The organism is Vibrio sp. Y20_XG_PY13 (assembly GCF_024181925.1).
GTDB classification, from domain to species: Bacteria; Pseudomonadota; Gammaproteobacteria; order Enterobacterales; family Vibrionaceae; genus Vibrio; species Vibrio parahaemolyticus.
The window spans coordinates 1-57,671 of the sequence record NZ_JAMZAL010000013.1 but is presented as its reverse complement, the minus strand read 5'-3'; the positions used below and the strand labels follow the sequence as shown (position 1 = coordinate 57,671).

Here is a 57,671-nt window from a genome sequence, read left to right as displayed (position 1 = left end):
GGCAGAGAAGAAGAAAGAATACGTAGAAGCGGCACGCGTGATGGGCTTTAAAGCTCCACGCATCATGTTCCGCCATATTTTGCCGAACTGTTTGTCACCAATCTTGGTTATCTCAACCGTTCAGGTGGCCAACGCCATCATGTCGGAAGCAGCACTGTCGTTCCTAGGTTTGGGTCTGCCTGTTGACCAACCATCTTTGGGCGCGTTGATCAGCATCGGCTTTAACTACATCTTCTCTGGTGCTTGGTGGATTACAGCCTTCCCAGGTATTGTGCTAGTTACTTTGGTACTGGTTATTAACCTTCTGGGTGACTGGTTACGCGATGTATTTAACCCGAAACTGTACAAAGGTTAAGAATTTAGACATAGAGCATTGTTAAATCGCTCATTTCCTTCCTAAACTGAGAGCCGGATGCAATTCCGGCTCTTTTTTTGCTAGTTATTCTTTATTCACATTTTTTTGGCGCTTTGCCGCCATAATGACCTTACCCACTAGTTCAGAGTGAAGCGTATGGAAATGAAGAAGGCACACCTCTCATCACGCATTGTCCAATCAGGCCTCAGCTTAGGAGGGCTATTGTTGTGCGCCCAATTTTCAGCCCCGGTATTGGCCGATGACTTTCTTTGTCAGGCGACTCAAGCGAGCGACAAAGAACTGCCGATGCTAGAGAAAAGTTGCCCAATCGGTCAGGGTGTTTGGGGAAAGAAAGTGCCGCAAAGAGGCAATGATTTCTATTGGATTCAATGTGGCTTGCTGCCTAAACCAATGCCACTTGCCAAAGCCAAACCCATTTACAGCAAAATCACCACCGATGTTTGGATGAAGCCCGAAGCAAAGGGCTATCGTTGTCTTATTGGGCCTTATACAGAATTTTCTAAAGCGTCTGCTGATTTGCGAGGAGTCAAAACCTTGTCGAACTATCGCGAGGCATTTATTCGTGTGGTTGGCAAAGGTAGTGACAACACCGTGAAGCAAATGCAGCCGTCATCAAAGTCGACTCCTGTCGCCAAACCAAACGTCGCCCCGAAGCCTGTTGCGCCAGTCGTGACCAGTCGTCCAGATACCGAGGCGTTTAAAGCTTCTGCGACAAAAACGACAGCGCAGCCAGTTACGGCAAAAGAGCCGAAACCGAGCACGACAACAAAACCGGTTGCGAAAGCAAAACCAGCACCGAGCGTAAAAGGCAATGGAGAGGTGGAAGTGCGCTTGCGAGCGTCTCTACATGGCAAAACGTATGTCGTGCCTTACCTGTTAGATAATCAGTTTTATATGGAATATGGTAAGCCGTGGAATCGACTCAACTACGAAAGCTCGCAACAGACTTGTCAGCAGTTGGGCATGTCGCTCGCCACGGCGACTGAATTCAAAGCGTTGCGAGATTCTGGTGTGATGGAGAAGAACAAATGGCCGCTGCAATTGCCGTATTGGGGTAAAGATAAGAAAGGCTTGTTTGCCGATCGAGAACCAAATCAGTTAACCGGCACGTCGTTGTTGAATGTGATGTGTGTGAAGTAGCGGTTGTTCATCCTTAATGCATCCATACATTTTAGGACGAAACGCGCTTTTCAAAACGAAGAAAGCCCCGCGATGCGGGGCTTTAGATTTCTTGGCCTAAGGGATTATTCGTTATCGCCTTCGCCAGTCCATTCGATATTAAATTTCACTGCTTCAATGTACTCTGCATTTTTATCATTAGCATAACCGATGAAGCTGTAGATATTCTTTACATCTAAGCTTTGAATCTGAGAAAGATCAAAGTAGATGCTTGCATAGTCATACTCTTCGTCTGTAATCGTATTACAGCTGCCACCGATGTAATGTTGGCTGTACGGCGTGGTTAGATCATTGCCAGAGAACGTAAAACTTTTGTAGAACTCGTCGATGGTATCGCAACTAAAGTCTTTGCCTTCTACATCAAAATTTATGTAGGCCTTGTAACCTTGAGAGCCCTCAACTAACGCAAAACTTACCATGCCGAGATCGTAAACATTATCTTGTTCTGCTGGTAGGTAAATGTAGCCAAAGCGTTTGTCGTAGCTATCATCTGATTTCACTTGAATGCGAGATTCTGCATTAGCAGCATCTGCGAAGTACGTGTAGCGTTCTGCCTTCTCGTCTAATGCGATAGGGCGTTGAACGATAGTTTTTGCGCCTTTTGCAAGTTCGTCGGCATTACCAGCAACGTCAACTTCAAAAGACTCAGTCAGTGACTCACCATCTTCTTCGAATTGGAATGTTGCGATCAGACGACCGTTTTCTACTTTGTACGTCGCTTGCTCCTTTTGTGTGTCTGCGTCAGTACATTCTGTGCGGTTTTCTGAGCTGCGAACGTTGCCGTAAACAACACCACCTTCAAACTTGATTGATTCACACCATACGCGAGAGTAGTCAAACTCATCGTTATCATCACCATCATCAGAGCCGTGCTCTAGGTAGTACCAAGTTTTACCTTCTAATGGGTGAGCCGTTGGTGGTGGCGTAACGCCTTCTTTTACTTCTGGCATGCTGAGTGCAATCTGCACTGCGGTATGACCATCTGTTGCACTAATGGTAAGTGCTGCACCAGATTCACCAGCTTTTGTCGGTGTGCCTTTAATGGTGACAATCGCATTGCCATCTTCAATTGCTGATAGGCCTTCAATGTCTATGTAGTCCACTGAGTAGTCGGTGATCTGACCATCTTTATCTTGGAACAAACCAGAAACATCGAGCGTTTGTTCAAACAGTTCGCCCTGTTGTAGGTACCAGCCATCAACAATCGATTGCAGGCGAGCTTGCTCTGCTTCAACAACCATTGGTGGTAAGTTTGCAGATTCGATTTCGACTTCGAATACTGTGCTCACAGTTGATAGCACATCCCCGTTAGAGTTTTTGTCCTGCGCCGTTAGAACAATCTCAAAATCACCGGATTTTTCTACGATCGTGGTCGGGTGTAGAACAATTAGGTTGCCAACTTTCTCAACTTCAATGCCTGTGCCCGCTAAATTATGCGTCAGTTTTGTGTTCACAAAGCTTTGGTCTTTATCTTTGAAAAGACCTTCGATGTTTAGCTCAACGCCATCAAATGAAGCACCTTTTACGATTTTTGGTAGCTTATCCAGTTTATCTTCAGCTGCGTCTTCTATGGTTTCGTTGACGGTTAGCTTGTTGTTGACTACCGTTTCAGGCGCTAAGTTGTCGCTATTTGGCGTGCTATCAGTGATGACTGGACGTAGGCTTGGGTCATTGATGTTTTCGCCAGACGCGACAAGACGATCCACTTCTTGGTTTGCCGCTTGAGCAAACTCAGTCGCTTTCTTCTCGTAATTTGTTGGGTTTTGCGCTTTAGATTCTGTCAGAATCTGAGCGGTTTTATGTAGTTCGGCGTTTTTTGTCGCACCTTCAACAAAGTCACTGTACAGATCAATCGGAGCTTCCTCTGAGCCTCCCAATGCTTTGTTTACGTTTGCTTTCGCGTCTTCTTCAGTAATTGAAGGGTCTTTTGCCATTTCAATCGCCACAAGGTCCGTGATAGGTGAGATGACGTTAGACGATGATGGTGCGCGGAATACGATTTCGTGCGCCATAGCTTGGCTTGGGTGGTCCATATCTACGGTGTAGGTGCCAGCGTATTTCTTGGCATCCAAGGCGATAAGTTGTTTCTGTTTCGCACCGTTTGGAACGAGAGTTTGCAGTGCTAAGGTTTTTTCTGGTTTAGCGGCCAGTGTAAGCTGACCTTTCTCATCGGTCAGACCAAGAATAGATTCTTGAGTGTCCCATTGACCGTTGTTGTTCGTGTCTTCAAAAACAACTGCATTTTTGAAGTAGCCGTCAAAACCTGTGATCACAACACCGTTGCTTGCACTGCTTGAACCGCTATCTGAATCGCCACAGCCTGTAAGAGCGATAGCCACTGACGCTGCTAATAAACTCACCTTATTCATTATTCATTTGTCCTTGTTCGTTTCCGAATGAGAAAGTCGCTTTTTTTATTGTTGTTTTTCTTAAATCTCACTAGTGAGATTTAAGAAAGTTGTGTCTTTTTAATCACTATTGAGTAAGTGTTCAAGACACGAAAAACCGCATAAAACCCGTAAAATTTATTTGAGTTTTTTGTCGATGAGGAAGGAAATGAGACTTTGATCACGGTTCCACTTATTGTTTTTAGTGACTTAATGGTCAAAATAACATTATGTATTTTAAGTGGTTATTTTTTGTTGCTTGAGCGTAACGGCTTTGGGCTGTGATAAATCATATTGATTTTAAATTCTTCAACGCGATCAGCCAGTTCAGGCTTTGGACGCAAAATGTAGCTGTACACCTCGCCATCAAGTAGTTCGTCGTAAGGCGAGTAGCTCAGATCAAATGCTAACGATTGTTGTCTGGTCGTGGGGTTACTAATGTATTCGTAGCAGTCTATTAGGTAAGTCGGATCGTAGGGGTTAGGATCGGAGATGATGTCGACCTGATAGTCTCCTTGACCAGCAATGACATGGCTGCCATACCAGATGGCGACATCAGCACAATACAAGTTTGGATTGTAAGTGCGTAAGTTGAGATCGGAATCGATGCTTTCACCATGAGGCCCAATGACTTGAGTTCCATGGTGATAAATATAATTGCCAATTTCAGCCACGAGATAATCGCCATTTGGGCGAGGTAGCAAATAGTCAAAAAAGGCTATCTGGTATAAATATCGTCCTGTCGGTGCGTTGATCCGTTTTTCCATCGATTGCTTGTTCTTTTGCATGGTATAGCTTTCGAATTGTTTGCCATCAAACACGGTGGTGAAATAGTTCTGAGTCTCTTTATGAACCTGAGATGGGTACACCTTTTTGGTGGTCCAGATTTGACGAGCACCATTTGCGCTAACAATCAACGAGTCATCACTGATTTTGTAATGACCCACTTTTTTTAGTGCTCCCTTTTCTGGGCATAAGCGCTTGTTGTTGGAGGCGGCAAAGTACACTTCTTCGTTTTCAAACTGAAACGCTTCGCAATACACCACTTCATACGCGTACGCGATACCGCCAAGGTTTTGTGTGGTTTCGAGGCGATACACAATGTCACCGACCAAAGGATGGTCGGTGTTGTTTTGCTCTTCTTTAACGACTGGCAATTCAAAACGGGTCGTGACCCAGGCGTAATCTTCTTCACCATGATGATTGTCACGAGCAGCCACGGCTAAGTAAGTGGTTTGGTCGATTTCTTCTGGCGCACCTTGTACAACGATTTGGCCTTGGTTGAGCACCTGAAGACCATTGGCGTTTTCTAACCAGATCCGAGTGGTGAGCAGGTCACCATCGGGGTCTTCAAACAATTGGTTCAGACTTAACGAATTGCTGATCGGCTTGTTCTGCGTCAGCTCCCAACCATAAATGATGGTTTGCAGTTGCTGTTCGACCGATAGGTTGATGATGGGTTTGCTGTTGTTCGCCGCATCAACTTTGGGTTGTGGTGTCACCGCCGTCAGATCGTAAGGGTAGTAACCATCAAACGTATCAAAAGGGTTCTCGGCGACGTTTTGTTGATCGAATGGGGTGGCATTAAGCACAGCATCTAAATCGAGAGAGCTCGAGCCATCCAACGCCGATGTTGTGAGCGCCTGCTTCACCTCAATTAACGACGTACGTTCACCATAGTGATGTTGGCTTTTTCTTTTATCGACAGGAGCGCTGTTTAAAGAGCTGGCCGCAGATGCCATGCTGCTCTCGTCACTTAACAAGTAAACACCCAATAAACCGGCGCCGATCGCGCCGATAATCCACAGTTTCTTGGTCATGATTTATGCGTGTGCCATTCTTGATTGCAGCCAGCTGCGTGAGAACTTGAGGTCTTTTTCGATCTGACTTGCGCTGCACTCTAGCAGTTCGCTGATCTCCTGGTTCTTCATGCCCATCAGGTATTTGAGTTTTAAGGCGCTCGATTGACGTGGGTAGCGTGTGCTAAAGCTATCTAAGGCTTTGTCCATGATGATCAACTGCTCAAAGCGGTCTTCTTCGTCCTTCATCAGCGTGATGTGCTGGCGTTTTTGCGCTTGGTGTGAGCGGGCGTTGTCGATCAATATTTGGCGCATGACTTTAGCGGCCATTAAGAAAAAATCACGCTTGGTCGCGATTTCACTCATGTCGCAGTTTGACATCTTTAGGTAAGCATCATGAATCAATGCGGTGGTGCTGTTGACGCTGTCTGCCAATACCATGTTGTCGGTGCCGTATTTTTCGGCGTTGCGCTCACGTTCTTGTTGGGCGATTTTACGCAGTTGCAAATAAGCGAATTGGTACAGCTCGCTTTCGGCTTGTTTGTTGCCAGACTGCCACTGCTGAATAATGTGGGTTAGGGCTGAAGTCGTTGCCATGGTTATACCTCCTCGCTCACTTTGACAAATTCAGAAATCGTATGCGTTTCAATATGATCAGAACCATCTCGGTTACGACTAACGTTCTGTTGGTAGCGATACAAAATGCCTTGCTCCCAGTTGGCTCCCGCCGGTAAGTATTCCCAAGTGGTGTAGTTGATTTCTGCCGGAGTGGTTGACCAGCGCACCATGATGTTCATTTGCGCCAAATTGGCTTTCGGTTCGTCATTGTTTACCCACCACATATCGGCAAACTCGCGGGTGACATCTTGGGTGTATAGGCTTGCATCGGTTGGGCAGGTCTCAGCGCTGCGTGGCAATCGCATCACTTGTTGGTGGCGCATTAACAGACACGATTGTGTCATGGATTGCTGGTGGTATTGGGTTTGCTGCCACACGCCGAGGTAGTCGATGTCGTGCTCGCTGGTGTTAGGGTAGGAAAACCACAGCATTTCAGTGCGGTTGCTGTGTTGGATGTGTTTGTTGCGCCCGAGACCTTGTACTTTCTCCATAAAGAGCTCAGTGCTTGGGTCAAAATTCATCGCGACTGAGCGATATTTCCAGTCGCCTTCATCGTCAAAGTCTTCGAGAGAGAAGCCGTTCAAGTCGTTGCGGGTGCATCCTGTGATAGAGCAACCAACAAGGTTAAACCAATCCGCAAATTTGCTAATCGGCTCGACAATATCTTCCGTAATTTGGTGATTCGGCGATATGAAGCAACCTTGAAAATGGTCGCCAACACTCGGGTGTTCAATTAACGAATCTTTGGTGATGGTGAATCGGGTCTCACCAAAAGGGGGGCGATATTTGGGGTGATGTTTATAGCGCAGATCGTAGGCACAAGCTCGGCCCTGCCAATCTTTCTTTTTGATCACGATGTTTTTGAACGTGATGCCGCGAGGTTCAAAGATGATCTCATCAGAGGCAAAGTTTTCCTCAATGTACTGCTGGCTTTCGTTCAAGTGATCAATCGCCTCATCGACAGAAACCCAGTCGAGGTTGAGATGTCGTTTAGCATCATCCAGATAATTGAGATCGAGACTCTTGAGCTGGCTTTGAAAGCGAGGATCAGACAACACACGGTTGGCTAAGACAATTTCCTCACGATTCTCAGGCGTGCTGTCGAGAGAAAGCAGCAGACGCGTCATATTGATGCTGCGGCTGGGTTTGGTGGTCGCCATCGTTGGCGTAAGCACTTCTTGGCTCGATAAGGTTGTCAGCAGATAACCTTTGTCATCGTTACCAAGGAAGAAGCTGATCACATCACCTGGTTGGTAATGAAATGCGCCTTGCTGAGTGACTCCCGTGATATTGGAACTGGTTTTGTAATACAGGCCAGTCACTGGAGAGTCGATAAAGTAGCCTTGCTTCAAGGTTGAAGCTGGCGGGTGTGAAGTGGCTGCAGAAGCATCTGCCGCCAAAGTGGACGTAGCCGTCAATGCAGACAGCCAAAATACCACTGAACGTGTATACATCTTGTTTTAAGCCTTATTGGTTGGTGCTGTCCTTAGACGCACAATTTGGCTGACAACTCATTGGTGTAGTTAGGTGCTTCTCTGGCACCGGTGTCATCATCGCCAACAACATTTTTTGTTTTATATGTTTGGGGATATCTGGGTTAGAGAGTATCCGCCTTCGTGTTAGCTCCATCATGGAGTTCACCGAAAGATGTTCGACGTTCTGCCCCTTCGCATGGAAGATGAGGCGAGTCAGTTCGTACATCATATCTTCTGCAATCTTCTTCTCTTGTTGCAGTTGGATATTCTTTTGAATCAATGCATTACCAAATAGCACGCCGGATAAAACCAGAATGGCAGATAATGCTGCAGCCAGCGGACGGCGCTGCACTAAACGCAATGCGCTGTACAACGGCCAATGTTTTTTTTGTTCGATTGGGCGCCGCTCAAGCATGCGCTCAATATCAATTCTGAGTGCTCGAACGTCTGAATAGCGCAGTTTTGCGGCAGAGCGTGTCGCGCGTCTAATGACCCAGTAAACATCAGACCAAACGCGCGGTGACGGAAACATCATCGCGAGAATTTTACCCAGAGAGTACACATCGCTTTGCGCCGTCAGAAACTGACCAGTCTGTTGTTCTGGACTGGCAAAGTTTTGGCTAAACGCAATTAATGCGGGTGGGGATTCGCCACCGTTGTTTTGCACTTTCTGCGTCAGGTTGAAATCGAGCAATTTCGGTCGTTTATTTGGGTCAATCAAGATATTTTCAGGCTTGAGATCGGCGTGTAACACGAGGTGGTGATGCGCGTGTTCCATTGCCTGACAAATCTGCTTAAACAGCGTGAGCTTCTCACGGTCTGTCAGTGTGACTTCGGCAAGATAATCATCCAATGTTTGGCCAAACACGCGCTCCATGACGATGTAAACCGAGTCGTCATGCAGGCCGCCGTCAAAGACTTTCGCAATATAAGGGTGATTTAAACGTGCTAGTAGCTGCGCTTCATCGAAAAGTGCCCGTTGTCCGAGTACATTACTTAAATTGCTTTGGATGAATTTGATCGCAAGATCTTGCTCGAAGGTCTCATCTGCACGTTGCGCGGCATAAACGACGCCCATACCACCACGCCCCAACTCATGAGTTAGGCGATACTTACTGATCACTTCGCCACTAAGGTCGATCTCGCTGTTGGTCGCTTGATGAGCGCCAAAGTAAAGCAATTGCGTTAATCGCTCTTCTGTGGCTTCATGGGCTAAAAGGGGCGCGAGTTGAATGTATAGCTCAGGTTGACTCTGTTGCAATTCTTGGAGGTATTGCTGCTTTTGAGAGTCGTCCAGATCAAGAAGATGATAATAAACTTGGGTTTCGCTGGAGCCTAACTGCACAGTGCCTGATATCTTATTGTTTTACGTGCACTATTTTATAAGAAACTCAATATTAATGTCATTTATTTATTCGTTTTGCGAGTGTTTCTTTAAAAACAACTCTGTAACAATAAGTGTATGATTTTATTGTGGATATTATGTTTGGCTTTTGGTGGCTTGTCGGCATCCTGTGTATTCGTCATAATGTTACATGTAACATTATTGATAAATCACATATTTATGGCTCAACAGAATAAAAAAACACGAACGACATTGCAGGATGTCGCAGACCAAGTTGGCGTAACGAAGATGACGGTTTCGCGCTATATGCGCAATCCAGAATCGGTGGCTGAGAAGACCCGCGTGAAAATTGCCGCGGCAATCGAGGAGATGGGGTACATCGAAAATCGCGCCCCCGCGATGTTGTCTAAGTCTTCCAGCAAAGCCATCGGCATCTTACTTCCTTCTCTGTCCAACCAAATTTTTGCTTCCTTTGTTCAGGGCATAGAGACGGTCACTAAGGCTAACGGCTACGAAACACTACTGGCACATTTTAGCTACGATGAGTTGGAGGAAGAGCGCAAAATCGCCTCTTTGCTTTCCTACCAAGTGGATGGGTTGATTTTGACTGAAAGTCACCACACTCCACGCACGTTGCAGATGATAAAAAACGCTGGCGTTCCGGTGGTCGAAACCATGGAATTGCCGCCACAACCGATTGATATGGCTGTGGGCTTGGATCATGAAGACGCTTCGTACAACGCGGTGAAACGTATGTTGGACGCTGGTAAGCGCACCATTGTTTATTTCGGTGCGCGTTTGGACACGCGTACCAAACTGCGTATGCAAGGTTACGATCGCGCGATGAATGAAGCCGGACTCGAACCCAAACATGTGTTAACTGGCGTGCACTCCAGTTTCTCCCTTGCGCATGATTTGCTTGAACGCGCACTGGAAACGTACCCAACGCTCGACGGGGTGTTCTGTACCAACGATGACATCGCAATTGGTACTATGCTGAGTGCGCAGCAGCGTGGCATTCAAGTCCCGCAGCAATTAGCGGTGGTGGGTTATAACGCCTTGGATATCGGTCAGACCATCAGTCCGAAGCTGACCAGCGTTGATACGCCGCGTTTCCAAATTGGTGTAAAGAGTGCAGAGCTTTTAATTGCGCGTCTGAAAGGTGAAGCGCAAGAAGAAAAAGTGTTTGATATGGGTTATCAGATCACTTCAGGAGAGAGTGTTTAACTCGCAGTTAACCGCTCTTCGTATTCGCTCATCAATGGTATTGGCAGGTTAGGGTATGGCACATCAGCTGGATGCATTGGATCTCAACTTAATGCGTTTATTAAAAGCCGTGGTGGAAAACCGCAGCATCAAGCTGGCCGCAATGCAGCTTGGCATTTCTCAACCGAGCGCCAGCCGCGGCGTAATGAAGCTTAAGCAAGTGTTTGATGACCCGCTATTTGTGCGTAAAGCGCATGGAGTAGAGCCATCTCCCATGGCGATTCGCCTTGCCGCCGAATTCGATAACATGATTGCACCACTGGAAAAAGTGGTGCAAGAATTTGAAGTATTCGACCCTCAGCAATATCAAGGGCAGATCGCGATTGTAACCGACCCTTATTTGATGGATGAACAAGGGCAGCGATTGCTAACTGGCTGCCATCGAGCGTTCCCTAAAGCGCACTTTGCCTTTTCCAGTTGGAACAGTTACTCGCACGATGAAATGCTCGAAGGTGAGCACGATTACTGCATTCTTGACCAAGAGACCGAACTGTCGAAAGACATTTACATGCGTCCGTTATTCGTTGAAAAACGAGTGATTTTGGCGCGTAAAAACCATCCGACTTTGTCGAAAGTCAGCAATGATTGGGACACGGTCTCCAAACTGCCCCTTGTTTCTTTGCCTGCGCCCGCGTCATATAAACCGCTTTGTACCGTGGAGTCCGAGTATCGCCGCATGGGCTATGAGCCCGTGGTGTTATTGAAATCCTATAATTTGCGCGTGGCTTGCCAAATGCTGCAAGAAACCGACGCAATTATGTATGCCAGTCAAAGCTCGGCATTGTTGATGCCGGAACTCGCGTCTTACGCAATGCCACTCGTCAACCGTGAGTTCAGTCAGTTTGTGGTCTCTGGCGGTTTCCTTCAAACTAACCGCAACCATCCTTTGCACAGACATTTGCATAAAGTGGTGCGACAAACCCTCAATACGCCGCTGATTTTCACGCAGTGACGTCACTTTATGGCATCGGCTGAATGAGAGAGCAGGTGCTTTAACCTTGCCAATATTGTGTGATTACATAGACAACTTACTTCTTAAGATATTCAAAAATGAATATCTCAATTACCTGTCTCTTTTTCCTACCCAGCGCTAACCTTATCTCAAATAGTCAGGAGAAGTGGCTCATTTTTATCTTTTTAACTTTTTGAATGTCGATACAGGTACGCGACATTCACCATTCTCCGTTATGCATTTTTTTAATTTCTGATGGAGGATTAATCATGCTAGTTGCACGTCTATTTTTATTGCTCGCCATCGTTGCCGAAGTGGCTGGCACCAGCACGATGTCTCTTATCGGACAAGGGCACGGGTGGTGGGGCTACATCGTAATGTATGTGCTGATCGCAATCTCTTACTACTTTCTCGCGTTTGCCGCGAAGAAAATATCGATCGGTGTGGCATACGCTGTCTGGGAAGGGTTGGGTATCTCGTTGATCACCGTGGTGTCGATCATCGCCTTTGATGCCAACTTAAACCATCAAGAGCTGTTTGGTTTGATGTTAGCCGTTGTCGGCATTGTGTGTGTGACGTTAGGGGAATCACACGATCAACCTAACGCTGAGAAAAACGCCGATAAACCGGCAAAAGAACGTTCATTTTCTGCTAGTACAAGGTGCGAATCATGAGTCAATTTTTTACGATGTCATTTGGATTTGTCGTGATGGCTGCCTTGGTCGATATCATGGCCAATATGGCGCTGACACGCTCAAAAGGTTTTAAATACAAAGGCTGGGGCATTGCGGCGATTGTGTTGGTACTGACAGCATTCACGCTGTTGGCACAAGCGGTTAAAGAGATCGACTTAGCCATTGCTTACGCCTCTTGGGGCGCGATTGGTATCTTGGGTACCGCAGTGGGTGGAGCCTTGCTGTTTAAGCAGAAACTCAAGCCAATCGGCTGGTTTGGTATCTTTGTGGTGATTGCTGCGGTCGTGGTGATGAAAACCGCTTAATCAAGCCAAACAAAAACAACGAAGACAAATACAAAGAGCGGAGTATCAAACTCCGCTCTTTTTGTTTTTCTGGCTTACACAATGAAGCTTGCGCCTTCTTCTGCGCTAGAGACGTTTTGGCGGATCACGCTAAACAAGCCTCGTCCCCATGTTTGTTGGGTAGATTCGGTGTCGAAATGAATCAACTCGCGACCAGTGGTATCGCTTAAGTTGTTCAGTTCGCCCGTTTGGCAATCCAGACGAATCAAATCGCCGTTGCGCACCAAACCAATCGCGCCACCACGAATGGCTTCTGGAGAAACATGAATCGCAGACGGAATTTTACCTGACGCGCCAGATAAGCGACCGTCAGTAACCAACGCCACTTTAAAGCCCGCTTTTTGCACGTTACCTAAAATTGGCATCAGCTTGTGCAGTTCAGGCATGCCGTTTGCCGCTGGGCCGTTGTGTGTGACCACAACGATGCAATCTTTGTTCAGCTCACCACGTTTGTATGCGGCTTCCACTTCGTGTTGGCATTGGAATACGATCGCTGGTGCCACAATCACGCGTTGCTCTTCTTTCACCGCAGACACTTTCACCACGGCTTTGCCCAAGTTGCCAGTCAATACGCGAGTGCCGCCAGTATTTTGGAAAGTGGCGTCTGGTTTGGCGATCACGTCACCGTCTTGGCTGCCTTGGCACGGTGTCCAAGTCAGTTGTCCATCGACAAGGCTCGGCAGCGTCATTTGGTCTTCAAATTTACCAAACACGGGTTTCACATCGCGATGCAAAAGTTCGGATTCGTTCAAGCGGTGCAATAACGCTGGCACGCCACCCGCGTCTTGGAACGCGTTCATATCGGCTGGGCCGTTCGGGTAAACGCGAGCTAACAAAGGAACCACATCCGACAGATCGCTGATGTCTTGCCATGTGAGCAAGATGCCAGCAGCACGCGCCACGGCGATCATATGAATGGTGTGATTGGTGCTGCCGCCAGATGCAAGTAGAGCGATGATGCCGTTGACCAAGCTCTTTTCTGTGACCACCTCGGCCAGCGGACGGAAGTGTGCAGAACCCGCCGTCATTGAGGCGATTTTCAGAGCCGCGTGATCGGTTAACGCTTTACGCAGTTGGGTATGGGGATGAATGAATGCCGAACCTGGCAGCATCAAGCCCATGGCTTCGAACACCAACTGGTTGGTGTTGGCGGTGCCGTAAAACGTACACGTACCCGCAGAGTGGTAAGCGCGACACTCCATATCCAGCAGAGCGTCTTTGCCGACTTCTCCCGCTGCGTATTTTTGGCGCACGTCGACTTTCTCTTCGTTGCTGATGCCTGTTGCCATCAGACCCGCTGGTACAAACGCAGTCGGCAGGTGCGCGTAAGACAGCGCGCCCATCAGTTGCCCCGGGGCGATTTTGTCACAGATGCCAAGCAGTAATGTGGCATCAAAGACATTGTGGCTCAAAGACAACGCCGTTGATTGCGCAATTAAGTCACGCGAAAACAGCGACATATCCATGCCGGCTTGACCTTGAGTCACCCCATCGCACATCGCTGGCACACAACCTGCGACTTGCGCTGTATGTCCGTAGTCCGCCAGCACTTGTTTGATTTGCGCTGGGTAGTCTTGGTACGGCTGGTGGGCGCTCAACATGTCGTTGTAGGCGCTGATCAGCGCGACATTGGCATGAGTAAAATCGAGAATATTTTTCTTTTCAGAAGAGCAAGAAGCGGCGACTGCATGGGCTAAGTTACCACAAGATAAACCAACACGGCCTTTGCCAGCTTCGGCTTGCACTTCGGTGCGAGCAAGAAACGCAGCGCGCGCTTCACGGCTGCGCTCGGTCAAACGTTGTGTGACCTCAAGAACAACAGAGTGAGTCATTACGCCACCTCGATCGCTTGCATTTTGATTAGCTCAGCGGCAGAGCGTTCCACCACGTCGCTGATGTCTCCGTCGATACTGACGATTAGAGTTTGAGGCTCGTTGTCTGGGCGCTCTAGCGTCTCGAATTGGCTCTTCACCATGTTTTCTTTCATGAAGTGGCCTTTGCGCATACGCATGCGATTAAGGATCAACTCCATATCGCCATCAAGGAACAGGAAGGTCACGTTGTCGTTGCCTTCGCGGATCTGATCGCGGTAAATCTTTTTCAGTGCTGAACAGACAATAATGCCGTGTTCGTTTTTGCTTTCTAGGCTGTACGCCGCATCACGAATGCGTTCTAGCCATGGCTTGCGATCATCATCGTTCAGAGGCTGGCCCGATGCCATTTTCTGAATGTTCGCTCGTGGATGAAGATCATCACCATCAATGAATTTACGCCCTAGCTTTTTCGCTAGATGCTCACCAATTGTGCTTTTACCACTAGCACAAACGCCCATAACGATGACACTACTACCAGCCATAACTTATCCTCATAACCAAATTTGCGCGTGATCTCAATTTTTGAATTCACTTTAAAATATGGGTTTATCTTATTCATGTTATCGGTAACATGTTACCGGTAACTGAAGTAAATGTGAACCATAACACAAACAATAATTCTTAAAGGTGAACCTATGGAGCAATTAACCCAAGCCCCAGATCCTACGTTCCTACTGACGATTGCAGGCCTTGCCATTGCAGCGTTACTCGTTCTGATCATTAAACTGAAAGTCCATGCTTTTGCTTCCCTTACTATGGTGAGTTTAGGCACAGCAATCGCCACTGGCGTTCCTTCTGAGAAAGTTGTATCGACCATGATGGGCGGCTTCGGCGGCACACTGGCTTCCGTGGCATTACTGGTTGGTCTTGGTGCGATGATCGGTAAAATTCTTGAAGTGACTGGCGGTGCGAAAGTGCTGGCAGACACTTTGATTGGTCGCTTTGGTAAAGAGCGCGCACCATTTGCTTTGGGCGTCGCTTCATTACTGTTTGGCTTCCCAATCTTCTTCGATGCTGGCCTTGTAGTGATGATGCCAATCATCCTAAGTGTGGCGGCTCGTTTTGGTGGCTCACCAATTAAATACGCGTTGCCTGCAGCTGGTGCTTTTGCGGTTATGCACGCGTTTGTTCCACCACACCCAGGTCCGGTTGCAGCGGCAGAATTCCTTGGCGCAAACATCGGTCTGCTATTGGTGGTGGGTATTTTGGTTGCTATTCCAACTTGGTACCTTGGCGCTTACCTATTTGGTTTGTACGCGGGCAAAAAATTCGATATCCCACTATCTAAAGCCTTCTTTAATGGCGAAGCAATGGTGGATGAGCGCAACGCACCAAAATTTGGCACGGTTATGACCATCCTTGTGCTGCCAGTCCTGTTAATCTGTTTGGATACGGTATTGAACACACTGGCGGTTGCAGGTTTGATTGATGGCAAAACGGCACTGGTTGAGTTCCTACGTATGCTAGGTAAAACCCCAGTCGCGTTGCTGATTACTTTGATTGTCTGTCTGGCTGTGTTTGCCAAAGACTACGGCATGGCAAAACTAGAAAAATTGTGTGGTGAGTCATTGGCTCCAATCTGTGGCGTTATCCTAGTAACGGGTGCTGGTGGCATGTTTGGCGGCGTACTGCGCTCAAGCGGCATCGGTGATGCACTGGCTGACGTTCTTACAGACACAGGTATGCCTGTGATTGTGGCGGCGTTTGTGATTTCAACCTGTCTGCGTGTTGCTCAAGGCTCGGCAACCGTAGCGCTAACCACTACGGCGGCTCTTATCGCGCCAGTTGTGGCTGCATCAACAGGTTTGAGTGAACTAGACCTTTGCTTTATCGTAATCGCGATTGCGGGTGGTGCAACGGTACTGTCTCACTTCAATGACTCTGGTTTCTGGTTGGTCTCTCGTCTGCTTGAGATGGATGAGAAAACCACATTAAAAACTTGGACGGTAATGGAAACGTTACTTGGCGGTATCGCGTTTATTATCGTCGCAACATTAAGCTTTATTCTTTAGAGGTTCCCCATGACAACACTTGAACAACGATTAAGAGAAATCAAAATCGTCCCAGTTATCGCAATCAACGACGTAGCACACGCTCTGCCACTGGCAAAAGTGTTGGTAGAAAACGGTTTACCATGTGCGGAAGTGACATTCCGCACCGAAGCGGCGGCGGAGTCGATTCGCATCATGCGTGAAGCGTACCCAGAATTGTTGATTGGCGCGGGCACCGTTCTGACCACAGAACAAGTGGACATCGCGATTGAAGCGGGCGTGGACTTTATCGTGAGCCCTGGTTTCAACCCAACGACAGTGAAATACTGTCAGCAACGTGGCGTGACTATCGTACCGGGTGTAAACAACCCAAGCTTGGTTGAGCAAGCGATGGAAATGGGTCTGCGTACGTTGAAGTTCTTCCCTGCTGAGCCATCAGGCGGCGTAAGCATGCTGAAAGCACTCACGGCGGTTTACCCAGTTGAATTCATGCCAACAGGTGGCGTAAGCCCATCCAACGTGGAAGATTACCTAGCGCTGAAATCGGTTGTAGCTTGTGGCGGTACTTGGATGGTGCCAACCGCAATGATGGACAACGGCGATTGGGAAGGCATTGCTGAATTGGTTCGTGCAGTTAAGTAAAACGCACAAACGGCTCCGAAATACCCCGAACGTTAGAAAAAGTGATACGAAAAAGGGTCATCAAGTTATTTGATGACCCTTTTGCTTTTTGGAATGAAGCGGCTTTAGAAGTGATGCTTCATAAAGCGCTTAATAAAGCGAATGAAATCTGCTTCGGCTAGCTTCGCGCACTTCAATGTTTGGGCGTGAGACAATTCTACATCTCCCAAGCCTTCTGCCATGTTGGTGATCGCACACACTGCCAATACGGGTAAGCCGCAATGCGCCGCAGAAATCACTTCTGGCACGACCGACATGCCCACCACATCACCACCGATGATTTGCATCATGCGGATTTCGGCTGCGGTCTCAAAGTTGGGGCCTGTGTAAGAGACAAACACACCTTCATTCAGGTGAATGCCATTGGCTTTGCCGACTTCAAACGCTTCTGCGCGCAGGTCTTTGTCGTACGCATTGGCGAGGCTGAAGAACCTCGGGCCGTACTCTTCATCATTCGGACCGATCATTGGAGATTCAGGCATGGTATTGATGTGGTCATGAAATACCACCAGAGAACCGACGTCGATGCGTTCAGGGCGAAGTGAGCCTGCCGCGTTGGTGACGAGCAGAAACTCACAGCCCAGCTTTTTAAAGGTGCGCACGGGCGTTGTCATGACCTTCATTGAGCCGTGTTCGTAGTAGTGACCGCGACCTTTCATGCACACTACGTTTACGCCGCCCATGGTACCAAGCACCAACTCACCAGAGTGGCCTTGCACGGTGCTAACCGGAAAGCCTTCGAGCTCTTCGTATGGAATGACCACTTTGTCTTGTAGTTCGTCTGCCAATACGCCTAAGCCTGAGCCTAAAATAAACGCCGCTTTAGGTTGGAAGTTTGGTTTGCGTTCGCGAATGGTTTGTAGCGCGCCGATTACTGGATCCTGATTCATGTTAGTCACCTTCTGGTTGTGTGTTGATTACATTTTGTGACTTTCTGCGCTGGTTATCTTTGCTTTATTCGCTACTATCATCCTTAAAAAGAGGATGATGAAATTCGCTAGGACTCAATGCATGAAGTCAGAACCATTTGAGCGCGTGACGCTGAAGATGCTGCGTTACTTTTACGAGGTCGCACAAACCAAGCATTTCACTAAGGCGGCCGAGAATCTCAATATCACCAATTCGCCGTTGAGCAATCGCATCAAAGAGTTGGAAGAGGTGCTTAACGTCAAACTGTTTGAGCGTGATTCAAGAAACGTCATGCTGACGGAGGCCGGGCGATTGTTGGAGTCCAAATGCCAACTGATTTTTCAGACCTTAAATGTCTCGCTCAATCAAGTGCAGCAAGTGGGGTTGAACCAGAGAAATATCCAGCGAGTTGGTGTGGTAAGTAGCGCATTTTGGGGCGGATTTGATCGTCTGTTACAGCGTTTCCATGCTGAGCATGACACTTATCACGCCGACATTTTTGACCTCAACCCAGAGACGCAAAAGAAGCATCTGAGCGAGAAGAAAATTGATGTGGGCATTGTGCGTTTTGCCGATGCACTCAACATTTATCCGTATCAGTCGGTATCTTTGGGCAAAGATGTGTTTGTGGTGGCGGTGTCGGAGCAACATGAGTTAGCCAGCAAATCTTTGCTGCGGCTCCAAGATTTAAAGACGTGTGAGTTTGCGTTTATGAGTTTGGCGAATTCAGCCTCGGCAAACTTCATCATCAATGCCTGTCTGCAAGAAGGCTTTTCACCCCATATTGGCAAACAAGTGGTGGAGCCAAGCACCTTGATGGCGTATGTAGCAAACAGCAACACCGTGACGTTGGTGCCGTCGACGTTTTCTCAGCATCATTGGCATGGGATTCGTTTTATCAAGCTGAAAGAATTACTGCGTGCAGACTTATGTCTGATTCATGACGGTAAGCAGGAGAGTGCTATCAAAGCCGAGTTTATTCGCACGTTATTGGAGAATGCGAGTTAAGCATGGGCTAACAAAAAAAGGTCACCCTAAGGTGACCTTTTCAAATGATTCGCTGAAATCAGCAATGCGATTAGCGCGCAATTAACGCATCGTTACGAACTCTTCTGAGCCCGTTGGGTGGATAGCCACAACAGAGTCGAAGTCTGCTTTGGTTGCGCCCATCTTCATTGCTACGCCGAAGCCTTGGATCATTTCATCTACCGTGAAACCGATGCCGTGTAGACCAACAACCGTTTCTTCTTCACCCGCACATACAAGCTTCATCTTACATGGTTGACGGTGCTTAGTAACGGCGGTGTACATCGCCGTGAAGCCAGATGTGTAGACTTTGATGTTGTCTTTGCCGTACTTCTCTTCCGCTTCTTGCGTTGTAAGACCGATAGTGCCGATTGGTGGGTGGCTAAATACCACAGTTGGTACCAAATCGTAGTCCATCTTCGCGTTTGGTTTGTTATTGAACAAACGCTCAGAAAGTTGACGACCCGCTTTCACTGCTACTGGCGTTAGCTCGATACCGCCTTCCATGATGTCACCCACACAGTAGATGCCTTTCACGTTGGTTTCTTGGTATTCGTCTACCTTAATGTAGCCTTTTTCGTTCGTTGCCACGCCAGTTGACGCTAGGTTGATTGCATCAGTTGCTGGGTGACGACCGATTGCCCAAATCAGTTGGTCAACGTTTTGGCTCTCACCGTTTTCTAGGTGCAGAGTTAGGCTGCCATCGGCTTCTTTTACCACTTCTTTTGGTACAGAATGGGTGTGCAGTGTTGGGCCTTCTGCTTCCATTACTTCAACCAACGTATCGATGATCATTGGGTCAAAGCTACGCAGTGGTGACTCTTTACGTACGAACAGGTGCGTTTCTGTACCTAGTGCGTGCAGTACGCCAGCAATTTCAACTGCGATGTAGCCTGCGCCCACAACCGCAACGCGTTTTGGTTGCTCTGCTAGGTCGAAGAAGCCGTTTGAATCGATGCCGTATTCAGCGCCTGGAATGTTTGGAATAGTAGGACGACCACCAACCGCGATTAGGATGTGATCCGCAGTATAATGTTCACCGTTTACTTCTACAGTTTTCTCGTCAACAAACTTAGCAAAGCCTTTAATCACGTTTACTTTGTTGTTGCCAAGAACGCGATCGTAAGATTGGTGAATACGACCTATGTACGCCTGACGACTCTCAACCAGTTTGCTCCAGTCGAAACCTTTCACGTCGACATCAAAACCGTAATCTTCTGCGTACAGGTTCATTGCTTCTGCGATTTGTGCGCCGTGCCACATCACTTTCTTCGGTACACAACCTACGTTTACACAGGTACCACCGAGATCTTGAGCTTCGATTAGCGCAACTTTCGCGCCGTACATCGCCGCACGGTTTGCAGATGCGATGCCGCCACTGCCGCCACCGATACAGATATAGTCAAAATGAGTCGCCATTACTTTCTCCAAGAGCTTATAAATTTTATCTGGTACATAGATAGATTGGGATGACCTTGCCTGAACTCAATGCCACCGTTATCCCACTATCATAAATCGAATGTAACGAATTCCTAAATGGGAAAAAGTGACATTGCTTATGACAAATAGCGATGAGAGGTACAAAAAGAAGAATAAGCGCGATCAGACGGCGGAGTTGAGAGCATAAAAAAGCGCAACGAGAATGTCGTTGCGCTGAGAGGTTTTGGTGCAGAAGTGCTTACTCTGGCACAATCCAGTCCACTTTCCAGTGGCCGGTAGCTGGTGCGATCGCGTCTTGCAGGAATGGCAGAATTTCTTTCATCTGGCTTTCCAGTTTCCACGGTGGGTTAATCACAATCATGCCGGATGCCGTCATGCCGCGCTCGTTGGTATCGGGTGCGACACCCAATTCGATTTGCAGAATCTTGCGAATGCCGAGGCTCTCTAGACCTTCAATCATGTCTTCGATGTCGTGACGGTTTACCACTGGGTACCAAATCGCGTAGATGCCCGTTGCCCAACGTTTGTGGCTTTGGTAAATCGCTTGCACCACATCGCGGTACTCTTTAGCTAGCTCGTATGGCGGGTCAATCAGTACCAAGCCACGACGTTCTTGCGGTGGTAGGCTGCCTTTTAGACGCTTAAAGCCATCTTCTTTGTAGATGCTGACTTGGCGGTCGCGATGGAATTCTTGCTCCAGCAATGGGTGATCGGCTGGGTGCAGCTCTGTCAGTACCATGCGGTCTTGTGGGCGGATTTGCGCACGCGCCACACGCGGTGAGCCTGGGTAGTAGCGCAGCTTATCACCGTTGTTGAGTGCTTTGATGGCATCGATGTAGCTTTTGATGTCTTCAGGAATATTTGGGTTATCCCAAATACGTGCGATGCCTTGTTTGTATTCGCCCGTTTTCTCAGACCATTCGTGAGTCAGATCGTAACGGCCCACACCCGAGTGGGTATCGTGATAAACGAATGGCTTATCTTTTTGTTTCAGCGCATCAAGAATGAGGCTTTGAACGATGTGTTTGACCACGTCGGCATGGTTGCCAGCGTGGAAGCTGTGGCGGTAACTTAACAAATTAAACTCTCGAAACACTCTTTGGCTGAGTGTGGTCTGTGATTTCAGATACAATAAATTTTCGGTGTGTTGAGGGTATTATACCCAACATCCTTGCAGATGCAGAATCTCCGTTTGATTTTGCGCGACTTAAAATGCACTCACTATTGAAATCTCTTTAAGTCACCCATACTTACTAAACATATTGAACCTAAGTGGGATCGCAGTGCTCCAATAGAGTGCTCTGCCACTTAGGCAGAATAAGACTCAAGGACAGAGCAAGCTCTCGTTGATCATCCGGTCATCGCAGCATAGAGAAAGGGAACGGAGCTCCCCCAATCCATGTTGTCGGCTTACTTGTGCATTGGGTCCGCCTATTTTATGGGCAGTCATAGAGCCAAAACACAAAAGGAATTATTCATGTCTAATCCACTTCTAACGTTTACGGACCTACCTCCGTTTTCGCAAATCAAACCAGAACACATTAAACCTGCTGTCGAGCAGGCGATTGCAGATTGTCGCGCCAAAGTTGAAGAGGTGCTAAAAGACAACACCAACCCAACTTGGGAAAATGTGATTGCTCCTCTAGAAGAAATTGATGACCGTCTGAGCCGCATTTGGTCGCCAGTTGGTCACATGAACTCTGTGGTGAACAGCGAAGCTCTGCGTGAAGCGTACGAAAGCTGCCTACCAATTTTGTCGGAATACGGCACTTGGGTTGGTCAGCACAAAGGCCTGTACGAAGCGTACAAAACCATCAAAGCGAGCGAAGAATTTGCAACGTTAACGCGTGCCCAGCAGAAAACCATCACCGATGCGCTACGTGACTTCGAATTGTCGGGCATCGGCTTGCCATCAGACGAGCAGCACCGTTACGGCGAGATCAGCAAACGCATGTCTGAGCTGAGCTCTAAATTCTCCAACAATGTGCTGGATGCCACCATGGGTTGGACCAAGCACATCACGGATGAGAAAGACCTCGCGGGTATGCCAGAATCGGCGTTGGCAGCAGCAAAAGCCGCTGCAGAAGCAAAAGAGCTCGATGGCTACCTGATCACGCTGGATATCCCATCTTACCTACCTGTTATGACGTACTGCGACAACCAAGAGTTGCGTAAAGAAGTGTACGAAGCGTACGTGACGCGCGCTTCTGATCGTGGTCCAAACGCAGGCAAATGGGACAACTCAGAAATCATTACTGAGCAGCTAAAACTGCGTCATGAAATCGCACGTATGCTGGGCTTCAACACCTTCAGTGAGAAGTCGTTGGCGACAAAAATGGCAGAAACTCCGGCTCAAGTGCTTGGTTTCCTAAATGACCTAGCGACACGTGCGAAACCGCAGGGTGAGCGCGAAATTGAAGAGTTGCGTCAGTTTACTAAGAGCGAATTTGGCGTTGAAGAGCTGAACGTATGGGATATCGCTTACTACAGCGAGAAGCAAAAACAGCACTTGTTCCAAATCTCGGACGAAGAGCTGCGCCCATACTTCCCAGAGTCAAAAGTCGTGAGTGGTCTGTTTGAAGTGCTAAACCGCGTGTTTGGCATGACCGTTACTGAGCGCGAAGGCGTAGACACTTGGCACGAATCTGTGCGTTTCTTCGACATCTTTGACGCTGAAGGCACACTACGTGGCAGCTTCTACCTAGATCTCTACGCTCGTGAACACAAACGTGGCGGCGCGTGGATGGATGACTGTCGTGGTCGTCGTATTACGCTATCTGGCGAACTGCAAACGCCGGTTGCGTACCTAACCTGTAACTTCAACCGTCCAGTGGGTGACAAGCCAGCACTGTTTACGCACGATGAAGTTGTGACACTTTTCCATGAATTTGGTCACGGCATCCACCACATGCTGACGCAGGTAGAAACAGGCGCGGTATCAGGCATTAATGGCGTACCTTGGGATGCGGTTGAGCTACCAAGTCAGTTCTTAGAAAACTGGTGTTGGGAAGAAGACGCGCTGGCGTTCATTTCTGGTCACTACGAAACGGGCGAGCCGCTACCAAAAGTGATGCTAGACAAAATGCTCGCGGCGAAAAACTTCCAATCTGCGATGGGTATTTTGCGTCAGCTAGAATTCGGCTTGTTCGACTTCACGCTTCACACCGAATATGACCCAGAAGTGGGTGCGCGTGTGCTGGAAACCTTGGCAGAAGTGAAAGAGAAAGTGGCGGTTGTTCCAGCGGTTGAGTGGGCGCGTTTCTCACACAGCTTCGGTCACATCTTCGCTGGTGGTTACAGCGCGGGTTACTACAGCTACCTATGGGCAGAAGTGTTGTCGTCAGATGCATTCTCTCGTTTTGAAGAAGAAGGTATCTTCAACAAAGAGACGGGGCAAAGCTTCCTGAACAACATCCTAGAAATGGGTGGCAGTGAAGAGCCAATGGAGCTGTTTAAGCGCTTCCGTGGTCGTGAACCACAAATCGATGCACTGCTGCGCCATTCGGGTATTGCGGCGTAAATTGAGCAAAAAACACCAAGGCCAACCGTTCGGTTGGCCTTTTTTGTACATTTTTTATAAAAAATTTACGGATTCACGTTGCGGTTGATCGGGTTTTGCAACGATATCAATGTCTCCGTGGACTGAACCTCATCAATGGCTTGCAGCTTATCAATCAGCACAAATTGCAGTTCTTCAATCGATTTGCACATCAATTTGACGAATATGTTATACGCGCCTGTGGTGTAGTAAGCTTCCACTACCTCATCGAGAGCATTGAGTTTTTCTAACGCGGAGTGGTAGTCACGCGCCGCGTTAAGGTTAATACCAATAAAGCAACACACATCGTAGCCGAGCTTCTTGGTATTTACGATCACCTCCGTACCCTCGATTATGTCAGCCGATTTCATTTTCTCGATACGCACATGAATGGTGGCAGGGCTGACATCGAACTGCTTAGCCATTTCGGCGTAAGGCGTTCTGGCGTCTGCCATTAGTGTTTTTAAGATTGCGCGGTCAAGGTCGTCGAGTTTCGGCAGGCTCGCATTCATACTATTATTTCCGTTGGGTATGAGAGTTACGTCTCTTTTATACTCACAGCGGACACGATTCACAAGGTTTGGCAGGGGTAACTGCGGGTTAACTCCGATGCTATGGAGAGAATGTGCAGCGTTTTCTGATTTTGGTCGCCTTATTCTGGAGTGCATGTGCCTGGAGTGAACTGACATTTGCTCAAGAGCCGAAGGTGCTTGTCGTCCATTCTTATCACCAAGGATTCTTTTGGACGGATTCCATTCAGCGCGGGATCGATCAACAACTCGATGACCGCGAGATGGACATGCGCGTCTTATACTTGGATTCCAAGCGCAACCAGAGCGAGCAGTTTTTTACCCAGCTCGAATCACTCTATCGCACTAAGTTGAGCGATGAGCGTTTTGATGCCATTTTGGTGACGGACAACAATGCATTGGAATTGATGCAGCACTTGGCGCCGTTGATCAAAGACACGCCAGTGATTTTCTGTGGCATCAACAATTACCGTCCTTCCTTTCATCAATCACTTAACGCAACCGGCGTGATTGAGAACGTCGATTTAGAAGCGAACTTAGCGCTGATCGAGCGTTTGCATCCAGACAATAAGCAGATTTACATCATTAGTGATCATTCGGTGACTGGTGCGATACTTCGCGACGAGATTGACGATTTTATCCAACAACATGACCGTTATCGCAACAAGATCACTCAACTTGTCCCTGACAATGTTGAAGCATTGAAGAAAAAAATCGCTCAACTCAATAAAGAAAATGTGGTGCTGTTTTGGACTTACTACCGCGACAAAGATGGCGTGGTCGGCAGCGAGCGTGACTGGATTCAGATCAACAAGGCCTCCAACGCGCCATTGTTTATGGTACACGACGTAGGTTTGGGTCATGGCGCGGTGGGCGGCGTGATTCAAAGCGGTTATCGCCAAGGTGTTGAAGCGGCTAGATTACTTGAACAGGTGCTCGACCACCCACAAGAACCATTACCTCCGGTGGTGAATGGCGATTCTGAAATCAAGCTCGATTACCAAGCGGTCGTGCGCTGGGGGTTGGGCGCAGAGCAAGAATCCTCGGCGGTCTTTTTTAATAAGCCGATGGAATTTTCGGAGCGTTTCGCCAAAGAAATTCGCTTGTTTGGCAGTTTGTTCGTGTTGATGATGGTGGCTATTTTGCTACTGAGCTACTACTTGCAACGCATTCGTCGCAGCGAGACAGCTGCTCGTGAAAGCCAGGCGATTTTAGAGTCCATTTTTGACCAAAGTATGCAGTACATGGGGATTTTGGATAAAAATGGTTTGCTTAAATCTGGCAACGATCGTCTGCAATCTTTACTCTATCATCAGGAATTACGCTTAGATAAGCCACTTTGGTTACATCAAAACTGGAGTGAGCAAGCACGCCACGCGATCGCCGATTATTTTGACGCACCGCAGCAACAAGTTTCGACATTTGAAGCCGAAATCTGGAGCAAAGAGCACGGCTCTATGGTGCTCGAAATTTCCTTAAAGCCGTTTTCCCAGCAGGTAGGCAAACAAAAGCAGTATCTGTTTGAGGCGCGTGATATCACCAGCCGTAAGTTGATGGAAGATAAGCTCTATCAGCGTGAGTCGAGCTTGCGTAATTACTACGAGCAGCAGCCCGTGATGATGGTGACGCTCGACAGTCACAACCGCATCCAAGAAGTGAACCGATTCGCGCAACTGTTATTGGGTTACGAGCCGATTGAGATGCTCGGCCATCGCCTGCGAGAGTTCTATCTTGATGACAAAGCGCTGTTCCCACGCCAGGTGTTGTTGCAACCGAGTCATCAAGTTCATGATGTATGGCGACGTGAAATCGAGTATCGCCATGCTGACGGGCACAGTGTTTGGGTACGCGAAAACATTCGACCGCTCAACGATTCCGATCAGTTGCTGATTGTGGGTGAAGACATTTCAGAGACCAAGCTTTTGGCTGAGAAGTTAGAGTATCAGGCGCGTTATGACTTATTGACGGGGACATACAACCGCAACCACTTTGAGTTGGAGTTGAAAACTGCGCTGCGTGAAGTAGATAGCCACCGCCGAGTGCATGCGATGTTGTACCTCGATCTCGACCAGTTGAAAGTGCTTAATGACACCGTTGGGCACGATGCGGGCGATGCCGCGATTCAATTTTGCGCCAGCATGTTGGAAGAGGTGCTGCCATACAACTCCGTGCTTGCGCGAATGGGCGGCGATGAATTTGCGGTGCTACTGAAAGATTGCGATGAGTATGGCGCGATCAATATTGCTAAGGTGATTATCTCCACATTGGGTGAGCACCTGTTTATCTGGGAAGACACACGCTTATTCATCAGTTGCTCGGTCGGCATTCGTATCATCGACCACACGGCAGAAACGCCGCAAATGGTGCACGCGCAAGCAGATTCGGCGTGCCATGCGGCGAAAGAGCAGGGGCGTAACCGTTACAATCTGTTCAGCTTAGACAATGAAGAGCTGCAGCGTCGTCAGATGGAAATGCAGAGCGTCAATTTGGTGCACGAGGCGTTATCCAATCAGCGCTTGGAGCTGTTTGCTCAGCGAGTGATGAATTTGCAGTCGCCAGAGTCGCTGATGTATTTTGAGATTTTGGTGCGTATTCGTGACGCGCAGGGTAACTACGTCTCTCCGGCGATTTTCATTCCCGCTTCCGAGCGTTATAACATTGCGCATTGGATTGATAAGCAGGTGATCAACCAAGCGCTTGAATGGTTTGAACAGCGACCAGACGTAGTGGAAAAGTTGGGGCGTTGCTCGATAAACCTTTCTGGTCAATCCATGGGGAATCAGGAATTTATCGATTTTCTCTTCGAACGATTGAAAAACTCGACCATGCCGTGCGAAAAAATCTGTTTAGAAATCACAGAGACGGCGGCCATGGGCAATTTAGATCAAGCCATCGACTTTTTCACCCGAGCCAAATCGCTCGGCTGTATGATTGCGCTGGACGATTTTGGTTCGGGCTTGTCTTCTTTTGGTTACTTGAAGAAACTTCCTGTAGATATCGTGAAAATTGATGGCCTTTTCGTGCGAGATATCGACGTGAATGAAATGGACCGAGTGATGGTTCGTTCCATCAATGATTTGGCGAAGCAGCTTGGCAAAGTAACGGTGGCGGAATTTGTCGAAAACGAACAAGTCATGCAGCACTTGATCGACCTTGGTGTGGATTACGGGCAAGGTTATGGCATTGGTCACCCGAAAGCGTTGGCAGAATTGGTCGAGAATCTCTCTTCGCTTTAACCTTGGCATCTCGCCGCCAATCTAGCTTTTAGAGGTAACTTGGGTATACACTCAGCGCCAGTTACCTCGATTTTTATTGGAGCCTCCTTTTGCAACTGCAATTGATCTGTGAAGACCCGTCTCAACAATTTCATCTCGACGAACTGGCTGCGCGTTGGCAGCTTTCTCACTCTGACGAGAGCGACTTTGCTTTGGTGCTGACTGCGGAGCGTTTAGAGCTGCGTAAAGTCGATGAGCCTAAGCTCGGTGCGATTTTTGTAGATTTGATTGGTGGCGCGGTGGGTCATCGCCGTAAATTCGGTGGCGGCAAAGGGCAAGCGATCGCAAAAGCCGCAGGCTTGAACAAAGGTGCGACCCCAACCGTGTTAGACGGCACGGCAGGCCTTGGTCGTGATGCGTTCGTGCTCGCATCGCTAGGTTGTAAAGTGCAGATGGTCGAGCGTCACCCAGTTGTGGCGGCCTTGTTGGATGACGGCTTGGCTCGCGCGAAACAAGACCCAGAAATCGGCTCGTGGGTATCTGAGCGTATGTCGCTGATCCATGCCTCCAGCCATGACGCGCTGGATAAACTGGCGCAAAACCGCGAGTTTGTGAAACCGGATGTGGTGTATCTCGACCCGATGTACCCACACCCAGAAAACAAAAAGAAATCCGCGTTAGTTAAAAAAGAGATGCGCGTCTTCCAATCTTTGGTGGGAGCGGATTTGGATGCTGATGGATTGCTCGAACCTGCTCTGGCGTTGGCAACGAAACGCGTGGTGGTTAAGCGCCCGGACTACGCGAATTGGCTGAACGAGCAAAAGCCAAGTATGGCGATTGAAACCAAAAAGAACCGTTTCGACGTCTACGTCAAAGCCTCGATGGCATAACCTCCTGACTCGCAAAAACTTCTCGTCACAGCATTGAACCAAGTGCTGTGACGCTGCCATTCTTTCCTGCACACTATTGATAGTTTTCACTTGCTAATTCGACACTCTGACTGTATATCTAACTAAGAATTATTATTATTTCACTTATTGTGATGCTGTCGATAATTGGGAAGCTGGAGTAGTCGAATGTCTAAACGCTTATGTAAGATGAACCGCAAACAAATTGCGGCCAACTTGGGTGACATTCACCGTTTGGTCGTCGCACCTAAGTTCGTTTGTCGCTCTTGTGCACGCTCTTCCGCTTCTAAAGACTCATTGTGTAAGCCTGCCGCAATTCCTCCACAAAAATGCCAAGACAAGCCGTTAAACGAGCAACAAGCATGTGGTCTGTTAGTTGAAGCGCTGCCTGCGCAATCCATTTCCGTCACGCCAAAACACAGCGCAGAAAAGGCGGCGATCGTGAAACGTGTGGTCGAGCGAGTGAAAGAGAAGAAACAAGCTGCGAAAGTGGTGACACCAGTGTCGATGGCGGCTCCTGCACTGTTTGATTTGGCCGATAAAAAAGCGCTTAAGAAAGCGAAAAAAGCACTGAAAAAACACTACAAACAGCAGAAAAAGCTGCTAAAAGTGGCAAAAAAGCAGCAGAAGTTGCTCAAGCGTCAACGCAAACTGGAAGCCCGCAATGCGAAGTTGGAAGTGTTGTTACCAACGCCGCCTAATGCGTTGATGGGCGCAAGCTCGCAAGCTAAAGTGCATTAATTGAATTAAAAAAAACGCTCTCCAACTGGAGAGCGTTTTTTATTGCTGGAATATGTGTCGAGAAAGGCACGTTACTTATTGGCGTAGCTCATTTCAACGCGTTTTTTCACCCACGTTTCGTTAATCCACAGCGATAGCATGATGATCGCGCCGCCAATCGCGAGGCGCACGATGTCGACGTCTCGGTTCCAAATTACGATGTTCACAATCAGGCCTGCTGGCACTAACGCGTTGTTCATTACCGCTAACGCGCCGGCATTCACTAAGGTTGCCCCTTTGTTCCACGCAAAGTAACCAAAGCCTGATGCAATCAACCCAAGGTAGGTCAAAATGCCCCATTGGGTTGCGGTGGTTGGCAGTTTGTCGAGGTTGCCCATGAGCGCGAAAGCCACGGTTGCTACACAAAGCGCACCCAAGTAGAAGTAACCAAACACGGTGTGCTGTGGTAAATCGACGGGCTCACTTTCCATGATGTATTTGTAGCCCACCTGACCGATGGCAAAACAGAGGTTTGCCCCTTGTACGACCAAAAAGCCCATTAGGAAGTTTTCGTTAATGCCAGCGAATTTGATCCATGCGGCCCCCGCGACTGCGATCAGCGCAGTGACTAAATACCAAGGCGAAAAACGACCTTTCAGGAAGTCGTAAATCAGCGTCACATAAATCGGTGTGAATACAGTGAACAGCAACACTTCTGGAACAGAAAGGAGTAAGAAAGACTGGTAGTAGAAGCAGTACATCAAACCGAGTTGAAAGCCGCCGACGATCATCAGTTTCGCGATCAGAGATTTGCTTACGCCGCGGAATTTAAGGAAAGGAATGAACACAACGCTGGCCAGTGCCACACGCATGAACACGGAGAACCAAGAATCAACCTGACCAGCAAGGTAAACGCCGATCAGGCTGAATGAAAATGCCCAAAGCAGGGTAACTGCGGATAGATAAGCCATAGATGAGAATCTTTATCAACAACAAATGTGCCCGCAGTCTAACCAAGTTTTAACGTCGCGCCAATCAGTCTTTTAGCGGTACGACCAGCATATCGACTGGTGAACAGTTAATCAGTTGACGAGTTGAAGAGAGAATCTTGCTCCAGAAATCTTGGTGATGACCACAAACCACTAAATCGATACTGTAATCTTTGATGGTGTCGCACAACTCGTTACTTAAATCACCACTGCCGACTAAAGTATGAGTGATTGGGTATTGAGCGTACTCCGCAAAGTTTGCCAATTGGGTACGAGACGCTTCCATCGCTTGATGCTGCGCTTCTGCCATGTTGATATCGATAAGCCCGGTGTAGAGCTCTGCGTAATTCACGTCGATGTGAATAAAAGAGACTTTCGCATCCAGAGGTTTAGCCAGTGATACGGCTTTCTTAATCAACACTTTACTGTCGTCTGAAAGGTCGACTGCCACAAGTATGTGTTTGTAACTCATATTGCTATCTCCTTGTAAGGTCGTATACCTAAGCAACCTCGAACTGACCTCAGTGCCAAGGCCCTGACTTCGACATTTATGAAGTCACTTGGGTATAGTTTCAGATTAGCACTAACCCTTGAGAAATTTTGCCGAAGTGATCTCATATCATTATTGTAGGTACAAAGTCTTGTCTCAGTAATCATGTTATAGTGGTGTAAAACGCATGCACATAAATAGGAGTTAACATGCTGTCTCAAACTATGGTCGAACAATTGAATGAGCAAATTAACCTAGAATTTTTCTCATCCAATCTATACTTACAAATGAGTGCTTGGTGTGAAGACAAAGGTTTTGAAGGTGCGGCTGAATTTTTACGTGCACACGCCGTAGAAGAGATGGAGCACATGCAACGCCTGTTCACGTATGTGAGTGAAACTGGCTCAATGCCTATCCTAGGCGCGATTGAAGCACCAAAACATGATTTCGCAAGCCTAGGTGATGTTTTCCGTGAAACCTACGAACATGAGCAAATGATCACGGAAAAAATCAATAAATTGGCGCATGTTGCATTTACAAGCCAAGACTACTCAACGTTTAACTTCCTACAGTGGTACGTGTCAGAACAGCACGAAGAAGAGAAGTTGTTTAAAGGGATTTTAGATAAGATCGAATTGGTTGGTGAGGACGGCAAAGCATTGTTCTTCATCGACAAAGATCTAGCTCAAATGGCGAAAGAAGGTTCATCTTCAATCATGGGTGCTCCAGCTGCGTAAAGCGTTCTCAACGCGATAAGTAGCGGTTAAAAGACGAAGCATTGATCGTCTTTTTCTCTTGAGCATTGTTGAAGATGTAGGGAGGAAAAGATGATCAGTGGAGACACAATCTTATTTGCGCTAATGGTAGTAACGGGGGTCAATATGATCCGTTATCTCACCGCTCTTCGTTCTCTTATTTACATCATGCGTGAAGCGCACCCATTGTTGTATCAACAAGTGGATGGCAATGGTTTCTTCACCACTCACGGTAACGTCACCAAACAGGTGCGTTTGTTCCACTACATTAAAAGCAAAGAGTATCACCATCACCATGATGAGATATTCACAGGTAAGTGTGAACGGGTGCGTGAGTTGTTTGTGCTATCAACCGTGTTGCTTGGTGTTACCCTACTGGCGGCCTTCATCTTGTAGGTCTTTCCAGCTAAGCCGTACTAGGCGATGCTTGGAATTTAAGCGCTTTTCCCTTTCGAGATTTGTCGGTAGAATGGCGCTCTTAGAAAGCAAGGATGTGCAATAAGCACATCCTTTTTTATTGTTTTGGATTTTGGATAGAGCCTAAGAGCGACCGATGAGTAAGAAATTTGATGTTGTTGTAATTGGCGCGGGAGCCGCGGGTTTGATGTGTGCTGCAGAAGCAGGCAAGCGCGGACGCAGTGTGCTTGTGCTGGATCATGCCAAAAAGCCAGGACGTAAAATCCTTATCTCTGGTGGTGGCCGCTGCAACTTCACCAACTACGACGTATCAGCCAGCAACTACCTATGCCAAAACCCACACTTCGTGAAATCGGCGCTGTCGCAATACACCAACTGGGACTTCATCTCCATGGTCAGCAAACACGGCATCGAGTTTGAAGAGCGCGACCACGGCCAATTGTTTTGTGTCGATGCCTTTACCGCCAAAGACATTGTGAAGATGCTGCTGGCCGAGTGTGACATGCCAAACATTCAACAGCGTTACCAATGCGATGTGCACACCATTGAGAAAACCGAAGAAGGCTTTCGTCTGCACGCGGGTACTGAGCCTGTTGAGTGCGAATCTTTGGTGATTGCGACCGGTGGCCTTTCCATGCCAAAACTGGGCGCGACGCCATTTGGTTACAAAGTGGCTGAGCAGTTTGGTCTGCCAGTAATCCCTACCACGGCGGGACTTGTGCCATTTACGCTGCACAAAGAAGACAAAGAAGATTTTGCTGAACTGTCTGGCATTGCTGTGCCTGCGGAAATTACCGCCGAAGACGGCACCATGTTCAAAGAAGCGCTGTTGTTTACTCACCGCGGCTTATCGGGCCCTTCGGTTTTGCAAATTTCCTCTTTCTGGAAAGCGGGTCAGAAAGTTTCTATCAACTTAGTTCCTAACGAAGACATCGCTCTGCTGCTCGAGCGCAGCCTTGAGAAACATCCAAATCAATCGCTAAAGAACACCCTAGCAAAAGTGCTGCCAAAGCGTTTAGTGGAAGTGCTGATTGAGCGTAAAGAGCTGATGGATAAACCTCTCAAGCAGTTCAACCCGAAAGAGCTTGCTAGCGTGGTGGAGCGTTTAGAAAACTGGTCAATCGCACCTAATGGCACCGAAGGCTACCGCACGGCGGAAGTGACTTTGGGTGGTGTAGATACCGATCACCTGTCTTCTAAAACCATGGAATGTAAAAACATCAAAGGCTTGTACTTCATCGGAGAAGTGATGGACGTTACCGGTTGGTTAGGTGGCTATAACTTCCAATGGTGCTGGTCGAGTGGCTTTGTAGCAGGTCAGTGGGTGTAATTGTGTAGCGACAATAAAGTTTGCCCGTAAGCACTAAAGTTTGCCCATAAGAGCATTTTCAGACAATAAAGTTTGCCCGTAGTGACTTCGATTACTATGATAATTTCAGGTAAAGGTAATTGGATTTAGTATGGGACGCGGGCGAAAACTTGAATCGTTGAAAGACTTTGAGCGAGCATTAAAAAGTAAATATGGGATTGGCCAGGGGGCAGAGTATAAGCCCTGGCTTAGAATTCAGGATGTAAAATCTAATGGTGTACGCTCAGTAATTTATGGAAGGAAGGCCAAAAGAGATCATCACATGTTGTCTTCAATAGAGAGTGAACACTTTCAACTTGCTGAGTTTTCGAATCGAGTGTTAGATATAAGAGAGCAGTTCCCTATCTTTCCTCTAAACTTCACTCAGAAAGTTGCTAAAACTCTTGGCGTTGAACACCCTGTACATCCAAATACGAAAGAACCGATAATCATGACAACGGATCAGTTGCTCACGATTGACTCTCCCCAAGGCAATATATACCACGCTATTTCGATTAAACCTGAGGGCGAGTCCGGTAATTTAAGGGTTCTTGAGAAAACAGATATCGAACGAGTGTGCTGGGAATTACTTGGAGTTAAATTCAGTTACTATACTGGGAATAAATTAACGAGAGTTCAAAGTAGTAACCTTGCTTGGGCTACGTCCCCTTTTCGTGAGCATCCGCAATGTTTTTCATACGATCAAATCAATGGTGCTCTTTCTCTCTTATCTGTTGGGCAATACTTTTTAGACGACCTTTGTGATCAGCTAATCTCATTGAATATTACATCTCATAACGAAGCTCTGTTGTTAATTCGTTTTCTCATAGCCGATAAATTTATTGATGTAGATTTATCAACTAACATTTCTGAATCAGGGCTTATTGATGTTAAGTATGTAACTGACCAACAAGGAGGAATTCTATATGGAGCTTCCTAAAAATAGTGTTTGGCGAGTGAAGAACTCGGACTTACTCGAAGATGGTCTTTATCGTTTGTTGGACATCATGCAGGATGTTGAGTCTGTCATTTTATTTTCGTTAGAAGACTCTTCTAAAATAGTAAGACCGACAGCTGTTTCCTTGGAGGGTTTCATTGAGTCCGTTACTAGTCATAAAACGAAAAAAGCACATTATAAATTACCTACTTATCTATTGGTCGATGAAGAAAATATTTCTTATGAGCATATTGGTCGTCGAGATAAAAACTATGATTTAGTCAAAGGTATTGTATTCTCCAGAGTTTTTATTTTTGATTATGCAACCAAGAAACGTGTCCCTCAGCTTGCTAAATATGCAAAAGAAATTGGGGTAGACCGTAAATCTTTAGCCAGATTACTTACCCTATATTGGCGAAACGGACAGAACAAGATGGCTCTGTTACCAGCGTTTGCTAATAGTGGTGGTTCTGGAAAAGAACGTACTCCAACAACGAAACCATTAGGCGCACCGAAACAACCAAGAACGAGAGTAGTTGATAGAGCTCAAAAGTATATTGTTAGTGATGATGACAAGAAGAAATTCGAGAAAGCACTGAAGAAATATTATCTCAAAGAGTCTGGACTTACGTTGGCAAAAACCTATAAAAATCTGCTTAAAGATAGTTATTCAAAAGAGATTCGACTTGCAGAGGCCTGTGGTGCACCCCCTCTGGTACCAACAGATAAACAGTTCAGTTACTGGTGTACAAAGCTATTTAGTAAAGAGCAGATAATCAAAAAACGAACGTCAGAAAATGATTACCTCCGAAATAAAAGGGGAGCACTCGGCAGCATTATTGATCGGAGTTATTTACCAGGGGGGCATTTTGAAATTGATGCAACTGTTGCCGATGTTCATATCGTATCTGAATTTGGACCTCAGTATGTTTTAGGGCGGCCGACTATTTATATTGTTGCTGACAGAGCAAGTCGAATGATAGTTGGTATGCATGTGTCTCTATACCATGCTTCATGGCAAGCAGCCCGCCAGGCATTAGCGAATAGTTTTTTGACTAAGTCCGATTACTGTAAAAGCTTTGGTATTGATATTGAAAATTCAGAATGGCCTTGTGCTCACATTCCTAAGGAGTTGGTTTGTGACAATGGTGAAATGATTGGTATTCAACCCCAAAAAGTACTGACACCTATGACACAACTATCGTTTACTCCACCGTATAGACCTGACTGTAAAGGTGTTGTAGAGAAACGATTCGATATTATCAACAAAGAAGTAGTTCATGAGTTACTTGGCACAACTAGAGGTGGGCAAGTTGTTAGAGGGAGTAGAGATCCACGAAAAGATGCAATCTATACGTTAAGCGAGGTTACCACTGAGATTATAAAAGCAGTACTAGAACATAATCGATCAATTCTTGATGGCTTAGCCTTTTCTAGCCCTTTACTTATTGAGAATAACCTATCTCCAACGCCTTTGAATTACTGGAAAATACATATCGCAAAACATAAACATGAACTTCAATCAGCTAATAGTGATGAAGTTATAGCTAGGTTGTTGCCTCCAGCTGAAGTTAGCATGACTCGAAGCGGAATATATTTTAAAGGTATGTACTATTCTTGTTCAGAAGTTGAAGAACGTAATCTAGCATCTGTCGCTAGGTCGTCAGGGCGTTGGAGACTAGAAGCACGTATTGATGAGAACACAACTAATTACATTTATGTTCGCTTAGATAAAAATAGAGAATTCATTAGGTGTAACTTGTTACCTCGAAGTCGAATGATGGGTGATAAGTCTATGTATGAAGCGGAATTTATTCTGGATTGGCTCGATGCTAAGAAAGAGTTAACACCAATAACAACGACCTCAATTGATGATCATAAGCATCGTCAGGAAGTCACTCGGCAAGCCAAGCAAAGAAGTAAAGATGCCGAAAAAGTCTCTTTCAGAGATAAAACGAGTAATACTCGTCAACGTCGGAAGGAAGAACTAGAAGCAACGACAAATATGATTGCACCAGATTCTGAGATTTCAGTTACTAATAATAGCCCTGATTCTTTCCCTTTAGGTAATAAAATTATTCCGTTACCAAAAGGTAGAAAAAGAAGAACCAATGGAGGTGGGTCATGAGAGTGGAACCTGCTGTATATAAAAAGGCAATTTTACCTGAGCATCAAGGCAATCCGCTTATAGAAGCACTCCCAACCAAGAAATCATGGGAAAGTGTCATGGAGGATTTTAGTAATTACCCTGACTACTCAGAAGAAATCGCTGATCACCCTGATCCATTGGTTCGCGATGAGTATCTAAATCGTATTGAAGAAATTAGGCAACCACTGACTGATTATGAAGCATGTTTTAGAGCAGTAGAGCGGTCTATAAAAAAGGGGTATTCGGCCAAGAATCCACTTAGCCCTACCACTGCACAGTACCTACATTATTTAGTAGATGAAAGACCTGACATAGAACCTCGAACCGGCTTTTTTCAGCCTAAAGGAGATGGGCTGACTCTAATTGGTGAAAGCGGTGTAGGCAAAACCTCGATGATTGAACAAGTTCTGGGTTACTTCCCAAATGTTATTGTTCATGAGTCATATCAAGGTCAGCAACTAGAATTAAGAAAACAAGTGGTCTGGATAAAAGTTGACTGTCCTAGTAACTCAAGCGTCAGGGATTTGTGTGAAGAAATATTATCAACGTTAGACCTAACACTTGATAGAGAAAAAACTAAGCCTGCAGGAACGATAGGGGCTTTAATTCGACAGCTAGAACAGTCTATCAAGTCTAGTTTTCTAGGCATGTTAGTTATTGATGAAATGCAGAACCTTAAGTTCAAAAGAACAGGTGGTGAGAATAACTTATTAAGATTTTTGCATAGATTGGTGAACAAACTGGGTGTACCACTTTTCTTCGTAGCAAATCCTCCGTTTGATCAGTCTCTTATTAAGGAGCTCAAGGCTGCCCGTCGAGCCGAAAGTGGTTACCACCATACTATGTCTGTATTGGCAAGAGAAAGTGTTTCATGGAATGCATTTATAGAGCAGCTTTGGCAATACCAATGGACAAATGTTTATACAGAGCTTACAGAAGAGCTTAATGATGTTCTTCATTCGCTTTCGGTTGGTAATATTGATATGGCAAGCCGTACATACCGAGAAGCTCAACGGTTAATTATTGGATCTGATGACGAACGTCTTACTCCCGCTTCATTAAGAGCTGGCAATACGGTTGCGTGTGGACTTTCAAAACAAACAGATGAAGTAAATGCGCTGAAAAGTGCAATCGTTTCTTTACCTAAAGGTAAGCAACGTAACATTCTAAATACAAATAAAGTGGCGGTAAAAAAAGTTGATAAAACCGGTGATATAACTAAGCCTCAACATCCTGAGTTTGCTTCTCAGGTTATAGAGTTGTTAGGTGCAGTAGATTTATCCAGTAGAATCAATGATCCGGACCTGTTTCAACAAGCTGCGGAAGTTGATGACCCTATTCAATACTTGAGAAAGCGAAAGGTTTTGTTAGACGACCCTTTATCAGAATTATCCTATAGTTAAATAAATTGATTAACGAAAAGGGTTCATTATGCATTTGCCGGACGCATTGCCAGATGAAACCCTTTTTAGTCGTGTTGTCCGATATCTTTCCTTATCTGGAACTCTTAAAGAGCAGTGTTTAAAAGACTTAGTTGGTAACCGGCGAGCTGTTATTCACCCTTATCTTACTGCAGATCTAACAGCTATTAGCGCATTTACTAGCGAATCTGCTGTGGAGCTGTGTCGTAAGCAAACGTTAAGACCTTGGTTTGCTCATTACTTGCCACGCTACCAACAAACAATTTGTAATTGTTCTATAAAAACTAATGAACTAATCAGGGCTTGCCAGCTATCGACTTTCAGAGAGACTGAGCCATTGGCCGTTAAGTTTTGCCCGTTGTGTTGTATAGATGATATACAGAATATAGGGGTAGCTTATTGGCATTGCCTACATCAAATTCCTGGAGTGGATGTTTGTTCGAAGCACGGTGTCTGGTTGTCATATTATACCCTTAATGATCGAGAGAATCTTAGCGAGAACTTTTTACCTACTCCTAGTCGCTATCAGGACAAATGCGAACCATTAGCGATAGAGTTCGCGCAATTTGCAGAAAGAAAATTTCGCTCTATTCAATCCCACCCTTTGTATAATCAAGATGCGAAACAATACAAATCTCAGTTGGCTAATAAAGGGCTTGTAACGAATAATGGTAGAGTAAAACGAATTGAGTTGATGGCTGCACTTTATGGCTTGTCTGTACAAATTCTTCTCCCCAATAATCCTCTTCGCATAACCTCAAATCAAGATTTCAGGTATGTGGAATCATTGCTTAATGGCTCATATCAGGCTCATCCATTTAAACATCTGTTACTCGAGTTTTTTCTTACTCAAGGCTATGTTAACGAAGAATCACAGACACAATATGTGTCGGCAGAGGTAAGAGAACGTGATTTTTGTGATGTAGAAGCTCGTTGTTGTAATTTGTTGCAACAGGGGGCTTCAATGGCACAGGTTGGTCGTGATATCGGTAAAAGCCGATGTTACGTTAAGGCTATCGCTCTTAAGCATCATATCCCAGTGAATCTGAAGCCCTATAAAATAACTAATAGTGTTAAAGATAAGATTTCCAGAATGGCATACAAGGGAAAACATCGAGCCGCTATCGCCCAGCAACTAGGAATATCTTCAGGTAGCGTAGAAATGATTATTTCTTCGGTCGAGGGGTTAGTCGAGTGGAGAAAAAAATGCAAAGCGGACTCGAAAAGAAGGCGTTATCAATGTCAAATTTTACGGTATGTTCGGCAGTATCCTCAAAGAATGAGACAGAGTGTTAAGGAAGAATGTGAAGCAGCATTTTTCTGGTTGTACTTACATAATCCAGATTGGTTGGAGAAACATCTTCCGAATCCACTGAAAACCCAACATGTTGATAGAGTTGATTGGGGTGAAAGAGATAAAGAATTGGCTCAGTGCGTTGTTCAAATAATGGATAAGGCTGGCTATGCAATTTCGCGAACTCAACTAGATCGTGAGCTTGGCTCTCATGGTTGGTTAACTGCGAAGAAAGAGAATCTTCCTTTAACTCTACAAGCTTATAATCAATGGATTAACTTGAGAAAATAGTTGTTGCTAGGATATCTGTGTGAAAAGCTTGGAATGTGGCTAGATTTTAACCTCTTTCATGTTAGTATTGTCCGCTTTTGGCACTGTATCTATCATGTGGTTGGTATGGAGCAAAAATCTGATTATCTTCTCACCTAAGGCATATGTGTTTAGGTTATTATTGTAAGTGTTTTTTGTTTGTCACTTGCTTATTTTATGAGTAAGCGAAAGTGATTGGGGGATGTATGGCTAGTGGAAAATTGTTGAGATTACTTGTTCAATCAGGTGCTTCCGGCGATCCTACAGCCTTTAGAAGTGCTACAGAGCAATTGATAAAAGAAGAGCGCCAAAAGCAGCATAACTTATTAGCAAATGACTTAGAGCGTATCCTCTATGGGGATAGAGCAACACCGAACACGACGGCTCATAACATTTTACCTGAAGCTCCGACTGATAAAGAAAGTGGTGTTGCGTTAGTTGATATTAGACAGGCCAATCGTTCTATAGAAGAGCTGGTTCTAAATCAGAGTACGTTAGAAATTCTTGAAAATGTACTTGAGGAACATCGTCGTGAGGATGTTCTCAGAAGCTATGGCATGATGCCTGCGGAAAAGATTCTCTTTTTCGGTCCTCCAGGCTGCGGTAAAACTTTATCTGCGGAAGCTATGGCCTATGAGCTAGATCGACCACTCGTTATTGTTCGCTTGGATTCTTTAGTTTCTTCATTTCTTGGTGAAACAGCCGCAAATTTACGTAAGGTCTTTGATTTTATATCCAAGCATAGACTGATTGTTCTTTTTGATGAATTTGATGCTTTAGGAAAAGAGCGTGATGATGGATCCGAACATGGAGAGCTAAGACGGGTTGTAAATGCTGTTCTTCAGATGATGGACTCATATGATGGAAAAAGTATTATCATTGCTGCTACTAACCATGAGCAGATACTTGATAGCGCTATTTGGCGTCGATTTGATGAGATCGTAGAGTTTCCTGTATTAGAACAATCCCAACTTCAAAATTTATTACAACTCAAATTACGTGGTGTGAGGAGAGAGTTTGATTTAGACACTCCGGAACTTCACACTATTTTTGATGGGAAATCACCTGCAATCATTGAACGTATAATAAGACGTGCAGTAAAACGTATGATTTTAAAACAAAAAGAGTTCTTAACCATCAGGATGCTAAAAAGTGCATTAGAACTGGAAAGTCGAATTAAATGAGAACCATAAGCAAAGGAATGCAGCATGGAAGGAGCTTACCCTCACCTTTCTTTTTCCAAAGAAGTACCGTTAACTCCACGAAGATCTCGTAATGGTTTCGGTTCCACAATTGAACGTGATAACCCTAAAGAGCATGCTAAGAATCTACAGGAACAAATAGCAACCTTCCAAAAGGTCATATCATCACAACTGGGTGGCAGTGAATCTCGTAATCTTATTCAAATAAAATTGATTGAGAAAATGAGCTTTGAAGAAATTACAAAGCACGGTATTTCTATTGTCGGTCAAGAAGATCAAACGATTTACATTGCTTTTGCTGATGAACAGCAACTACATGAATTTAACGAACGCCTATCTAAGCTTGTTGATGGTGAACACGTTACATACGCGAACTTGTTATTTGCTATTGATAAAATTGATGCCTGGAGTGCTGAAGATAGAAAAAGCTGGGCAATAAAACATTTTGGATTCCCTTCTGAGGATACCTTCCGAGTCGATGTTGAGTTATGGCCATTGGGCTATGTGGGTAGCGCAGAGCGGAATAGTGTTGTTGACGACTTTGTATCGTGGTTATCTTCTGAGAGCATTCAGTGTTTAGATAAGGTTAACCGAGACAGTTTAGTGATGTTCCGTGTTAATGTTAATTTAAAGCAAGCTCAAGACTTATTGTTGCACAAAGATATACGTCAAGTAGATCTACCACCTAAAACAGGAGTAGATTTTTCCCAATTGAATGTCGATATGAACATTCTTCCCCCTAAACTTAACAACCTAACCGAATCAGCAAGCAAAATTTGCGTATTGGATAGTGGTATCAATGCTAACCATGTCCTGCTGCAAGGTGCTGTTGGTGATGCCCAGAGTTTTATTGAAGGTGAAGATGAATTTGATTATGTCGGCCACGGAACGGCTGTGGCTGGTGTTGCTTTGTTTGGTGATTTGGAAGAGCGAATAGAAGCGAATGACTGGACTCGAGAGCTGTGGCTTTTAAGCGGAAAAGTTCTGACTAAAAACCAATATGGGGAAACAGAGTTTGATACAAAAACTATTGAAACAACATTGATTGATGCAATCACGTATTTTCATAGTGAGTATGGATGTCGAATTTTTAATTTATCCCTTGGTAACCAGAATGCTCCGTACCAACATACTCATGTATCAGGTATGGCCGTTATCTTAGATGAACTGGCTCGGGAGCTTGATATATTAATTGTTGTGTCAGCAGGAAACTTTAGCGGCTCTGAGAGGATAAATAACTGGCGAGAAGATTATCCGCATTATCTTCTATCTGATGATGCTGCATTAATAGATCCCGCGCCGGCGGTGAATGTAATAACTGTAGGAGCCTATGCTAAACATACTGCTACTTATAATGAGCGTCGCTTTCAGCAGCAAGGTGATATCAATGAGTTGCATGTTGCGAATGAAGGCCAAATTTCTCCATTTTCCCGAAGTAGTCAAAGTGACAAAGCTCCGCTGAAGCCTGACTTACTTGCTCATGGTGGAAATTTTGCAATATCAGCACGATTAGATAATCAAGGTTGGAAGCCAATATCAAAACACCTTGGCGTAGTGACGCTAAACTATCGCCCACAGGGAAATACATTGTTGAGTGAATATAGTGGGACTAGCTTTTCAGCGCCATATATCACTCACTTAGCAGGAAGGATTTTAAATAACTACCCAGATTCGTCTGCGAATTTGCTTCGGGCTCTTTTGGCTAATCATGCTCATGTAACACAAGAAATATCTTCCTCTTTTAAGGAAAAAGAACACGTAAAACGTGTTGCAGGCTATGGCATTGTTGATGAGGAAAGCTTATTTAGGTCATCCGAAGAGCATGTGGTTTTAATCAGTGAAGAAGAAATTGAAAATGACAAGCATCAGTTTTTTGAGCTGCCAATTCCTGATGATTATTTTCGAAAAGGGAAAGCGACCAGAACTATTACAGTTAGTCTTGCTTACAGCCCTTCAGTCCGTACTACTCGATTAGAATATCTTGCAACCAAGATTAAATATCACTTAGTTCATGGTGATTCATTAGATTCTGTAGCGAAGTCATTTAACAATGATAATAAGAAAACCATAAAAGCTATTCCCGAATGCGACAGTTCTAAGAGAAATCTCACCCAAGATGACAGAAGCCGAGGTACGCTTCAATCTAGCACTTGGACTTATAATCAATTTAATAAACCAAGAAAGTTGTTCCTCGTAGTAACACGTCAAGATTTACCGTGGGCAACTAACCAAGTAAAAGAGAAAGAAAGTTACGCGTTAGCTATATCTATCACTGATAGAGAAAACGAAGAAGCTAGGCTATACCAACAAATTTCTGAAAAACTTCAAGCTAGAGAGAAAGCTAGAGCTAGGGCAAAGCTTGGTTAGGCTGTTGTAGTTGAGTACATAGCTTTTGGTATGTTGGCTAACTTATGTATTACTATTAATTTATTGGTTACTGTGTATAAGTCACCTTTTACATATATCGATTCGTGTTAATATTGACCGATAAAACCAGAACAATCTGCTTTATGGCTTTTTAACCCGACAAAGCGAGGACTATAAAAGAAATGTTTGGATTATGCTTCAATGGAAACTGAGGTTAACTAGTGAGAACGATATGGCAGAAGTTTTTGGATAGAGTTATTCATTATTTGAAAGAGTGTATATCTAGCGTATGAGGAAAATATTGTAGTGGTGTTGATATGACGACGCTGGCCCTGTCCCCAAAACCTCAAGAGAGTATTATAAGCCTCATTTTTCGCATTAATATGGTGTTTAAACCCGGTAAGATGCCTCGACTTATTGATAAGAAAGGTAGATTCTCAAAATACATATCATTGACTCCAGAATTTCAAGCGATCTTTTGGGAATACACTGATGCTCAAATGTTTAATTTGCTGATTAGCGATGGAATTATCAAGCGCAACCCAAAGGACTTCCTTAAAAGCCCTGTTGATTATACGGTAGGTATAAGAGATTTCTTACAAGGGAAAAGGGTTAAGGTTGGTATTTCATCGGATGTACACTACTGTGCCAGTTGTATTAGAGAGTCCATCGAAAAATACGGGTTTGCTTATTTAAAGAGGATCTGGACGACGTACCTATCGAACGATGATTGTTGCGAGCACAAAGAGCCGTTATACAAAATTACGAGTGATAATAGAAAGGATACTTTACAAGCTATTGAAACAGTTTTGGGTGGCCGACGTTCTAAATTTTGTAAAAGCCTAAGAGATTTTTCCTACTATCGACCATATCGTGAAATTGAATACACAGCCCTTCCCACTACAGCCGGTTCAATAAAAGAACTTCCACATATCGCCCCATGCCTCGAAAAAAGGCTAAAAGCTTGGTTATTAAGGGAAGGACATACTTTTCCTAGCAGCTTGATTGAAGACGTAAGATTAGCTGATCATGACTCTTTAATCCGAAGTATGAAAAGTCATGTTTTCAGAGATTTTGTTTTTAATAAAGCTTATCGCGCACTCCATGAATCAGAATACGTAGACTTTCATGATTTCTGGGAGCGTCATAGTGTCATTCAGTCATTTTTCTGCGGGGTTATCAAAAAGCAGGGGCTACAAGGGAAAATAGCTAAGTTACGAAGTGAAAATTGTTCAAAATGCCTTGAGAGTTTCTGCCCTGCAAACCAGATTATCTTATTTCCTCGCTTTAGTTTTTCAAATCAGCTTAATTCGTTCGATTATAAATGTGTGGGGAAGAGAGTTAGAGTTTTCTGAGTGAGCATTATCTATACCCGTGATCATTGAAGATGCTTGATTTTCAATAGAATCAAGATCATGCTACGAACCATGAAAATTACACTGACTCCTCAACAGAAACTGCAACTCGAACAAATGCACGACATTGAACGTGATAGTCGAGTTTGCGACCGTATTAAGGTTGTTTTGCTGGCTTCTGAAGGCTGGAGTCAGACTATGATTTCACAAGCTCTTCGTATTCATGAATCGACCGTAGCACGTCACCTCAGTGACTACGTACTTTCTGAAAAACTTAAGCCTGAGAATGGAGGAAGCCAAAGCAAGCTTTCTGCTATTCAAACCATGCACCTAATCGAACATTTGACTGAGAAAACCTATCCTCATACTCATCAAATTGTCGCCTATGTTAAATAGACGTTTGGGCTTGATTATACTGTTTCTGGTATGAACAAATGGCTTCACCATAATGGTTTTAGCTACAAGCAACCGAAAGGCATACCACACAAGTTTGATGAAGCAAAACAGCAAGCATTCATAGAGGCGTATGAAGCGCTAAAGGCAAGCTGTGGCGAGGATGAATCGATAGTCTTTATCGATGCAGTTCACCCAACACTATCAACAAAGATATCGCATGGCTGGATACGTACTGGTCAGGATAAAGTGATTGAAACAACGGGTAATCGTAGCCGATTGAACATTATTGGCGCACTGAACCTGTCGGATATTGGTGCAACCATTGTTCACGACTATGAGAGCAAGCATTAACAGTGAAACGATTGTTCGATTTTTCTGTAAGTTAAGAGAGAGTTATCCGTTAGCTCATAAGCTTCATATCATCTTAGATGGTGCGGGATATCACCGCAGTGACTTAGTCAAAGATGCGGCGTTTGTCCTGAATATTGAACTGTATTATCTTCCACCTTACAGTCCAAACCTCAACCCAATAGAGCGACTATGGAAAATAATGAATGAGAAGTCGAGGAACAACGTTTACTTCAAAAGAAAACGGGACTTCAAGGCGGCAATAGACCAATTTTTTGCTGTGATTCTTCCAGAGATCACAGCTCTTTGACATCTCGAGTTAATGATAATTTTCAGGTTCTCAAGCCTGCATCTTCAAGTTGATTCGGTATAAACCATAAAATCTTGCGAATTTTGGTAACAGTTGACTGTAAATCGATACTACGTGGTGAAGGCAGAAAACTCTAATTATGGGAGGCTTACACCTCTATTGGGGCGTGCGCTTTGAGCGAATGGTGCTCCCTAGCTTTTCCGTGCTGAATTCGGTATTCCAATCAGGCATAGGTAGGTTGTACCTTTACTATCTTACGTTTCTCATAAGTATCTTTTAATGCACTTTTGTAGTGACTGTATAAGAAATTGTCTATAAGTGTAATTTAAGTTACTTATGGCTTGCTAGTTGCGTGCTTGTTCCAACTAGTAGCAAGTGCGTATTTCGGTGATTGCGAACGCTCGTTTCGGTTTATTCCGAACACTTGAACCTGCCGTTTTTCTCTCTACCTATTTTTACTCTAAGTGATCGGATTGCGCCAGTTTTCTCATTGACTCACCTCCCAGTTCTATTCGATGACTATTGCGCTTCTGTTTTGGTAACGATCCTCAAGCACTTCTAACAAGTGACCTGCATGCTCTTGAGTCAGTTTTTCCATCCCGCAGTCGTCGAGGATCAGTAGACCTTTCTTAGCCAACGATTGAAGTTGCTTTTGATAGCTACCATCCAGACGGCCTGCGGTCAGATCATCAAGCAAGTTTCAAACGTTAATGTCCACCGATAATTAGTGGCAAGCTGGTTTTGCTACACTAGAGTAATCGGGATCATAAAACCACCATGTGAATAGAATAAGGACTGAGCAACAATGAAAGTTAAAATTGAGAAGACCTGCGATGGTGAGGCTTTCTTCAACATTCCAGAAATACTGCAAAAAGAATTGCAATGGGAAGAAGGCGATCAAATCGAATGGCTCGACAATAACGATGGTTCATGGACTTTGCGCAAAGTTGAACTTGAGGATGATACCCAGTCGAAGTCTATAGAGTACATTCTTTCACAACATCCTACTTTAAAAGAGCAAATGGAGGATATGTTTGAGGACTCTGGTTTGAGAGCAGAATGGTTAACTTCCGCAATTCCAGCGCTATCTGGTCTAACTCCGCTAGAAGTTGTGCTTAAAGGTGATTTAAAACGCGTTTTAGATGTATTAAATCGTATCAAGTATGGTGATTTTTCTTGAGATGCTTTTATCTCAAAATATCTGGTTGATATGTTGAGCCATTGGCCATCTCTTTCCGGATGAAGCCTACTTTGCAAGGCAGAGATACCTACATGGGCAGTAACTAACACGCTTGTACCCAATCATAGTGTATCTAAGGACCTATATCGCAGAACCAAACAGACCAACTTTCCCTGCTATGTCAGAAAAGTGGCTTTGTGACAATCGGTAGGTTTCCATTTAAGCCGTATATCCGTACTTCAACTTATTGATCTCTTCTGTTACCAGAATGATACCGGTTATTGTGTCACAGAATGAAAGTGGTGTTTTGTTTTCAAACACCAAACTGGGTTTATTTAACCAGCGTAATGTCGCATCACGATCACCAAAATACTCATTTGCTTGTTTGACCATATCTGCAAGCATAAGAGCATGTTCACTGGCTGTTGGGCTTAGCGTTGCGTTTGGTTCTTTCATTTTTCGCTGGAGAGTACGCAGATTAACGCCAATAATTCTCGCGTAATCTGTCTTAGTCAGACCAAGAGTTAACATTCCTCTATCCAGCATTTCAACAGGAAGCCCTTGACGAATAATTTTTAGACTATCGATTACGCTCTGAGATTTGCGCTTTTCACCTCCGAGCATTTCATAAGCAGCACTGAACATTAAAGTACCTCCGAATCTAACTACACTTACACAATAGGCGTAATTAGATTATTTTAACACGGAAATATGTCGAGGCTTGCTAGTTGCCTACATACTCTTTCCAATTAGTGGCAAGCTGGTCTTGCTACACTAGAACTAATCCAAGTATCGTATTGCTGTATATGTTATAAACGAAAATGGTTCATGAAAAACAGTTACAACTGATGAATTGATAGGGTTGTTAGCTAGTACGAACTAGCGCGTCGGCACAACACATGAGAGGACTAGAGTGTTGTTTCTAAGTATAATATTCGCATTGAGTTTAGCTATTGGTGCTTTTACTCTCTATTCTGAAAACGTTCACATTTGGCTCTCGAAACATATGGATGAATATGAAAAAGAGCTAGAGAAAAACAATCCAGAAGAGCTAAAAAAGCTGAAGAAAAAATACCAGCGTTAACAACCAGTCACCTGATTCAACCGTAAATGAGGTTAAATTTACGGTTATTACTCCTACCTACTAACTCAAGCTCTGGGAAAATACAAAGACAGGCAATACTAGTGGTTGGATGTCATTTTTTACCATATGTGGACGCCCCGTTTGTTTCAATTGCAGATAGCGTCCAGAGGTGTGCCCAAAAAGTTCACAGCAAACTCACCTTTACCCCAAAAGCTTCTTAGAGATCGAACAGTCTTTAGTCTCTCGTTCTGGACGTCACGAGTCGAAGTGAAGTTAGAAAAAGATAAGTGATACATGGGATCATAATAAGTGCCACCCTGGTGCGTTCAGTTTGAGAGCGGTGAGCTCATATTCGAACGTTTCCGAGCGAAAAGTTGGGATGCGCCACCAGAGTCATTCTGGTGGTAGCGTTAGTTAGTTGAGTGACACAATACCCAACTCGTCGCTGACCAAGTCATTTAGCGCTGCATCGCATCGGTGATCTAAGACAAGGACTTCTTGCTCAAGCCAGCGCTGCACATCACTAAGTCCCGGTAGGCTTAAGGATGGGGCGTCAAGCCAGCCACGCTTACTTGTGCCAATCATCTCACGACTGCGCTGCGCCGCCTGATCCTGCCAGTAACCGGGAAGCCAAATGCGTGCAGGACGTCCCAGCTTGTTCGCCATCGTTTGGACAATCGATAGGCCATTCGGGTCATAATCAGGAAAGGCCACCCAAGGTACGGTGGCGGGTAGGGATGCCAGTAGCTCTGTGTGGGTAAGATTAAGGCCAGGTACATACAGCAGAACAAGCCCCTCAACCAAAGGCAGATCGACAAAAGCGCCAAGATTTTCAACTGTCATGATGAGTTTGATGTCCGCAAAAGAGAGCCTGTGCTTTTCACGCCACAAGCGCTCAGGGATAGTGCACTCTGAGCGTGCCTCTGTTTCGTCATCGACCGATTGTTGCCAGCTTGGGTAGGTGACGGTCAATCCAGTCTTGCTGCTTCGCACTCTGATCACTTCATCGCTTGTCACGGCTTGCGTTGGAAGGAGCGGCTCGCTTCGGCCAGACTTGCTGTCTCCTCGCCAGGCCGCAGCACATTTGTGATGAACGAGTTCAGTATTACGTACGATAGCACCGCGCGCCTTAGTTACATGCCCCTCCTCTAGGCCGATTTGTTGGCGCAATTGGGCAAGTCTCTCTGGGTTGTCTAGGTGCCACAGTCGTCCTGCGCAATGGGCGATGCGCAGCGACTTGAGATGGGCGAGAAGTGGCCCATCTTTTTGCCGTTCAATGACTTTTTTATTGGTGGCAAGTCGGGTCAGTACTTCGACTACTTGCGTGCGCGGCAGACCCAACTTTTGCAATAAATCGCTACTCATACTAAGACTTGCCTAGGATGCCGTTTAGCACGTACTCACTGTCGACGGTGAGCTCGGTGCTGTCTTGCAGCCCGGTGATCTGTACCCAAGAGCGGGCTTCATCGTCTTGACTTGGATTATCAAGATTGACGCCATCAGGCCAAACGCGCACCAACTGATACCCCAGTCCGGTGATTTTACCCAGCGTTTCAGGCGCGGCCATCAAAAGTTGAACCCCGCAGCGGCGGCAGAGCTCGGCAACCGTGGCTTGGCTTTGCGCATCGAGTCGGCTCACCTCATCCATGACTAAAGGGATTGCAAATGGCTTCTTCCCATGACCTGCGCTTCCCCAGTGCTTGATGATGCTGATCAAAACAACAAGACCTGATCCAAGACGTTCGCCAGTCGATAATTGAGAGCCCTCAAGATCTTCATATTCATTGCGCCCACGTCGGCGGATCTGCGTCTTAACCCTTAAGTAATTACGGTGATCGAGCAGCTTCTCGCCCTTGATTTCACCGGCCGTGGTTCGGTGGAAAAGGTCGGACAATGCTTCTTCGACTGTGCTGGCGTCGGCAAATAGGTCGTCCATGATTTGCGAGCCTTGTCGAAGCGCTTCGAGCACTTTATCGAATTTCGGCACATAGTCGGTGACAAGGCGTACTTCCGCAACTTGGCCAAAGCCGATGCCATTCAATTGAGCGCTGAGCTTGCGAACCGCGCGCTGCTCATCGGTTATGCGTTTCGCAATGGCATCCCCCAGTTCGCTACGCTTGGTTTGGAACATCTCCTCAACGTTATCAAGAGATTTTCGGGCCATTCGGCACGCCTTGTCCAAATCCATAAGCATTTCCTGAGGATCGCCGCTCTGGATAAGGTCTTGACGTATGCGTCGCTTAAGTAGGCTAACGGCTTCGCAGTAAAGATGTGATAGCGCGGCAAGATCAGTGCCGGTGAGTGTTTGTCCAAATGCCAGCATGGGATCGGTAACAGGTATTCCGTAGTCTTGCGCACAGCCGTTGACTTTGCTGATTAAGCTGCGTGCTTCCTGAAATGCGGTGTCGCTTTGGTTGATGGCGTCAAGTTCGAGCATGGAAGTCATTGCGTCTTTTAGGACGGCGGTGGTTCCATCATCTGAGATCACGCCCATTACCGATTGGCGCTCGGTTACGGCTTTCTCGTGATGGGCTCTCGCTTGCGCTTCTTTTTGTAGGTTTAGGTCAGCGTCACTGCGTTTTTGTTGATGGTGCTCCTTGGCTTTGGAGAGCGATTCACTGTGCGTATCGGCTTTGCGCTGCGCTGATTTATACTCATCCTCAAGCCTAGACTTCTTTTCTTGCAAGCGCTTTTCGAGACCAGGTGAGTAGTCAATGCCAATGTCCTTTAGAGCGACCTCAACGCGCCCTAACTCAGACTCAAGGTGATTAAGTTTGGCGCTCACTTCGATACTGCGCTTCTGCGCGCTATCGCGTGCAGTTTCCGCCTCGCCTTTGTTGCACTCAAGCTGCATGGCTTGGCTTTCGATCTGCTTGGCTTGCTCTTTCAAGGCGTCCTGTTTATGGCTGGTGTCTCCCAGTAAGGCTTTCGCTTGGGAGTACGTTTTACCAAGGTGGAATCGCACCTTATGGAGTGTCTCCATGCTCCTGAGTTGGTCGCTGGCGGCTTCATAGCGCGCTTGCTCATCGAGTACTTGTTTCTCAAGTGATAGAGGATCGTTAGGATAGGGCTGTTGTAGGAGTTTCCATTCGGTATCAATGTTTTTAAACAAGGGTGAAAACTGGTTGATCTCTAGCTGCGCTTCCGTGCAACGTGCGATAGCCGCTTCACTCACGGTAATGTCTGCTGCGATGTCGCGATACAGGCTGTGGGCAAACGGCTCACACTGCGTCAATATTGATAGGCTATGTTTGACCGCATCCTCTGTATTGCAAAGCGACTGATGTTCCATTTTGGCTTGTGAAAGGGCGCGCTCGATGTCTTTGATCTTCGTTTTTGCTGCGTCTAGATCGGGTTCGTTAGCAAAAGCGACAGTGGCTTTCGGTTGAGCCATTCGCAACGCTTCAATGTGTTGTGTCAGGGTAGTGTGCGCATCGGTAGCATCACTGCGATCGGATTCGTGGCGTTCAATCTGAGACTCTAGGCGGGTGATGAGCGCTTCTCGCGCTTTATCTCCCAGCACTGGAGCATCACGAAGTTGACTGATGCGAAGCCCCTCGCCTGACGTTAATACGCACCAAGGCGCTTCGGTGCTTTCATCAGCGCCAATAAACGTCGCGGTGATATCTTCAAACAGTTCTTTGTCTTCAAAGGATTCATTCCATTGAGAAATCGGGCGTCCGCTTGGGATAAGTACCAAGTCTTCCAACGGCCAATCATCACCATAGGTCGCTAGTAAGGTACGCGAGGCTGTGTGAGGATCTTCCACCAAAATGCCGTTCATCAGGCTCCCAAGGGCGGCTTCCATGTAGCGCGCATCTTCAGGGTCGATGTCGTTAAACAGATCGCAAATAGGGAGCCCATCAACGTCTGAGGCTAGGGTTCGAAGCAGTTCAAGGTGACTCGAGTCGCGGTCTCTTAAGATCTGAAGATCAGCACTGAATTTCAAAATAGCGGCGCTGTGCTCGGTGATAGTTTCGGTTAGGGCATCGTTTTCTATTCGAAGAGTTTTTTGTAGTTCGAGGCAATCGTTGCCTGTCCAACTTGCTTGATCAGGGTAAGCTTGGGTCAAAAGACGAACTTGAGGCTGCAGTTGTGACCAGGTTTCGTGCTTGGCTTCGGTCTGCACCAGCTCAATGTTCAGTCGTTGTTGCTGCTTTAGCAGCTCGTCGCATTGGGTTTTGGCTGCGACTACGTTCTGACCGGCGTCGTCGACTTTCTGGCGATACAGCGTGACGGCCTGCATGAAGGTAGGGACGCTATCGGGTTGGTTTTCCAGTTCAGTAGATGTGAGTAAAGTCCGATATTTTTGTTGGGTTTCAAGCTCGATATTTAAGGCTTGAAGTTTCTCTTTCTCATACGGCTCGTTGGCTGCGATCAGTTGGCTCTCTTGGAGGTGGCGTTTTTTCGCCTGCACCCAGTCTTGAAGGTTATTAGGATCAACTGTTTCTCCAATAATTGAAAGCTGCTTACTGAACTGATGATACGTTTCACGGATCTCGTTCATCTGTTGCAGTTGACGCTCAAGCTCGTTGAGGTTTTGTCCGCATTGGGTTTTAGTTGCGGCCAAGGCCTGCATAGGGTCTTGTAAGTTGTCTGGGTCTACATGGCCATGAAAGGCTTCAACAGCTTTGAGTTGGCGGCACGCAAACTCATATTTTCCAGCGCGCTCTGATGTGATCTCAAACGCTTTGACCGCATCGGCTAATTGCTGTTGCGTTTCTGCAAGATCTTGCTGGGCTTGGCTGAGTGCCTCGGACGCACGTTGGTAGTCTTGCTGCGCATTTTGATGCGCGTTTTTTGCCAGCTCAGCTTCCGGTGTAAGGGTGTTGAGATCTTCTTTGAATCGTTCGCGACGTGCGAACTCATCAGCCGCAACCATAGCTAATCGCAATCGCTCTTCGGTTTTCTTGCGCTTTTGTTCGAGTGTATCGCGGGTTTGTCGCAGTTGCTCTAGCTCAGTCCCTAATTTTTTTACTGTCGCTTGCGCCTTGTCGAGTGCCTCATTGGCTGCAATGCGCGCTTCTTGTGCTGATTCGAGCTGCTCATCGGCCAAAATCAGTTGTTTTTCCGCCACTGCCCAGCCGAAGGATGAGGCCTTTGTAGCATGCTCTAAAAGCTGCTTAAAAAAGGTGTAATCCTTTGAATTTTTCGAGAGCTCAATGCGCGTTTGACGCACCACTCGCATGGAGTCTTGCAGAACATCCACAACCCCTTTTATGTTACCTCGGCTATGCGACATCAAGTAGCTGCTCAAATTGCGCTCGATATTGGAATCAAGCCGGCCGCTCATTGCGCTGTGGAACACCTGCGCATAATTGGCCTTGTCCTTGTCCTTTTGCAATGGCTTGGGCAAGATCCCGTCATTAAAGAGATCGAGCAAGTACCCCTCGACGCTCTCGTAAGTAGTTAACTCACAGCCAAGAGATGCAGCGGTATCCCGAACCATGTGAGGAGTTAGAGGCCGCCAGCTATGGCCTTCTTGCAGGGCAAGACAAGACATGGGCTCAACGCCTTTGGGTAGAACCAAGCGCATACGGGTCATCTCAATGTTGATGCCACTGGATTTTTTTGCGTGGATCAAATAAAGGTGCCTTTGCTGACTGCGGGTTTGCACCTCCAGTGCCACCATCGAAGGATTCCCCAGACGATGAAACATCTCACTATCAGCCAGTTTCTGAGTCTTTTGAAATGTATCTGATGTACCAAGAGAAACAAAGCGAATGTCCCCCATCAGGGCCAATTGGTAGGCACCTAGTATGGTGGTCTTGCCCGCGCCATTTTCGCCAAGCAGGCTGACTGTGTTGCCAAAGCTTGAATAAGCGCTTGGAGACAACAACTCTTGCAACTCTACGAGATCGAGCGTTCTCACTGTAATGCCATTCAGGTTCACAAGGCTTAAAGAACGCAATATTGGAAATGCCTTACTCATCGGTATCGTCCTCGTTATTGTCTAAATCAAAAAGGTCTAGGTTATCGGGCGAATCGTCTTTCACGCGTCTAGTCCAGTGCGGACGCTCAATCGTAAGATCATCCTCGGTGTCGGCTTGTGCTATGCTCGACACCAAATACCCAGCTCTGCTCAGTTCAATCAGTTTGTTGGGGATCTCGTCGGCGGTGACAATGCCTCTTAGCGGGTCGATAAAGCGATAGATGGCGGCAGTGGGCATGTACTGATTTGTGGCGGTGTCCATACGGATGAAGCTTTTACGATTGAGGTCTCGAATGCATTTCATCACCTCATCCCGAATTTTGACTTGGTCAAATTGGGTGCTGACGGTGGTAGATCGACGGCTACCAAAGAGATCTTTAATTCGATCTTCTGGCAGCTTTTCTATTAGTCGGTCAATCAAATGATCGACAGCGACCCAGTCTGAGCTTTCAAGCGATTGACGTAAATCCAACTGCATCGACACCATGGTAAGGCCAACGACCATGGACAGCTCACTCATGGTGCGGTGAGGCACGCCAGTTCGGCGCTGCATGTGACTGTAATAGACCTGTTCAGGTGAGCAGCGCAGTGTGATGTAGACGCTTGACAAATACGTTTTCAATGGCTCGTAAGCCGCGTTAACAAAGCTGTGGAGTGTGTCGTCTTCTGGGACGATATTAATGCCTGCACGCAGCATGGTGTCTACCTGTGAAAATAAGGGGTCTGCCATGACATCGAGGATCGATTCGTACGTTTTGGTTTCTTCATTCATGTGTCGCTCTCCGATGGGGCTCGGCCTTGAACCCATAGATTTTCAATAAAAATGTGGTTGCCTTCATCGATAGGCACCCATCCTGGGTGGATCAGTTCGCTTGGCATCGGTGCAATTGTGGTGATGGCTTTAAGAGTCAGCACGGCCAATCGATGGCGATCCGTTTCGTCAAAGCCATTGTCTTGGGGTTTTAAGATCCGGCTGAGAAGGTCGGCGAGATCTACTCGGTGATGTTTATTCAGAGCTTGCTCGGCAATTTGGTTGGCCAAATCAACCAACAAGTGTGTTGGGTTTTGTCTCACTACCCGCTCTTTTTCCATTTCAAGTACTGGCAGACTTTCATCGACCGGCGGTGGGGGTGCTGACCACTCACGCATGAGAAGGCATGGCTCTTGATACGGCAGTGCCAAGGCCCAAGAGTGGCCTTTGGTAGACTCAATGGCAGAATCAATAAGGTGCGCGAGGTTCGCATTCGGATCGATGGTGAGGCGCAGCCGGATACCTTGCATTACCCTATCGAGAAATGCGATAAGGTCAATCAGTGACATGTTGGCAAATTCGGATGTGCGCTCTAAAAATACCTCGATCTCTTCGAGGCTATTTCTTAATCGAATGGGCGCAGAGCGAAGCACTGCGGTTTGCTGTAGCGTGGCGAGGTTCATTATTACCTGATCCACACCCGTAAAGATTATGGTTTTCAAATCATTGATTTGGTGCATCAGTTCATCGGCGACATTCAAGAGTGCAGACATGTCATCAACAATGGAGGTATTGATCTGCTGTTTGATGATTTGCTGCTCGTTAGAGAACTGAGCGATGAGTAATTCTTGGTTCTTAGAAATCCCGCCAAGCAAATCCTGGAGGGTGGGCAGGTACGAGTGCACCGCCTCATACCAAGCTTCGGGCTCTTCGGTGTCTATGGTATTGACTTCACTGAGTAGCACCTCAATGCGTTTATATCGTTGACTGAGGCTCTCTTGTTGATCGAAGTTATCATTTTTAAAGTACGGTTTTAGCAGATCTTGCGCCAACTGGGTGAGGCGATATTGCGGGTTGTCATCGCGTATTGATGTCCCTGCAAACGTCATGATACGTTGTTCGACGCCCCATTTTAAAAAGTTGCTGACCCTAGACTCAGTGTGGCCTTCGTTGCGTCCAGCATAGGCATCGACATAGCGTACGACCGCTTGCACAGTCTCTTCATCAAAGCTTTGTTGTACGAGGTTGAGGCTATCATCGATGTCCCTTTCCCAAGCGTGCATGGCGGCCAAATATAGATACTGATCCGGATCAATATCAAGCCGAGCACCAGAAACCAATAAGTTATTTAGTAATTGGTTAAGAGAAGATGGCGCATTATCGGCTTCCCTAGCGTTTGTCTCCGAGAATGCGTCACCGATGGTTTGCGCACCCTCGTAGAGTGTCTGGCTTTGTGTCATGGTCTATTTCTACTCTGAAGTAATTTGCACGGTGTGAGCTAAAGCGCATTCTAAGGTGATGTATTCGAGACATTTTATCCGCACTTATTTGCATTAAGTGTAGATCTGCATATGGAACCGATCAAGTCATTATATCAAAATGATATATTAAAAGTGTAATTTTAGTATTTTATTCGTTTTAAAGCGACTCATGGTGTATAGTTCTGGTAGTCTAAGCAATGAATAAGTGGTTAGAGATGAGTTATGACGTTACATGCTGTAGGTAAGGATGGGGATGTGAGCACGCAGATAACCCCACGCCTTGAATATATTGATTTCAAGTTGTTCTTTACCGGTCGAGTAAGTCGAGCCGACTTAAACGCGGTGTTTGGGATCGCTGAGGCGGCGGCATCACGCGTGTTGACGCAGTACGCGACAATAAGGCCCAACAACAAAACACAAAAAACCAACACCATTCTTAGAGAGACATTTGTGCCTCTGTGCGCCTTTGACCCTGATGAGGCTCTAGGAATGTTGGCGAATGGGTTTAACCGATACTCTCGTCCTGTCGAGCCCGATGTGACGTCTGAGCTGATCGGGAGAATTCCTAATCAACTTAATCTGGAGAATGTGGCCAAGATCACCCGAGCCATATCGGGGCACTATGCCATTTCGTGCAACTACCTTTCCGAAAATAGTGATAACCATGACACGCGAATCTTAGTCCCTTTGGCGATTATGCACGATGGGACTAGCTGGTTGTTTCGTGCCTTTGATCGATCAGAAAGTTCAAAGCCGGCATTTAAGAACTTTCATTTTGCGCGAGTGCGAGCCGTCAAGGAAGAATTAGAGTCCAATGAAGCCAAACAAAAAAGCGGGGAGGTTCTATCTCAAGATACGCTGTGGAACCTTAGGCTCCCTCTCGTACTGACCCTGCATGAGAGTTTATCTCAAACTCAGCGCATACGGGTGATCACGGATTTTGGGATTGACGAAGGCAAAGAGGAACTTTACGTTACTGAGCGCGCGGCGTTTCGGTGGATCCTTGAGAAAAAGTGGTACATCGATGCTCGATCGCAGGCTCAGATAGATGAGGATAACCAAAAAGGCATACGGCGGTTTTATAAGTTTAAGCTGGCGAATTTAGCGACCATCGAGCAAATGGAAAACGCTTAGCGTTCGTCGTGTCATACGGATCATTTGTTGGAGAAAACGGAGGGAGTCGCTTTACCAAATTCGGCACTGAATGTCTGAACTGCGACTGCCTGTGAGAAAATTTGATTGTGGAATTGTAAAGCCTGGTCGTGCGCACCTGAATAGTAAAAAACGCGAGTTACTTTAGCTAGCGGATCCAGAACGTTTCACCTAAGCACTAAATACGACAACCTCTTACAAATTGCAGTGCTAAACAGCAGGGAGGGGGTAGCTGTATTCTTTGCCAGATAGGTCGCGCACTGAGCAGGTTGTGTATACGGCTGGCTCACACTAAACAAGAATGGAATATTTTGGTCAGTATAACGTCATGTTTTAGTACAGAAGTTGTTGCTATAAAGCAAGATGATCTGCGCCTGCAAAACTGGATACTGCATTAAGCACCTTTCCCATACATGAAGTTATCCGCATTTACCTAATTTAAGTGAGTACTGTAACATGCTTTTGCCCCATTCCTTGTTTCGAATGATTCAACACATCCATTACCAAAGCTTCATCTGACTTACTTTTCCTAATCCAACTATGTGACCAAATTCACTGTGCCACTACATTGAGATGATTAAAGACGTTCCAGTCATTATGCTCACCAGTCATGCTGATAAAGAGATGATCCAAGCCAGCGTCGAGTCTGGCGCCTCTGATTATGTCGTGAAACCGACCAGAGCCGATCTACTCTTAAAAAAATAGCCAAAGTTATAAACTAATAGATAGGTGGCTC

Annotated in this window: 44 protein-coding genes and 2 pseudogenes (1 of these 46 running past the window's edge); 27 read left to right on the top strand and 19 right to left on the bottom strand. The window is 46.1% G+C overall.

The annotated features are described in order from the left end of the window. Together NL646_RS21005 and NL646_RS21000 are read left to right on the top strand one after the other, a co-directional pair. Positions 1 to 355, top strand: the end of a protein-coding gene (locus NL646_RS21005) for an ABC transporter permease (protein WP_005455202.1). 602 nt of this gene lie to the left of the window's left edge; only the last 355 of its 957 coding nucleotides appear in the window; its start codon lies off the left edge, out of view; its stop codon occupies positions 353 to 355. 156 nt (positions 356 to 511) lie between these two features. Further along, the gene (locus tag NL646_RS21000; RefSeq protein WP_253664650.1) at positions 512 to 1,516 is read left to right on the top strand and encodes an SPOR domain-containing protein; all 1,005 of its coding nucleotides are present in this window, start codon (positions 512 to 514) and stop codon (positions 1,514 to 1,516) included. Positions 1,517 to 1,620: 104 nt separating this feature from the next. Here the strand turns inward: NL646_RS21000 and NL646_RS20995 are convergent, their stop codons facing one another. The 5 genes from NL646_RS20995 to NL646_RS20975 form a co-directional block, all read right to left on the bottom strand. Next, positions 1,621 to 3,924: a hypothetical protein gene (locus NL646_RS20995; RefSeq protein WP_253664649.1), complete on the bottom strand. Its 2,304-nt coding sequence runs from the start codon at positions 3,922 to 3,924 to the stop codon at positions 1,621 to 1,623. 263 nt (positions 3,925 to 4,187) lie between these two features. Next, a complete protein-coding gene (locus NL646_RS20990) occupies positions 4,188 to 5,762 on the bottom strand; it encodes a hypothetical protein (protein ID WP_025795827.1) in 1,575 nt (524 codons plus the stop codon). A 3-nt stretch (positions 5,763 to 5,765) separates the two neighbouring features. Then, positions 5,766 to 6,338 (bottom strand): sigma-70 family RNA polymerase sigma factor, encoded by a 573-nt coding sequence (locus NL646_RS20985; RefSeq protein ID WP_253664648.1) that lies wholly within the window; start codon positions 6,336 to 6,338, stop codon positions 5,766 to 5,768. A gap of 2 nt (positions 6,339 to 6,340) precedes the next feature. Then, on the bottom strand, positions 6,341 to 7,813 hold the full coding sequence (locus tag NL646_RS20980) for a hypothetical protein (protein ID WP_005487539.1): 1,473 nt from the start codon (positions 7,811 to 7,813) through the stop codon (positions 6,341 to 6,343). 13 nt (positions 7,814 to 7,826) lie between these two features. Beyond that, positions 7,827 to 9,179, bottom strand: a complete 1,353-nt coding sequence (locus NL646_RS20975) for a serine/threonine-protein kinase (protein ID WP_253664647.1) — start codon at positions 9,177 to 9,179, stop codon at positions 7,827 to 7,829. Between the two features lie 219 nt (positions 9,180 to 9,398). Between NL646_RS20975 and NL646_RS20970 the strand changes: the two genes are divergently transcribed. The 4 genes from NL646_RS20970 to NL646_RS20955 all read left to right on the top strand — a co-directional run bounded on the left by NL646_RS20970 (position 9,399) and on the right by NL646_RS20955 (position 12,397). Then, a complete protein-coding gene (locus NL646_RS20970; protein ID WP_005496635.1) occupies positions 9,399 to 10,406 on the top strand; it encodes a substrate-binding domain-containing protein in 1,008 nt (335 codons plus the stop codon). Positions 10,407 to 10,461: 55 nt separating this feature from the next. Beyond that, the gene (locus tag NL646_RS20965; protein ID WP_005455215.1) at positions 10,462 to 11,397 is read left to right on the top strand and encodes a LysR family transcriptional regulator; all 936 of its coding nucleotides are present in this window, start codon (positions 10,462 to 10,464) and stop codon (positions 11,395 to 11,397) included. A 269-nt stretch (positions 11,398 to 11,666) separates the two neighbouring features. After that, positions 11,667 to 12,071 carry an SMR family transporter gene (locus NL646_RS20960; protein WP_005455212.1) on the top strand — a complete coding sequence of 135 codons (405 nt, stop codon included), beginning with the start codon at positions 11,667 to 11,669 and terminating at the stop codon, positions 12,069 to 12,071. Further along, entirely contained in the window at positions 12,068 to 12,397 is a 330-nt protein-coding gene (locus NL646_RS20955) for an SMR family transporter (RefSeq protein WP_005478614.1), read from the top strand. Before NL646_RS20960 ends, NL646_RS20955 begins: the two co-directional genes overlap by 4 nt. A gap of 74 nt (positions 12,398 to 12,471) precedes the next feature. On the opposite strand, the gene edd is transcribed toward NL646_RS20955, so the two are convergent. Then, positions 12,472 to 14,268, bottom strand: a complete 1,797-nt coding sequence (gene edd, locus NL646_RS20950) for a phosphogluconate dehydratase (protein ID WP_005478701.1) — start codon at positions 14,266 to 14,268, stop codon at positions 12,472 to 12,474. Next, the gene (locus NL646_RS20945) at positions 14,268 to 14,792 is read right to left on the bottom strand and encodes a gluconokinase (protein WP_005467756.1); all 525 of its coding nucleotides are present in this window, start codon (positions 14,790 to 14,792) and stop codon (positions 14,268 to 14,270) included. The genes edd and NL646_RS20945 overlap by 1 nt, the downstream gene beginning before the upstream one ends. 153 nt (positions 14,793 to 14,945) lie before the next feature. Here NL646_RS20945 and NL646_RS20940 point away from each other — a divergent pair, with 153 nt between their 5' ends. Both NL646_RS20940 and NL646_RS20935 read left to right on the top strand, forming a co-directional pair. Continuing rightward, complete coding sequence (locus NL646_RS20940) at positions 14,946 to 16,322, top strand: GntP family permease (protein ID WP_005478622.1); 1,377 nt, start codon at positions 14,946 to 14,948, stop codon at positions 16,320 to 16,322. A gap of 9 nt (positions 16,323 to 16,331) precedes the next feature. Continuing rightward, on the top strand, positions 16,332 to 16,943 hold the full coding sequence (locus tag NL646_RS20935; RefSeq protein ID WP_005379148.1) for a bifunctional 4-hydroxy-2-oxoglutarate aldolase/2-dehydro-3-deoxy-phosphogluconate aldolase: 612 nt from the start codon (positions 16,332 to 16,334) through the stop codon (positions 16,941 to 16,943). A gap of 104 nt (positions 16,944 to 17,047) precedes the next feature. Here NL646_RS20935 and xapA read toward each other — a convergent pair whose 3' ends face one another. Beyond that, positions 17,048 to 17,872 carry a xanthosine phosphorylase gene (xapA, locus tag NL646_RS20930; RefSeq protein ID WP_253664646.1) on the bottom strand — a complete coding sequence of 275 codons (825 nt, stop codon included), beginning with the start codon at positions 17,870 to 17,872 and terminating at the stop codon, positions 17,048 to 17,050. Between the two features lie 121 nt (positions 17,873 to 17,993). Between xapA and NL646_RS20925 the strand changes: the two genes are divergently transcribed. Further along, entirely contained in the window at positions 17,994 to 18,899 is a 906-nt protein-coding gene (locus NL646_RS20925; RefSeq protein WP_253664645.1) for a LysR family transcriptional regulator, read from the top strand. Positions 18,900 to 18,980: 81 nt separating this feature from the next. Here the strand turns inward: NL646_RS20925 and gorA are convergent, their stop codons facing one another. Both gorA and NL646_RS20915 read right to left on the bottom strand, forming a co-directional pair. Beyond that, positions 18,981 to 20,336 (bottom strand): glutathione-disulfide reductase, encoded by a 1,356-nt coding sequence (gorA, locus tag NL646_RS20920; protein ID WP_005478739.1) that lies wholly within the window; start codon positions 20,334 to 20,336, stop codon positions 18,981 to 18,983. A gap of 259 nt (positions 20,337 to 20,595) precedes the next feature. Further along, positions 20,596 to 21,435: a 23S rRNA (adenine(2030)-N(6))-methyltransferase RlmJ gene (locus NL646_RS20915; protein WP_005478729.1), complete on the bottom strand. Its 840-nt coding sequence runs from the start codon at positions 21,433 to 21,435 to the stop codon at positions 20,596 to 20,598. 399 nt (positions 21,436 to 21,834) lie between these two features. Here NL646_RS20915 and prlC point away from each other — a divergent pair, with 399 nt between their 5' ends. Beyond that, positions 21,835 to 23,877: an oligopeptidase A gene (gene prlC, locus NL646_RS20910; protein ID WP_005478727.1), complete on the top strand. Its 2,043-nt coding sequence runs from the start codon at positions 21,835 to 21,837 to the stop codon at positions 23,875 to 23,877. Positions 23,878 to 23,942: 65 nt separating this feature from the next. Here prlC and asnC read toward each other — a convergent pair whose 3' ends face one another. Then, on the bottom strand, positions 23,943 to 24,407 hold the full coding sequence (gene asnC, locus NL646_RS20905; protein WP_005465258.1) for a transcriptional regulator AsnC: 465 nt from the start codon (positions 24,405 to 24,407) through the stop codon (positions 23,943 to 23,945). Between the two features lie 170 nt (positions 24,408 to 24,577). Here asnC and NL646_RS20900 point away from each other — a divergent pair, with 170 nt between their 5' ends. From NL646_RS20900 to NL646_RS20890, 3 genes are all read left to right on the top strand, one after another. Next, the gene (locus NL646_RS20900; RefSeq protein WP_367618114.1) at positions 24,578 to 27,661 is read left to right on the top strand and encodes an EAL domain-containing protein; all 3,084 of its coding nucleotides are present in this window, start codon (positions 24,578 to 24,580) and stop codon (positions 27,659 to 27,661) included. A gap of 89 nt (positions 27,662 to 27,750) precedes the next feature. Further along, complete coding sequence (locus NL646_RS20895) at positions 27,751 to 28,530, top strand: class I SAM-dependent methyltransferase (RefSeq protein ID WP_229620434.1); 780 nt, start codon at positions 27,751 to 27,753, stop codon at positions 28,528 to 28,530. Between the two features lie 186 nt (positions 28,531 to 28,716). Beyond that, complete coding sequence (locus NL646_RS20890) at positions 28,717 to 29,289, top strand: hypothetical protein (RefSeq protein WP_058966023.1); 573 nt, start codon at positions 28,717 to 28,719, stop codon at positions 29,287 to 29,289. A gap of 71 nt (positions 29,290 to 29,360) precedes the next feature. On the opposite strand, the gene NL646_RS20885 is transcribed toward NL646_RS20890, so the two are convergent. Together NL646_RS20885 and uspA are read right to left on the bottom strand one after the other, a co-directional pair. Beyond that, a complete protein-coding gene (locus tag NL646_RS20885) occupies positions 29,361 to 30,239 on the bottom strand; it encodes a carboxylate/amino acid/amine transporter (protein ID WP_005467602.1) in 879 nt (292 codons plus the stop codon). 64 nt (positions 30,240 to 30,303) lie between these two features. Next, complete coding sequence (gene uspA, locus NL646_RS20880; RefSeq protein WP_005467601.1) at positions 30,304 to 30,729, bottom strand: universal stress protein UspA; 426 nt, start codon at positions 30,727 to 30,729, stop codon at positions 30,304 to 30,306. Positions 30,730 to 30,956: 227 nt separating this feature from the next. On the opposite strand from uspA, the gene ftnA reads away from it, so the two are divergent. From ftnA to NL646_RS20825, 11 genes and pseudogenes are all read left to right on the top strand, one after another. Further along, positions 30,957 to 31,484 (top strand): non-heme ferritin, encoded by a 528-nt coding sequence (gene ftnA, locus NL646_RS20875; protein WP_005467599.1) that lies wholly within the window; start codon positions 30,957 to 30,959, stop codon positions 31,482 to 31,484. A gap of 90 nt (positions 31,485 to 31,574) precedes the next feature. Further along, entirely contained in the window at positions 31,575 to 31,898 is a 324-nt protein-coding gene (gene uspB / locus NL646_RS20870) for a universal stress protein UspB (RefSeq protein ID WP_134647554.1), read from the top strand. Between the two features lie 157 nt (positions 31,899 to 32,055). After that, on the top strand, positions 32,056 to 33,249 hold the full coding sequence (locus NL646_RS20865; protein ID WP_005496652.1) for an NAD(P)/FAD-dependent oxidoreductase: 1,194 nt from the start codon (positions 32,056 to 32,058) through the stop codon (positions 33,247 to 33,249). A gap of 130 nt (positions 33,250 to 33,379) precedes the next feature. Further along, positions 33,380 to 34,207, top strand: coding sequence for a TnsA endonuclease N-terminal domain-containing protein (locus NL646_RS20860; protein ID WP_253664643.1), 828 nt, complete (start codon positions 33,380 to 33,382; stop codon positions 34,205 to 34,207). Next, positions 34,194 to 36,332: a transposase gene (locus NL646_RS20855; protein WP_253664642.1), complete on the top strand. Its 2,139-nt coding sequence runs from the start codon at positions 34,194 to 34,196 to the stop codon at positions 36,330 to 36,332. Before NL646_RS20860 ends, NL646_RS20855 begins: the two co-directional genes overlap by 14 nt. Continuing rightward, positions 36,329 to 37,756 carry an ATP-binding protein gene (locus tag NL646_RS20850; protein ID WP_253664641.1) on the top strand — a complete coding sequence of 476 codons (1,428 nt, stop codon included), beginning with the start codon at positions 36,329 to 36,331 and terminating at the stop codon, positions 37,754 to 37,756. Before NL646_RS20855 ends, NL646_RS20850 begins: the two co-directional genes overlap by 4 nt. Before the next feature lie 28 nt (positions 37,757 to 37,784). Continuing rightward, positions 37,785 to 39,359 carry a TnsD family transposase gene (locus tag NL646_RS20845; RefSeq protein ID WP_253664640.1) on the top strand — a complete coding sequence of 525 codons (1,575 nt, stop codon included), beginning with the start codon at positions 37,785 to 37,787 and terminating at the stop codon, positions 39,357 to 39,359. 224 nt (positions 39,360 to 39,583) lie between these two features. Then, positions 39,584 to 40,561: an AAA family ATPase gene (locus NL646_RS20840; RefSeq protein ID WP_148536452.1), complete on the top strand. Its 978-nt coding sequence runs from the start codon at positions 39,584 to 39,586 to the stop codon at positions 40,559 to 40,561. 24 nt (positions 40,562 to 40,585) lie between these two features. After that, a complete protein-coding gene (locus tag NL646_RS20835; RefSeq protein ID WP_253664639.1) occupies positions 40,586 to 42,946 on the top strand; it encodes a S8 family peptidase in 2,361 nt (786 codons plus the stop codon). 317 nt (positions 42,947 to 43,263) lie between these two features. Beyond that, a complete protein-coding gene (locus tag NL646_RS20830) occupies positions 43,264 to 44,301 on the top strand; it encodes a hypothetical protein (protein ID WP_253664638.1) in 1,038 nt (345 codons plus the stop codon). A gap of 72 nt (positions 44,302 to 44,373) precedes the next feature. Next, positions 44,374 to 45,408 (top strand): annotated as a pseudogene (locus NL646_RS20825) (IS630 family transposase). A gap of 402 nt (positions 45,409 to 45,810) precedes the next feature. On the opposite strand, the pseudogene NL646_RS20820 reads toward NL646_RS20825, so the two are convergent. Next, positions 45,811 to 46,052: pseudogene (locus NL646_RS20820) on the bottom strand (ATP-binding protein); the annotation flags it as partial. A gap of 108 nt (positions 46,053 to 46,160) precedes the next feature. Here NL646_RS20820 and NL646_RS20815 point away from each other — a divergent pair. Next, positions 46,161 to 46,535, top strand: coding sequence for an MbcA/ParS/Xre antitoxin family protein (locus tag NL646_RS20815; RefSeq protein ID WP_143691660.1), 375 nt, complete (start codon positions 46,161 to 46,163; stop codon positions 46,533 to 46,535). Positions 46,536 to 46,754: 219 nt separating this feature from the next. On the opposite strand, the gene NL646_RS20810 is transcribed toward NL646_RS20815, so the two are convergent. The 5 genes from NL646_RS20810 to NL646_RS20790 all read right to left on the bottom strand — a co-directional run bounded on the left by NL646_RS20810 (position 46,755) and on the right by NL646_RS20790 (position 55,762). After that, complete coding sequence (locus NL646_RS20810; protein WP_143691661.1) at positions 46,755 to 47,180, bottom strand: antitoxin Xre/MbcA/ParS toxin-binding domain-containing protein; 426 nt, start codon at positions 47,178 to 47,180, stop codon at positions 46,755 to 46,757. An 853-nt stretch (positions 47,181 to 48,033) separates the two neighbouring features. Continuing rightward, entirely contained in the window at positions 48,034 to 48,984 is a 951-nt protein-coding gene (locus tag NL646_RS20805; RefSeq protein WP_130192983.1) for a hypothetical protein, read from the bottom strand. Position 48,985: 1 nt separating this feature from the next. Then, positions 48,986 to 53,551 carry a chromosome partition protein MukB gene (mukB, locus tag NL646_RS20800; RefSeq protein WP_253664637.1) on the bottom strand — a complete coding sequence of 1,522 codons (4,566 nt, stop codon included), beginning with the start codon at positions 53,549 to 53,551 and terminating at the stop codon, positions 48,986 to 48,988. After that, entirely contained in the window at positions 53,544 to 54,323 is a 780-nt protein-coding gene (locus NL646_RS20795) for a chromosome partition protein MukE (protein ID WP_253664636.1), read from the bottom strand. Before NL646_RS20795 ends, mukB begins: the two co-directional genes overlap by 8 nt. After that, on the bottom strand, positions 54,320 to 55,762 hold the full coding sequence (locus NL646_RS20790) for a hypothetical protein (protein WP_253664635.1): 1,443 nt from the start codon (positions 55,760 to 55,762) through the stop codon (positions 54,320 to 54,322). Before NL646_RS20790 ends, NL646_RS20795 begins: the two co-directional genes overlap by 4 nt. 243 nt (positions 55,763 to 56,005) lie before the next feature. Between NL646_RS20790 and NL646_RS20785 the strand changes: the two genes are divergently transcribed. Together NL646_RS20785 and NL646_RS23465 are read left to right on the top strand one after the other, a co-directional pair. Then, entirely contained in the window at positions 56,006 to 56,917 is a 912-nt protein-coding gene (locus NL646_RS20785; RefSeq protein ID WP_253664634.1) for a WYL domain-containing protein, read from the top strand. Positions 56,918 to 57,508: 591 nt separating this feature from the next. Further along, complete coding sequence (locus NL646_RS23465; protein WP_367618113.1) at positions 57,509 to 57,640, top strand: response regulator; 132 nt, start codon at positions 57,509 to 57,511, stop codon at positions 57,638 to 57,640. Positions 57,641 to 57,671 lie beyond the last annotated feature (31 nt).

What these genes read in the sequence shown, in the direction of transcription:
- NL646_RS21000 (WP_253664650.1), top strand. Translation starts at nt 512, where the DNA reads ATGGAAATGAAGAAGGCACACCTCTCATCACGCATTGTCCAATCAGGC.
- NL646_RS20995 (WP_253664649.1), bottom strand. Translation starts at nt 3,924, where the DNA reads ATGAATAAGGTGAGTTTATTAGCAGCGTCAGTGGCTATCGCTCTTACA.
- NL646_RS20990 (WP_025795827.1), bottom strand. Translation starts at nt 5,762, where the DNA reads ATGACCAAGAAACTGTGGATTATCGGCGCGATCGGCGCCGGTTTATTG.
- NL646_RS20985 (WP_253664648.1), bottom strand. Translation starts at nt 6,338, where the DNA reads ATGGCAACGACTTCAGCCCTAACCCACATTATTCAGCAGTGGCAGTCT.
- NL646_RS20980 (WP_005487539.1), bottom strand. Translation starts at nt 7,813, where the DNA reads ATGTATACACGTTCAGTGGTATTTTGGCTGTCTGCATTGACGGCTACG.
- NL646_RS20970 (WP_005496635.1), top strand. Translation starts at nt 9,399, where the DNA reads ATGGCTCAACAGAATAAAAAAACACGAACGACATTGCAGGATGTCGCA.
- NL646_RS20965 (WP_005455215.1), top strand. Translation starts at nt 10,462, where the DNA reads ATGGCACATCAGCTGGATGCATTGGATCTCAACTTAATGCGTTTATTA.
- NL646_RS20960 (WP_005455212.1), top strand. Translation starts at nt 11,667, where the DNA reads ATGCTAGTTGCACGTCTATTTTTATTGCTCGCCATCGTTGCCGAAGTG.
- NL646_RS20955 (WP_005478614.1), top strand. Translation starts at nt 12,068, where the DNA reads ATGAGTCAATTTTTTACGATGTCATTTGGATTTGTCGTGATGGCTGCC.
- edd (WP_005478701.1), bottom strand. Translation starts at nt 14,268, where the DNA reads ATGACTCACTCTGTTGTTCTTGAGGTCACACAACGTTTGACCGAGCGC.
- NL646_RS20945 (WP_005467756.1), bottom strand. Translation starts at nt 14,792, where the DNA reads ATGGCTGGTAGTAGTGTCATCGTTATGGGCGTTTGTGCTAGTGGTAAA.
- NL646_RS20940 (WP_005478622.1), top strand. Translation starts at nt 14,946, where the DNA reads ATGGAGCAATTAACCCAAGCCCCAGATCCTACGTTCCTACTGACGATT.
- NL646_RS20935 (WP_005379148.1), top strand. Translation starts at nt 16,332, where the DNA reads ATGACAACACTTGAACAACGATTAAGAGAAATCAAAATCGTCCCAGTT.
- xapA (WP_253664646.1), bottom strand. Translation starts at nt 17,872, where the DNA reads ATGAATCAGGATCCAGTAATCGGCGCGCTACAAACCATTCGCGAACGC.
- NL646_RS20925 (WP_253664645.1), top strand. Translation starts at nt 17,994, where the DNA reads ATGAAGTCAGAACCATTTGAGCGCGTGACGCTGAAGATGCTGCGTTAC.
- gorA (WP_005478739.1), bottom strand. Translation starts at nt 20,336, where the DNA reads ATGGCGACTCATTTTGACTATATCTGTATCGGTGGCGGCAGTGGCGGC.
- prlC (WP_005478727.1), top strand. Translation starts at nt 21,835, where the DNA reads ATGTCTAATCCACTTCTAACGTTTACGGACCTACCTCCGTTTTCGCAA.
- asnC (WP_005465258.1), bottom strand. Translation starts at nt 24,407, where the DNA reads ATGAATGCGAGCCTGCCGAAACTCGACGACCTTGACCGCGCAATCTTA.
- NL646_RS20890 (WP_058966023.1), top strand. Translation starts at nt 28,717, where the DNA reads ATGTCTAAACGCTTATGTAAGATGAACCGCAAACAAATTGCGGCCAAC.
- NL646_RS20885 (WP_005467602.1), bottom strand. Translation starts at nt 30,239, where the DNA reads ATGGCTTATCTATCCGCAGTTACCCTGCTTTGGGCATTTTCATTCAGC.
- uspA (WP_005467601.1), bottom strand. Translation starts at nt 30,729, where the DNA reads ATGAGTTACAAACACATACTTGTGGCAGTCGACCTTTCAGACGACAGT.
- ftnA (WP_005467599.1), top strand. Translation starts at nt 30,957, where the DNA reads ATGCTGTCTCAAACTATGGTCGAACAATTGAATGAGCAAATTAACCTA.
- uspB (WP_134647554.1), top strand. Translation starts at nt 31,575, where the DNA reads ATGATCAGTGGAGACACAATCTTATTTGCGCTAATGGTAGTAACGGGG.
- NL646_RS20865 (WP_005496652.1), top strand. Translation starts at nt 32,056, where the DNA reads ATGAGTAAGAAATTTGATGTTGTTGTAATTGGCGCGGGAGCCGCGGGT.
- NL646_RS20860 (WP_253664643.1), top strand. Translation starts at nt 33,380, where the DNA reads ATGGGACGCGGGCGAAAACTTGAATCGTTGAAAGACTTTGAGCGAGCA.
- NL646_RS20855 (WP_253664642.1), top strand. Translation starts at nt 34,194, where the DNA reads ATGGAGCTTCCTAAAAATAGTGTTTGGCGAGTGAAGAACTCGGACTTA.
- NL646_RS20850 (WP_253664641.1), top strand. Translation starts at nt 36,329, where the DNA reads ATGAGAGTGGAACCTGCTGTATATAAAAAGGCAATTTTACCTGAGCAT.
- NL646_RS20845 (WP_253664640.1), top strand. Translation starts at nt 37,785, where the DNA reads ATGCATTTGCCGGACGCATTGCCAGATGAAACCCTTTTTAGTCGTGTT.
- NL646_RS20840 (WP_148536452.1), top strand. Translation starts at nt 39,584, where the DNA reads ATGGCTAGTGGAAAATTGTTGAGATTACTTGTTCAATCAGGTGCTTCC.
- NL646_RS20835 (WP_253664639.1), top strand. Translation starts at nt 40,586, where the DNA reads ATGGAAGGAGCTTACCCTCACCTTTCTTTTTCCAAAGAAGTACCGTTA.
- NL646_RS20830 (WP_253664638.1), top strand. Translation starts at nt 43,264, where the DNA reads ATGACGACGCTGGCCCTGTCCCCAAAACCTCAAGAGAGTATTATAAGC.
- NL646_RS20815 (WP_143691660.1), top strand. Translation starts at nt 46,161, where the DNA reads ATGAAAGTTAAAATTGAGAAGACCTGCGATGGTGAGGCTTTCTTCAAC.
- NL646_RS20810 (WP_143691661.1), bottom strand. Translation starts at nt 47,180, where the DNA reads ATGTTCAGTGCTGCTTATGAAATGCTCGGAGGTGAAAAGCGCAAATCT.
- NL646_RS20805 (WP_130192983.1), bottom strand. Translation starts at nt 48,984, where the DNA reads ATGAGTAGCGATTTATTGCAAAAGTTGGGTCTGCCGCGCACGCAAGTA.
- mukB (WP_253664637.1), bottom strand. Translation starts at nt 53,551, where the DNA reads ATGAGTAAGGCATTTCCAATATTGCGTTCTTTAAGCCTTGTGAACCTG.
- NL646_RS20795 (WP_253664636.1), bottom strand. Translation starts at nt 54,323, where the DNA reads ATGAATGAAGAAACCAAAACGTACGAATCGATCCTCGATGTCATGGCA.
- NL646_RS20790 (WP_253664635.1), bottom strand. Translation starts at nt 55,762, where the DNA reads ATGACACAAAGCCAGACACTCTACGAGGGTGCGCAAACCATCGGTGAC.
- NL646_RS20785 (WP_253664634.1), top strand. Translation starts at nt 56,006, where the DNA reads ATGACGTTACATGCTGTAGGTAAGGATGGGGATGTGAGCACGCAGATA.
- NL646_RS23465 (WP_367618113.1), top strand. Translation starts at nt 57,509, where the DNA reads ATGATTAAAGACGTTCCAGTCATTATGCTCACCAGTCATGCTGATAAA.